Raw genomic sequence first — 53,536 nt, forward strand, 5'->3', positions numbered from 1 at the left:
GTATCGGGATGGGCCGGGTAGGGGAACAGGGCCGCCGCAGGCGCTCCCTCATCCCTTGGCGCTGGCGTCCGCCAACGTCTCCGTCACGTCCACGAACCCCTTCTTCTCCGCCACCAGCCGCCCCTTCCGCACCATCTGGAACGTCACCTTCCGGTTCACGACCCGCGGGTAGGCCGACGACCCCAGCATGTCCTTGAACCGCCACCTCAGCACCGGCGTGAGTCCGCCGGTGTCCACCCGGTCGCCCCGGTTGAGCGCGACCGTGATCTTGCCCGCGGTGATCTTCGGCTCGTCGATCGCCGCGACGATCTGCTTCAGCGCCGTGTACGCGATCCACGTCGTCTGGACGCCCGTGTCGTCCGGGTCGATCCGGTTGTCGCCGAAGGCGTGCTTCCGGATCACCTCGCGCATCTCGTCCCAGCGGGCGTCCCCCGCGTCCGGGTACCAGCCGGTGACGTACGCCCCTTCGAACGGGCTCTCCCGGCCGCCGGTGCGGTCGATCAGCGGCTGGTCGACGCTGCCGAGCACGGAGGAGATCCGTACGTCCCCGTACGACGGTTCGAGCCGGCGGAAGGAGTCGAAGAACGTCTCCGTGCGGTCCCCGAGCACCGCCGTCACACACCCGTCGGCCGTTCCCGCCCCCTGCAGCGCCTGACCGGCCGCCTCGTCGTACGACGTCGCCGCCTCCGCGGCCCGGACGTCCGTCGGAGCCGGCCGGTGCGCTTCCTTGAGGCCGGTGTTGAGCAGCCACGCCTGGTTCTCGCCGCCCAGCGTGTCGGGCCGCACCACGGAGACCCGCTCGCAACCGCGGGCGAGCTGTTTGGCGTTGCCCGCGAGGAGCGCCGGCTGTCCGCCGTTGACGGGGTACGAGTCGTAGCTGCTGAACTCCTCCTCGGAGGCGCCGTAGCCGCCGATGTACGGGATCCCGGCGACCTCCAGCGGCGCCATGAAGGCCTGTCCGTGCCGGCTGTACGAGCCGATGACCGCGACCGTCTTCTCGTTGACCGCCCGCCGGGCGCAGTTCCCCGCTCCGACCGAGGTGTCGCCCTCGTTGCATGTGACGACGAGCAGTTTGTGACCGTCGATCCCGCCGTTGTTGTTCACCCAGCGTGCGTACGCCCGCGCCATGGCGGTCATGCCGGCCATGTTCGCCGCGTCGGGGCCGGTGGAGCCGTTGGGGGCCCAGGTCATGACGGTGACGGGTTCCCTGGAGCCCCCCGTGGCGCCAGGGAGCACACCGCAGCCGGTGATCAGCAAGGCCCCGGCCGCCGCCATACATGTGAGGAGTTTGTAGGGACGGGGGGAGGTGAGGCGTCGCCATCCGGTCATAGGCATGAACATTTCCGTGCTCCGGGTAACGCAGATGTGTGCTTCGTTCAACGCTCGGTGACGTCCAGGTGAATTGCGGGGGCCGGTGCAGGCCCGGCGGAAGGAAACGTACGATCGACAACCGTGCAGCAAGGTTCGGAGAACACTTCCCGTCGCGGCCGTCGCTCCTCCACCATGGGCGGCATGCCGCTCAATGACGTTCCCTGGTGGCGCTGGCGCAGCAATGTGCGCTCGGCGCTGCACATGCTCTCCGACCCCGTCTTCCACCACGAGTGCTGGCTGGCCGGCCGGGAAGGGTACGGCGACGTCACCGACGCCGTGTACCGCCTGGTCGAGGACACCTGGCTGGACAACTGGTCCGCCGAGAAATACGTCGGGACGGTCTTCCGCGACTCCGGCGAGTCCGCTCTCGTCGATGTCGCCGTGCTACGGGTGCTGCGCATCATGCACCAGGTCGGCGCGGATGCCCCCGTCTCCGCCTATCTGGAGCACCACGGCTGGCCGGAGGCCGTACGGGCCGCCCGCGAGGCCCATGTGCTGCTCGCCACGAACGACGGCGAGGACCCGGACGTCCCGCCGCGTTCCCTCGACGTGCTCCGCATCATGACCAGAACCGCCTGAATCGCGGACGGTGTGGCACGCTACGGGCATGACCGCGCCGCAGCCTGCTGAGACCACCCCCGAGCAGTACGTCCTCATCCTCTCGTGCCCGGACAGACAGGGCATCGTGCACGCCGTGTCGAGTTATCTCTTCATGACCGGCTGCAATATCGAGGACAGTCAGCAGTTCGGCGACCACGACACGGGTCTCTTCTTCATGCGCGTCCACTTCTCGGCGGACGCCCCGGTGACCGTGGAGAAGCTGCGGGCCAGCTTCGCCGCCGTCGGGGACTCGTTCCGGATGGACTGGCAGATCCACCGGTCGTCGGAGCGCATGCGGGTCGTGCTGATGGTCAGCAAGTTCGGCCACTGCCTCAACGATCTTCTCTTCCGCGCCGGCATCGGGGCGCTGCCGGTCGAGATCGCGGCCGTCGTCTCCAACCACACGGACTTCGCCGAGCTCGTCGCCTCGTACGGCATCCCGTTCCGGCACATCCCGGTCACCAAGGAGAACAAGCCGGAGGCGGAGGCGCAGCTGCTGGAGCTGGTGCGCGCGGAGAACGTCGAACTGGTCGTCCTCGCCCGCTACATGCAGGTTCTCTCGGACGACCTGTGCAAGCAGCTCAGTGGCCGGATCATCAACATCCACCACTCCTTCCTGCCGAGCTTCAAGGGCGCGAAGCCGTACCACCAGGCATACGCCCGCGGAGTGAAGCTGATCGGCGCGACGGCGCACTATGTGACCGCCGACCTCGACGAGGGGCCGATCATCGAGCAGGAGGTCGAGCGGGTCGGGCACGGTGTGACGCCGGACGGGCTGGTCGCAATCGGGCGCGATGTGGAGTGCCAGGCGCTGGCGCGCGCGGTGAAGTGGCACGCGGAGCGCCGCATCCTGCTCAACGGCCGCCGCACGGTGATCTTCGCGTAGCCCGCCGGGCGGTACGGCTCAGCGGCGGCTGCGGTACGGCTCAGAGTCGGCTGAGGGACGCCGCGGCGAACAGGACATCGCGGATCGCCTCGCGGTCGCCCTCCTGCCCGGCAGCCGCCTCTGCGGGTGACACATGGCCCGCGACCAGCTGGCAGAACTCGGCGCCGTCCAGCGCCACCTGTGCGACCGCGTGGTCGGGCGAGCCGAGCGCGGCCGGGGAGTCCAGCGCGATGTACCAGTTGCCGCCGCCCGAGCCCTCGATCTCCAGATGGAGCGAACGGCCCGGCGAACCGGCCGTCACCAGATGGCGGGCGGGCCCCGCGAGCCCGGCCCGGCGCCGTCCGGCGAGGGCGGCAGGGAGGAGCCGGGCCGCCAGGTCGATCATCCGGTGGAGATGGGCGGCGGACGGGGCCTCGTACGGATAGTCCACCGCGTTCGCGATGTCGCCGCCGTGCAGCCAGCACTCGAAGGCCCGGTCCAGCAGGGAGTCCTGCAGGGGAAGGGCGAAGTCCCCGTACGAGACGGAGAGTTCGGCGACCCCGCGGCCGGCGAAGGACACCGTGCGGATGAGGGCGTGGCTCTGGGCGCGCCAGGGCTCGCGGACGGCCCGGGTGGGCGGGCGCCGGGCGGCCGACCAGTACGCCTCGGTACGCGCGCCGGGGGAGAGCGGGACGCTGCCGCCCGGCGCGGAGTCGGTCCCGCCCCGTGTGCCGGCGCCGTCGCCGAGCGGATCGTCCAGGCCGAGGGCCGTGCTGACCAGCCCGTCGACGGTCATGAGATGGCCGATCACCCCGGCGACCGTCGTCTTCCGGTTGACCGCCCGCTCACGCTCGAACCACTTCAGCCGCACCGGCGCGTGCCACTCCGAGCCGCCGATGTCACGGAGCAGCGCGTCGAGCCGGGCGGTCTCCGCGTCGTACGGAGCGGCCCAGTCCGGCACCGGGATCTTGGCCGGGCGGCGGCTCAGACAGGCTTCGAGCACCCGGGAGCGCAGCATCGGGTCGAGGTCCAGGCTGCCGTCGGTGTGCAGCAGGCCGACCGCGTCGCGCAGCCGCAGCGCCTCGTCCGCACAGGCGGCGCACTCGGTGAGGTGCGCCTCGACGGCTTCGGTCTCCTCGATGGAACAGGCGGCGAGGGCCCACGCACCGAGGAGGGACTTGAGGACGCGGTGGGGGAGCACCAGGGCAGGCGGGGTCGCCAGGGCCGGCGGCGCCGGGGGTTCCGCGGGTGTCGTACGTCCCGTGGGCCCCGCCGGTGCAGCCGGTTCATCCGGGGGCTCCGATTCCGCCTCTGGCTCTGCATCCGGCTCCGGTGCCGTTTCCTGCGTGGGGTCCGTCTCCTGCGTGGGGTCCGTGCGCGGAGCAGGCAGCACTACGGCGTCGAGGTCGAAGTCGTCCGCGGCGGCCCGCGGTCCCGGTATGCGCCGTGCGCCCCGCACCTCGTCGTCGTGCCCGTTGCCGTCGCGTCCGTCCGCGTCGTTGTTCGCGCTCACAGGGCCCGTCCGTATCCGGGTGGCGAGGACCCTTCGAGCGGGCGGGTGTTGGCGGTGGAGAGCAGCTGCAGCCCGAGCCGCAGGCGACGGCGGGCCTCGTCCTCGGTCACCCCGAGGTCGGCCGCGGTCTGCCGGTAGTCCCTGCGCTGGATGTACGCGAGCTCCAGTGCGGCCCGCAGCGGCGCGGGCATGGAGGCGACGATGTAGTCGGCGCGGGCCGCGGCCGTGGCGCGCCGCACCCGTTCCTCCAGCTCCTCCCGGGCCACGGTGTCCTCCGCACCGGCGGCCTCGCTGCCGTCGTCGTCGGTCCCGTCGTCGTATCCCTGCGCGAACGGGGACGGTGCTGTCCCGCGCAGCCGCCGCACGGACTGGCGGTGGGTGAGCCGGGCCACCCAGGACCGCATCGAGCCCTGCTTGGGGTCGTACGCGTCGGGGTTCTCCCACACGTAACCGAAGACTTCGCGGGTCACCAGGTCGGCGGCCGACTCGTCGTCGAGCATCCGGTGGGCCTGGCTGTGCACGAGTGAGGCGAAACGGTCGTAGAGCTCGCCGAGGGCAGCCGCCTCGCCGCGTGCCAGCCGTTGCTGCATCTTGCGGTCCCAGCGGGGTGGTGTGTCTTTCGCCATAGGACCCCCAGCCCTGTACCCCTCGTCCCGTCGAATGTAGTCGGCCGTACTGACCATGCACGTCTCTTTGCGGCAAGTACGCCCCGGCGAACGCCCTGGATGGTAGGGAATGCGGCGTCGAGGGTGTGGGAATCGGACCTGAAGTGATCATTTCTGCCTGAAACCAGCTGTGTCTTCCTCGGCGGATCGGTGTTTCATGGGTGCGCGGTGGGGCAGCCGCGAGGAGGAACGGATACTTCCGGATCGCTGGGATCCCTGGAACGAGAGGCCGAGTCGCGTGACTCTGCAAGTGGCCGAGACCGAGCAGGGCCCATGGACCGTGCTGCGCGTACGCGGCGAACTGGATCTGGTGACGTCACCGGTCGTCCGCCAGCGCGTCCACGACGCGGTCGCCGTTGGACGCCACGATGTGGTGCTCGACCTCTCCGAGGTGCTGTTCTGCGATTCCAGCGGCGTCGGCGTACTGGTCGCCGCCCGCCGCCTGATGCGCTCCTGCGGAGGCCGGCTGCGGCTGATCCTGCCCGCCCGCGGCGCCGAGGAGGGCTCCCACGTCAACCGGGTGCTGGCCGCCCTCGGCGTGCGCCGGCTGTTCGAGGTCTACCCCGACCGGGACGCGGCCGTCGACGACGAGGCCGAGCCGCTCTCGGCCTGAAACGTATCCGCCACCCGGCGTTAAGACCAGGTTGTAACACCGGTGGCGCGCGTAAGTGACACGTGACGCCGTTCGGCGTCGTACGCTCCCCGCATGGACAGCGCAGAGTATGAGCGCAAGATCGCCTTCCGTTTCGCCGCCTTCGACCAGGACGGCAACGGATACATCGATCGCGCCGATTTCAATGCCGCCGCGGCCCGTCTGCTCGCCGAATTCGGCACGACGGCCCGCTGCGACAAGGGCCAGGCGCTCTACACCGGGGCCGAGGCCTTCTGGCAGGGCATGGCGGGCATCGCCGATGTCGACGGGGACCAGCGCGTCACCCGTGAGGAGTTCGTGGGAGGGGCGGTGAAACGGCTGCGTGACAACCCCGAGCGCTTCGCGGAGATCGCCCGCCCGTTCCTGCGCGCGGCGATCGCCGTGGCCGACAACGACGACAACGGCGCGGCCGCGGTGCCGGCCGTGGAGCGTGCGCTGAAGGTGCTCGGTGCGAGTGCCGAATCGGCGAGCCTGGCGGCGCGGAGTCTGGACACGGACCATGATGGCCGGATCGCCGAGGAGGACGCGGTGGCCGCGTTCGCCGTCTACTTCACAGTGATCGAACCGGACGCGTAGGACCTTTCCCTCGGATCGGTCCGTAGCGCGCCACTGACCGGGCCGGGTGCCGGCCTCCTCGCCGGGGCCGCACCCGGCCCCACCCCACCCTCACCGGCGCGGCCGGGGTGGAGGTGCGTCCCGGGGGTCCGCGGGGTGTGTGTCGGTCCGTGTATCAGGAGAACTGCTCGCGCAGCTTGTATTTGAGCACCTTGCGCAGCGTCTCATTGCGTGGCAGCGCGTCCACCACCTCCAGCTGCTCCGGCACCTTGTGCACCGCGAGCCCCTCCGTGCGCAGATACCCGGCGAGCTCCGCCAGCGTCAGCGTGCCGGCCCAGGCCGGCTGCTCGACGACCGCGCAGACGCGTTCCCCGCGTTCCCTGTCCGGCAGGCCGATCACGGCAGCGTCGGCCACGCCGGGGTGGCGGTGGAGGAGGTCCTCGATCTCCTTGGCGGAGATGTTCTCGCCCTTGCGGATGATGATGTCCTTGAGCCGGCGGGTGAGGACCAGATGGCCGCTCTCCTGGAGATGGCCGACATCGCCGGTGATGAGGAAGCCGTCCCCGTCGAAGGCGCCCCGGGTCGCGTCCGCGTCCAGGTAGCCCCGGCAGACGGCCTCCCCGCGCAGCCGTACCTCGCCGTCCGTGCCGTACGGCAGCGGCTTGCCGTCCTCGTCGGTGATCCGTATCTCCATGCCCTCGGGCGGCCGGCCCTCCGTCTCGGCGAGATGCTCCACCGTGTCGTCCGGGGCGCCCATGGTGATCATGGGGACCTCGGTCATGCCGTAGCCGTGGGTGAGCTGGACGCCCATCTCCCGTGCGACCGCGTGGTAGATCTCCGGCGGCTTCGGCGCCCCGCCGCCCGCCAGCAGCCGCAGAGTGGGGACCACCCTGGCCGTGGGGTCCTTGCGCTGTTCGGTCAGGAACATCGAGTAGAAAGCGGTCGAGCCACCCGCGACCGTCACCCCGTGGCGCCGGTAGACGTCCAGCGCGCCGGGCATGGCGAACTGCTCGAAGAGGACCGCCGGGAAGCCGTACAGCAGCAGCATCACGGTGTAGTCCGGCCCGGCGATATGGGCGAACGGGAATGCCATCGAGCCGATGTCGTCGGCCGACAGATGCAACGCGTGGGCCAGACACGAGCCGCCCGCGATCAGGCTGCGGTCGGTGTGCAGGACGCCCTTCGGGTCGGAGGTCGTCCCCGACGTCCAGTAGATCCAGCGCACCGCCGTGCCGTCGGCGGGCGGTGCGGGCAGCACCGCCGGGTCGGCGTCCGGCAGCTGCTCGTACGCCTCGAACATCAGCGGCGGACGGTCCAGCTCCGCGGCCAGCCGGTGCGCCATCGCCGTGTGGTCGAAGCCGCGCCAGGTGCCGGGCGCCGCGAAGAAACCGGCCTTCGACTCGCGCAGCGCGAACCCCACCTCGCGGTCCCGACAGAACGGGATGACGGGTGTCTGGACGGCCCCGATCCGGGTGAGGGCGAAAGACAGCAGCGCCGTTTCGAGGCGGGTCGGCAGCTGCCAGGCGACCACACTGCCGGGGCGCACCCCCAGCTCGTACAGCCCGGCGGCGACCCGCTCGCAGCGGTCGCGCAGCTCGCCGAAGGTGAGGGTGCGGTCGTCCTGGATGAGGACGGGGCGGTCCGGGGTCAGCGCGGCGCGGCGCTCGATGAGCTCCCAGAAGGTGGCCGATGTGCCCAGGGCGTGTGCGGTCTCGTTCACTGCGTTCCCCGCTCCCTTGTAGCTGACGGGTAGTCAGATCGTGCGGAGAGCGTAGAGCGCCGCGCCTTGTCGGTCCAGGGGTGCGGGGCTAGCCTGGGAGCCGAACTGAATCTGACGGGTCATCAGATACGTATCGGATGTGTGCCGGACACGCATCCGGCACGAGCCGTGTGCGCCGAAGGGGACACCATGACGGAACTGCCTCGGATCGTCAGCGTCGACGACCATGTGATCGAGCCGCCGCACCTCTTCTCGACCTGGCTGCCCGCCAAGTACCGCGACCGCGGCCCGCAGCCGCTCACCGCGGGCATCGGCGAGCTGGCGTACACGGGCGGCAAATACGTCATCACCATGGATCCGGACGGCCCGCCGACCGACTGGTGGATCTACGAGGACCTGAAGTTCCCGTACAAGCGGAACATCGCCGCCGTCGGCTTCGACCGCGACGACATGACGCTGGAGGGCATCACCCGCGCCGAGATGCGCCGGGGCTGCTGGGACCCGGTCGAACGGCTCAAGGACATGGACCTCAACCACGTCGAGGCGTCGCTCTGCTTTCCCACCTTCCCGCGCTTCTGCGGCCAGACCTTCGCCGAGGCGCACGACAAAGAGGTCGCGCTCGCCTGCGTGCGCGCCTACAACGACTGGATGGTGGAGGAGTGGTGCGGCGACAGCGGCGGCCGGCTGATCCCGCTCTGCATCATCCCGCTCTGGGACATCGGTCTGGCGGTCGCGGAGATCAAGCGCAACGCCGCGCGCGGGGTGCGGGCGGTGACCTTCTCCGAGATCCCCACCCATCTCGGGCTGCCGTCGATCCACACCGGCTACTGGGACCCGTTCTTCGCGATCTGCCAGGAGACCGGCACGGTCGTCAACATGCACATCGGGTCCAGCTCGCAGATGCCGGCCGCCTCGCCCGACGCCCCGCCCGCAGTACAGGCCTCGCTCTCCTTCAACAACGCGATGGCCTCGATGATGGACTTCTTGTTCAGCGGGGTGCTGGTGAAGTACCCGCGGCTGAAGCTCGCCTACAGCGAGGGCCAGATGGGGTGGATCCCGTACGCCCTGGAGCGCGCCGACGACGTGTGGGAGGAGCACCGGGCGTGGGGCGGGGTGCGTGATCTGATCCCCGAACCGCCCTCGACGTACTACTACCGGCAGATGTTCTGCTGCTTCTTCCGCGACAAGCACGGTGTCGCGTCGCTCGATGTGGTCGGGCGGGACAACGCGACGTTCGAGACCGACTACCCGCACGTCGACTCGACCTTCCCGCACACGAAGGAGGTCGCCCTCGACCACGTCAAGGGGCTGGACGACGAGACCGTCTACAAACTGATGCGCGGTAACGCGATCCGGATGCTCGGCCTGGACCTCGACCGGGACCTCGGAAAGTGACGGAACTGTCGTACACGCCCGAGGAGGAGGAGTTCCGGGCGCGGCTGCGGGAGTGGCTCGGCGAAGTGCTGCCCGGACTGCCCGCGAAGCCCCGCCCCGACGACTGGCCGGGGCGGCGGGCCTACGACACCGCCTGGCAGCGGATGCTGTACGACGCCGGGTACGCGGGCCTGCACTGGCCCGTCGACGCGGGCGGGCGGGGCGCCACCCCCACACAGCACCTGATCTTCCTGGAGGAGACGGAGCGGGCCGGGGCGCCGTATGTCGGCGCGAACTTCGTCGGGCTGCTGCACGCCGGGCCGACGATCGCCACCGAGGGCACAGCCGGGCAGCGGGCCCGCTGGCTGCCGCCGGTCCTGCGCGGCGACGAGATCTGGTGCCAGGGGTTCAGCGAACCGGAAGCGGGCTCCGACCTGGCCTCGCTGCGGACCCGGGCGGTCCGCGACGGCGACCACTACGTGGTCAGCGGCCAGAAGATCTGGACCTCGCACGCGGAGGTCGCCGACTGGTGCGAGCTGCTCGTGCGCACGGATCCGGTCGCGCCGAAGCACCGCGGGATCAGCTGGCTCGCGATGCGGATGGACGCCCCCGGCGTCACCGTCCGCCCCCTGCGCACGCTCGCCGGGTCCACCGAATTCGCCGAGATGTTCCTCGACGAGGTGCGGGTGCCGGTCTCCCACCGGGTCGGCGCGGAGAACGACGGCTGGCGGGTCACCATGGTCACCCTCTCCTTCGAACGCGGTACGGCGTTCGTCGGCGAGGTCGTCGCCTGCCGTCGCACCCTGGCCGCCCTGGCCGCAGAGGCCCGGGCGAACGGCCGCTGGGACGACCCCGTGCTGCGCAGGACGCTCGGCAGACTGAACGCCGAATTCCGGGCGCTGTGGCGGCTCACCCAGTGGAACGTCAGCGAGGCGCAGCGGGCCGGGGGCGGCGGCGTGCCCGGCACCGGCGGCTCGGTCTTCAAGCTGCGCTATTCGCAGGCCCGCCAGGAGCTGTACGACACGGCGGCCGAGGTGCTCGGCGCGGACGGGGCCGATCTGGACCGGGAGTGGGTCCTGGACCGGCTGACCTCGCTCTCGTACACGATCGCCGCGGGCACCTCGCAGATCCAGCAGAACATCGTCGCCGAGCGGATCCTCGGCCTGCCGAAGGGGCGCTGAGCGGACTGTGGACTTCCAGCTTTCGGACGACCAGCGGGCCCTGCGGGCAGGGATACGGGAGCTGCTCGCAGGGCGCTTCGACCGGGACCGGATGCGGGCGGCGCTCGACGCGGGCACGGACGTCGACCGGGGGGTGTGGGGAGAGCTGGGCGCGGCCGGGTTCTTCGCGCTGCGACTGCCGGAGGCGGAGGGCGGGGTGGGGCTCGGGCTGTCCGAGTCCGTCCTGCTGTTCGAGGAGGCGGGGCGGGTGCTGCTGCCCGGACCGCTGGCGGCCACGCAGCTCGCCGCCGGTGCGGTGAAGGGGGCGGCGGAGGGCGGGGCGGTGGTGGCCGTGCTGGACGAGGGCCGGCCGGTGGCCCACCTGGGCGCGGCGGACGCGCTGGTCGCCCTGGTGGGAGGGGTGGTGCGGGTGCTGGAGGGGGCTGAGCTGCGCGCGCTCGTACGGGGCGCCGCCCGCCCCGTACGGTCACTCGACCCGCTCACGCCGCTGCACCGTGTGACGGCCCCGGCCCCGGCCGCGCTCGGGGACCCCCTGTCCGGGGCAGGAGCCGATGCGGTGCGGTTCCGGCGCGAAGGCGCCCTGCTGGCCGCCGCCCAGCAGCTCGGCAGCGCCGCCCGCACCACCGAGATGGCTGTCCAGCACGCCCGTGGACGCGAGCAGTTCGGCTCGCCGATCGGCTCCTTCCAGGCGGTCAAACATCTGTGCGCCCAGATGCTGGTGCGTGCCGAGCTGGCCCGTACCGCGGTGTACGCGGCGGCCGTGACCGCGGACCCGGTCGAGATCGCGGGCGCCAAGCTGCTCGCCGACGAGGCGGCCGTCCGCAATGCGCGGGACTGTCTCCAGGTGCACGGCGGCATGGGCTTCACCTGGGAGGCGGACGTGCATCTGCACCTCAAGCGGGCGTGGCTGCGGGCCGGGCAGTGGTTCACGGCGGCCGAGGCCGAGGAGACGCTTGCGGCCGATCTGTGCTGAGCGCGCGGCGGACCGAGGGCTGGGTGGGGACGAGACCGGATTGATGGGTGCCGAGTGCACGCATGTGACCCTGGAGTCCCCTGAGGTTCACGCTACGGAGTTACGCAGTGCAGTCGGTAAGTGCCGATACCGGCTTGTGTCCTTTGCGTGATTCGTCACGGGCCGCAGTTGCCGTCGGCTCGGGTACGCTCCGTTGGATGCGAGTGGTTGTGGAACCGGGCGATCCGGGTGTTGCCCGTGGGGCGACTCCGGTCCGGACGAGGTGCCTTGCTCGTGTTCCCGTCAGAAGCGCCGGGCCTGCCCGGGGGACGATTCCCGTGCCCTCTGTGTGCTTCTGTTCGACTCCCCGCAACGTGCGTCGCACAGTATGCACCACGCGTACTCCTTCGCGCTGGAATATGCCCGAAGCGCTTGTTGCGGTGACTGTACGTCAACCATGCTGTCTCGTAAGGGAATCACGTTCCGTGACCCTGAGGAGGCGCGAGGCGATGTGTCCGCCGGTTCGGATGGTGTGAGCGGTGCAGGTGCTTCAGGTTCAGTTGGAGGTCGGGCCGGATCCCGCAGAGGTCGGGCGGGCCCGTAGATGGGCGCGGTCGAGACTGGTCGGGTCCGGGATAAGAGACGACGAGCCGCTGGCCGAGACGCTCATCCTGCTGATCTCGGAGCTGGTCACCAACGCGGTGGTCCACACCGGCTGTCCGGCCGTGCTGCGCATGCTGTTCGGCGCGGCCGAAACGGCGGGGGCGGCCGGGACCGTACGGGTCGAGGTGGCCGACACCAGCTGCCGCCCGCCGCAGCAGCGGCACGCGGCGGGCGAGGACACCGGAGGCCGGGGCCTGGAGCTGGTCGACGGCCTCGCCGACCGCTGGGGCTGGCAGCCGGAAGGCGCCGGCAAGTCGATCTGGTGCGAGGTGGACCGGGGGGCACCGGTGGTGCAGGTCCAGATGCAGGCGGGGGCGCACGGGGCGGGCGTGTACGAGCCGTCGCCCACCGTCGTCACCCATTCCGCATAGGGGTCAGAGGACGGCGCACGGGGCGACCGGGGTGCCGGTGGCGCCGACGAACGGTTCCGGCATCGCGGAGAGCAGAAAGCCGTAGCGCTTCGCCTCCGCACAGGCGGTGGACAGCCCCTCCAGATTCCAGTTCTGGCCCTGCAGCATGCCCATCTCGACCAGGTCCAGCGCATGCACGCCCAGCCACAGATCCTCGATCTCCGCCGGGAAGATCTCGAAGGTCAGCGTGTCATTGGCGACCGCGGCGACATCGCGCGCATGGAACCACTCGGGCGTCCGGATCGACAGACCGGGTGACGGATAGGCGTACGCATGCTTGTCGCCCGCCAGATAGACCTGGATCTGCCCGGTCCGTACGAGCACGATGTCACCGGCCCGGACCCGGATCCCGCCGAATGCCTCGGCCGCGTCCAGGTCCTCCGGGGTGACGGCATGGTCGCCGGGCAGCCGGTCCACGCCGTGGGCGCGCGCCACGTCCAGCAGCACGCCGCGTGAGACGAGGTGTGGGGGTGCGGCGATGGAGCTGAACCGTGCGCCGCCGTGCGCGGTGATCGTGGCTGCGGGGCGGCCGTTGTAGATCTTCCCGGAGTGCGAGGCGTGCGTGAGCGCGTCCCAGTGGGTGGCCGCCTGCAGGCCGAGTGTCACGGCGTCGTCGCTGGTCGCGACCGTGCCGGGGCCGAAGATCTCCTGATTGATCTGGACCATGGCGTGCAGCGGATTGACCCGCCCCGGAATCAGCCCGCTCTGCACGCCGTCCTGCTGGAGGGGGAGCGCGAGAGGGATCCGCTGCCCGGTGCGGACGGTCGCCGCCGCCTCCCGTGCCACCGCGTCGGTGATCAGATTGAGCGTCCCGATCTCGTCGTCCGCGCCCCAGCGCCCCCAGTTGTTCACGCGCTCGGCGATCTCGTGGAACTCGGCCGGCAGTGGCATGGGGACCTCCTGGAATCGATGGGCCGCCGGTCTTGTGCTGACGGAGCCGACTACCCGTAAAATCTAACGGTCCGTCAGAAACCGTGGGAAGGGGCCGGGCATGGGGAACTTCTTGGCAGGCAAAGTGGTGGCCGTGACCGGTGCCGGCCGTGGCATCGGGCGCGCGGTCGCACTGGCCGCGGCGGCACAGGGGGCCCGGGTCGTCGTCAACGACTACGGCGTCTCCATCGAGGGCGGCGAACCGAGCAGCGAGATAGCCGAGTCCGTCGTCAAGGAGATCGAGGCGGCGGGCGGCGAAGCCGTCGCGGTCGCCGACGACATCTCCACCATGGCGGGCGGACAGCGGATCGTGGACACGGCGCTGGCGCGGTTCGGGCGGATCGACGGGGTCGTGTGCGTGGCCGGGATCCTGCGCGAACGGATGCTCTTCAACATGTCCGAGGAGGAGTGGGACCCCGTCGTCGCCACCCACCTGAAGGGCACCTTCACCGTCTTCCGGGCGGCCTCGGCGGTCATGCGGAAGCAGGCGGGCGGCGGCACGCTGATCGGCTTCACCAGCGGCAACCATCAGGGCAGCGTCGCCCAGGCCAACTACAGCGCCGCGAAGGGCGGGATCATCTCGCTGGTCCGGAGCGCTGCGCTCGGCCTGCACAAGTACGGCGTCACGGCGAACGCGGTCGCCCCGGTGGCCCGGACCCGGATGTCCGCGAACGTCCCGATGGAACTGAAGGAGATCGGCGAGCCGGAGGACGTGGCCGCACTCGTGGTCTACCTGCTGAGCGAACGGGCCCGCGAGGAGAAGATCACCGGCCAGGTCTACACGATCGCCGGCCCGAAGATCGCGGTCTGGGCCCAGCCGAGGGAGCTGCGGGCGGGGTACGCGGAAGGGGCCTGGACACCGGAGAGGATCGCCGACTTCCTGCCGGGGACGGTGGGGGTGGATCCGATGCCGATGCTGGCGCAGCTGGAGGCGATGGCGGCTGCGGCCGCGGCGAAGGCGAGGCCCAACGCCTGACCTCCCACCGGGATTCCGCCCCGGACCCCGCGCCTCGACCTCCCCCATGGCCTCAAGGACCCCGAACCCAAGGAGTGACATGGACTTCGCGTTCGACGCGGTGGACGACTCCTTCCGCCAGGAGGCCCGGTCCTGGCTGGAGGCCCACCTCACGCAGCCCTGCGCCACCGAGGGCGGCCGGGCCTGGGAACAGGAGCTGGGCCGCGCCGGCTGGATCGGCCTCGGCTGGGACACCGGGGCAGCCGGCTACGGAAACCGGCACGCCACCCTCACCCAGCAGGTCGCCTGGGCGGAGGAGTACGCCCGCACCACCGCTCCCGCCCGCGTCGGCCACATCGGTGAGAATCTCCTCGCCCCCACCCTCCTCGCGTACGGAACCGATACGCAGAAGCAGCGCTTCCTCCCCGCCATCGCCCGCGGCGAAGAACTCTGGTGCCAGGGCTACAGCGAACCCGGCGCCGGATCCGACCTCGCCGGGGTGCGGACCACCGCCGTGCCGGACGGCACCGGCCGGTACACCGTGACCGGCCAGAAGATCTGGACCTCGCTCGCCCGGGACGCCGACTGGTGCTTCGTCCTCGCCCGCACCACCCCCGGCTCGCAGCGCCACCACGGACTGTCGTTCCTGCTGGTGCCGATGGACCAGCCGGGCCGTGTCGAGGTGCGCCCGATCCGCCAGATGTCCGGGACGAGCGAGTTCAACGAGGTCTTCTTCGACGGCGCGCTCGCCGAGGAGGTGGTCGGCGGCGAGGGCAACGGCTGGACCGTCGCCATGGGGCTGCTCGCCCTGGAGCGCGGCGTCTCCACCCTCGTCCAGCAGTTCGGCTTCGCCGCCGAGCTGGACCGCGTGGTCCGCGCCGCCGTCGCCGGCGGCGCGGTCACCGACCCCGTCCTGCGCGAACGGCTCGTCCGGCAGTGGGCCGAGCTCAAGACCATGCGCTGGAACGCCCTGCGCACCCTGGGCGGTTCCGGCGACGCGGGCACCCCGAGCGTCGCCAAGCTGCTCTGGGGCGGCTGGCACCAACGCCTCGGCGAGCTCGCTGTGGAGATCAGGGGCGCCGCCGGAGCCGTGGGCCCGGACGACTGGTCGCCCACCACACCGTACGAACTCGACGAGGGACAGCGCCTGTTCCTGTTCACCCGGTCCGACACCATCTACGGCGGCTCGGACGAGATCCAGCGGAACATCATCGCCGAGCGGGTGCTCGGCCTACCGAGGGAGCCGAGATGAGAGGCGTCGTCTTCGACGGCAAGCGGACCGAGGTCGTCGACGACCTGGAGATACGCGACCCGGGCCCCGGTGAGGTGCTCGTCGCGCTGGCCGCCGCCGGCCTGTGCCACAGCGATCTGTCGGTCGTGGACGGGACCATTCCGTTCCCGCTGCCGGTGGTGCTCGGGCACGAGGGCGCGGGCGTGGTGGAGGCGGTCGGCGCGGGCGTCACGCATGTCGTGCCCGGCGACCATGTCTCGCTGTCCACGCTGGCCAGCTGCGGCGCGTGCGCCCAGTGCGACCGGGGGAGGCCGACGATGTGCCGCAAGGCGATCGGGATGCCCGGACAGCCGTTCTCGCGGGGCGGCAAGCCGCTGTACCAGTTCGCCTCCAACTCCGCCTTCGCCGAACGGACCCTCGTCAAGGCCGTGCAGGCGGTGAAGATCCCCGCCGACATCCCGCTGACGTCGGCCGCCCTGATCGGCTGCGGTGTGCTGACGGGAGTCGGAGCCGTGCTCAACCGGGCGAAGGTCGACCGCGGCGACACGGTCGTCGTGATCGGCACCGGCGGCATCGGGCTCAATGTGATCCAGGGCGCGCGGATCGCGGGTGCGCTGACGATCGTCGCGGTGGACGCCAACCCGGCGAAGGAGGCGGTGGCACGGCAGTTCGGCGCGACGCACTTCCTGCCGTCGGCGGAGGGCGTGCGCGAGATCCTGCCGACCGGCGCCGACCACGCCTTCGAGTGCGTGGGCCGCACGGAACTGATCCGGCAGGCGATCGACCTCCTGGACCGGCACGGCCAGGCGATCCTGCTGGGTGTCCCGGCGGCGACGGCGGAGGCGTCGTTCCTGGTCTCGTCGATGTACCTGGACAAGTCGATCCTGGGCTGCCGGTACGGCTCCTCGCGCCCGCAGCGCGACATCGCGCTCTACGCGGACCTGTACCGGGACGGCCGGCTGCTCCTCGACGAGCTGGTGACGGAGACGTACCCGGTGGAGGACTTCGCGAAGGCGGCGGACGACGCGCACCACGGGCGGGTGGCGCGCGGCGTGCTGGTGTTCTAGCTCCCCGGGCGTCGCATCCGCATCCGCGCCCTCATCGGCCCCCCGCCCCCGCGCGGAACGTCCGCCGGTACATCGTCGGTGACACACTCAGCGCCGCCTGGATGTGCTGGCGCAGCGACGTCGCCGTCCCGAACCCCGCGTCCCGTGCCACCTGGTCGACCGACAGGTCCGTGGACTCCAGCAGTCCCCGTGCCCGCTCCACCCGCTGCTGGGTCAGCCACTGCCCGGGGCTGATCCCGACCTCCTCACGGAACCGGCGCGTGAACGTCCGTACGCTCATCGACTCCTGCTGCGCCATGTCGCGCAGCAGGATCGGCCGGTCGAGCCGCCCGAGCGCCCAGGCCCGCGCGCGCGTCGTGGTTGCGAACTGTGCCTCGGGGACGGGGCGTTGGATGTACTGCGCCTGCCCGCCGTCGCGGTGCGGCGGCACGACCGCGCGGCGGGCGACGTCATTGGCGACGGCCGTGCCGTGGTCGCGGCGCACGATGTGCAGGCAGAGGTCGATCCCGGCGGCGACCCCGGCGGACGTGAGGACGTCCCCGTCGTCGATGAACAGGACGTCGGGGTCGACCCGGACCTGCGGGAACAGCTGCCGGAAGTGGTCGGCGTGCGACCAGTGCGTGGTGGCGGGACGTCCGTCGAGGCGCCCGGCGGCGGCAAGCACGTAACTGCCCGTGCAGATCGAGACGAGCCGGGTGCCGGGCCTGATGTACGCGAGCGCGGCGGCCAGCGCGTCCGTCAGCCTGCCTTCCTCGTAGACGGGGCCGAGTTCGTAGGAGGAGGGGATGACGACCGTGTCGGCGGTGGCCAGCGCCTCGGGGCCGCGCTCGACGGTGATGGTGAAGTCCGCGTCGGTGGTGACCGGTCCCGGTGGGCGGACGGAACAGGTCACGACTTCGTACAGCTTCCGGCCCCGGTCACCGGGCTCGGAACCGTGCGCCAGGCCGAAGATCCTTTGTGGGATGCCCAGTTCGAAAGGGAGCAGCCCGTCGAGGGCCAGGACGACGACTCGATGCCGCATGGCGGACTCCCTTTCACCCCTAGTGGTATAGACCTTAAACTGATACATGTCACTGCTGTGAAGGAAAAGTCAGCAGAGCACGAGTGCATTCCCGGCGTGATCCGCGAGAGCGCCCCATCCCCTTCGTCCTCCCCCGGCCCTACGGCTTCCTTGCCGCCCCTGGCTGCGCGACGGGACGGTGAGCGACCGGGAAGCGAGCTCTGGAACCGTAACTTCCGGCTCTTCTTCATCGCCCGTACCGCCGCACTCTTCGGCGACGGCATGATCCCGGTGGCGCTCACCGCGGGTCTGCTGGGGGCCGGCCGGCCGCACTCCTCCGTGGGCTTCGCGCTGGCCGCCTGGATGGGGCCGCTGGCGCTCTTCGTGCTCTTCGGCGGTGTACTGGCGGATCGGTTCACCCCGCGCCGGATGATGATCATCGCCGACGCGCTGCGGCTGGTCGGGGCCTCCGCGCTGGCCATCTCCTTCGCCACCGGCAACCCGCCGCTGTGGGCGGTGTACGCACTGAGTTCGGTGGCCGGCGTCGGCGCCGCGCTCTTCCAGCCGGGTGTCGCATCGACCGTGCCCCGGGTGTCGCTGGACGTGCAGCGCGGCAACGCGGTGCTCCGGGTCTCCGAGGCGCTGATGACCATGGCCGGTCCCGCCTTCGCGGGGCTGCTGGTCGGGCTGGCGAGCGCCGGCGCGGTGTACGCCGCGAACGCGTCGACGTTCGCGGTCTCCGGCGTCTGCCTCTTTCTGCTGCGGCTCGCCCCGATGCCGTCGGACGAGGCGTCACGCGGCACATTCGTCGCCGAACTGGTGGATGGCTGGCGGGAGTTCAGGGCGCGCAGCTGGCTGTGGGGGGTGATCGCGATCTGGACGGTGTACGGCTTCACCGTGATGGGCCCGATGCTCCCGCTGACTGCGGTCGAGGTCACCGAGACGCACGGCTCGGGGACGTACGGCGTGATGATGGCGGTGAACGGCGCGGGCAGCGTGGTCGGCGGCCTGCTGGCTCTGCGGCTGAGACCGCGCCGCCCGCTCGCGGCGGGCGCGATCGCCCTGACCGGGGTGTGCGTGAACCTGGTGGTGCTGGGTCTCGGGATGCGGGTATTCGCGCTGGGGGCCGGACAGTTCGTCGCGGGCGCGGTGTTCGCGTTCTGGCTGGTGATGTGGTCGACGACGGTCCAGACGCATGTCCCGCCGGAGGCGTTGAACCGGCTCCACGCCTACGACGTGGCGGGCTCCCTGCTGATGCTGGCGGCGGGCCGCGCGCTGGCAGGACCGGTCGCGGACGCGGTGGGCGCTTCGGAAGTGCTGCTGGCCGGAGCAGTGATCAACGCGTTGGTGGTGGGGGTGCTGCTGGCGGCCCGCCCGATCCGCCGCCTGGAGCGGATCGGGTGAGCCGGGCAGCAGCAGGGGGGCGGGAACGGCCCGGGCCGTGCACCGCGTGTCGGACGCCCGGACGGCTCCAGGACCGGGCCGGGCCCACGACCGTCAGCGCTTCTGCCGGTCCCGCTCCTCGGACTTCTGCATCTCGATGACCTGAAAGACATGCGCACTGGTCTGCCTGTGCACACTGCCGCCGACGAGCAGCGCGGAGCCGAGGACGGACAGCGGCCCGGCGGCCGCCAGGACGGTGAGCTGCCTGGGCAGCTCCGACACCACCGCGCACTGCATGGTGACGCGGTAGCAGTACGCGTCCGCCTGATCCACCAGCAGGAACGCCAGCCAGATCCACAGCCCGACGGCGATGAGAAGCAGCCCGGCGCCCCATGCCTGCATCAGTGCGGAACGGTGATGGAACTGCTGACGCGCGACCCATTGCATGAGATTCCCCGGTTCGATCGGCTCGTCCGTCTCATCCGGCCGGGTGAGCGTACGCCCCGGCCGACGGATGATCGTACGCCTTCCCTGTGGCCCGATCCCTGCGAACGATGACCCTCGGGCCACTCGTGAGAACAGGCCCCGGGATCTGATGCTGGGTGACGTGACCCAGACAACCGGTAGCACCGCCGCAGGTCCCGCGCAGGACGACGACCGCCCGGCCGCCCCCACGCCGTCCCGCGGACGCTCCCGTCTGCGCGTGCACCGTGCCTGGATCGTTGCCGTCGTCACGTTCGTGACGATCATCGGCGGCGCCGCGTTCAACTCCCTGCCCGGCCTCCTCATCGACCCGCTGCACACGGAGTTCGGCTGGTCGCGCGGGGAGATCGGGCTGGCTGTCTCGATCGACATGGCGCTGTACGGACTGACCGCGCCGTTCGCCGCCGCGCTGATGGACCGGTTCGGCATCCGCCGGGTCGTCGTCGTGGCCCTGTCCACGGTCGCGGTGGGGGCCCTGGCCAGTGTCTGGATGACGGCCTCCTGGCAGCTGATGATCTACTGGGGGCTGCTCGTCGGGCTCGGCACCGGCTCGATGGCGCTGGCCTTCTCGGCAACGGTCACCAACCGCTGGTTCGTCGCCAGGCGCGGCCTGGTCACCGGCATCCTCACCGCGGCCGGCGCCTCCGGCCAGCTGATCTTCCTGCCGCTGTGCGCCTGGATCGTCGAGGAGCACGGCTGGCGCCCGGCCTCGGTAACCGTCGCACTGGCCGCGCTCGCCGTCGTACCGTTCGTCTGGCTCCTGATGCGCGACCATCCGGCCGATGTGGGCCTGGCCCCGTACGGTGGCGCGTACGTCGAGAAGCCGGCGCCCGCCCGGGGAGCGGCGGCCCGTACCGTGCGCGTCCTGTTCGACGCCGCCCGCACCGGGCCGTTCTGGCTGCTCGCGGGCACGTTCGCGATCTGCGGCGCCTCGACCAACGGCCTGATCCGTACGCACTTCGTGCCGTCGGCCCACGACCACGGCATGCCCATCACGGCAGCCGCCTCGCTGCTCGCCGTCATCGGGGTCTTCGACATCATCGGCACGGTCTTCTCCGGCTGGCTCACCGACCGTTTCGACGCCCGCCGACTCCTCGCCGTCTACTACGCGTTGCGCGGCATCTCGCTGCTCTTCCTGCCGATACTGATGGCGCCGACGGTGCACCCGCCGATGGTCTTCTTCATCGTGTTCTACGGCCTGGACTGGGTGGCCACGGTCCCGCCGACGCTGGCCCTGTGCCGCGAGCAGTACGGCGACGACAGTGCGATCGTCTTCGGCTGGGTTCTCGCCTCCCACCAGGTGGGCGCGGCGCTGGTGGCGTTCCTGGGCGGTGTGGCGCGCGATGTGTCCGGCTCGTACGACATGGTCTGGTACGCGTCGGGGGCGCTGTGCGCGACGGCGGCGCTGATGGCGCTGGTGATCCGGCGGCAGACGCAGACCCCGGATCCGGTGGTGCTGACCGGCAGCGGCTGAGGCGGTCGCCGACCCGTGCGCGAAGATGCGGACGGGAGGGGATACGCATGCTGATTCCGGAGAAAGAGAGCGCGGCCGGCGCGACGCCGCTGCCGGAGCTGTGGGCCGGAACGGGGCGGCGGAGGACAGCGGGAAGGGCCACTGTTCCGGGCGCGGAACGTGGAGGTACGAGCCCGGTTCGTCCACCACCTGGGACCAGCGTGTGCGGCTGGACATCGACGGCTGTTCCTACGGCGCCGACGCCCCCGAGGAGGGCTGGCGGATCAGCGGCACACCGACCGTCCGAAGCTCAGCCGGGAGTACGGCGACGTCGACGCACCGCACTGGTACACGCTCACCCGCTGAAGCGCCCGAACGCCCCCCGGTGGAACAGCAACGGACCGACCCCGTCCGCCGCTCCCAGCGCCTCCACCCGCCCGACCACGATCAGATGGTCGCCGCCCGTGTGGACGGCCTGGATACGGCAGTCGACCCAGGCCGGTACGGAGTCCAGCAGCGGCGACCCGGTCGCGGGAGCGGCCTCGTACGCCACCCCGGCGAACTTGTCGGCCCCGCTCACGGCGAACCCCCGGCACAACGCGCCCTGCTCCGCGCCCAGGATGTTGACGCAGAATGCCCCGGCGCGGGCGATGCGCGGCCAGGTCGTCGAGGTACGGGCGACCATGAACGTGACCAGCGGCGGGTCGAGGGAGAGCGATGCGAACGACTGGCAGGCGAACCCCGCAGGGCTGTCCGGGGCGTCCGGGTCGTGGGCGGTGACGACGGTGACGCCGGTCGCGAAGTGGCCGAGCACGCGCCGGAATTCGACCGGATCGACGGGCAGCCGCTCGTCGTCGGCGACGGCCCGCAGATCGGGGCGCGGCAGCGGATCGACCGGCGCCGGGCCGGCGGTTGTGGCGGCGCCGACGGACCTGAGGTACCGGACGGCGGTGGCGGCCATGCCTGCGTGTCCCATCACATCTCCCATTTAAATTGACGGTACGTCAGATATGAAGTGCCGGGTGCGGAACGTCACAGCCCCCGGTACTTCGGCGTGCGGCGCTCCACGAAGCTCGCCACGCCCTCGCCCGCGTCCCGCGTCGTCATGTTGATCTCCTGGGCCATCGCCTCGGCGGCGAACGCCGTTGCGCGGTCGGCGTCCAGAGATGCGTTGACGAGCTGTTTGGTGAGGGCGAGGGCGCGGGTCGGGCCGTCCGCAAGGCGTTGGGACCATGCGCGGGCCGTTGCCGTCAACTCCTCGGCCGGGACGACCCGGTTGACCAGGCCCAGGCGTTCCGCCTCCGTCGCGGGGAGCGCGTCGCCGAAGAACATGAGCTCCTTTGCGCGCTGCGGCCCGATCAGGCGGGGCAGCAGGTACGCGCCGCCGCCGTCCGGGACGAGGCCGCGGCGCACGAACACCTCGATGAACTTCGCCGTGTCGGCGGCCAGCACCAGGTCGCAGGCGAACGCCAGATGCGCGCCGATGCCGGCCGCCGTGCCGTTGACGGCGGCGATCACCGGCTTCTCGCAGTCCAGGACCGCCGCGATGAGGCGTTGCGCGCCGAGCCGGATGGTGCGGGCCACGTCGCCGGGGACGCGGTCGCCCGTGGACGGGGCGCCGCGCAGGTCGGCGCCCGCACAGAAGCCGCGGCCGGTGGCGGTCAGGACGACGGCCCGGACCGTCGGGTCGGCGGAGGCTTCGGCGAGGAGGGCGATGAGGCGTTCCCGCTGGTCCCAGGTGACGGCGTTCATCGCTTCGGGGCGGTTGAGAGTGATCCATGAGACGCCGTGGTCAGTGGCGTGGAGTACCCATGAGTCGAGCGGGTCGGCGGACCCTGTGGTGTCTTCGGGGGAGGACGGCATGAGGCAGCTCCTTGCCAGGTGGCGTGGGCGGTCAGCGGCAGACGGCGAGCGCGTCCAGTGCCACCGCGCCCTGCCCGCGCCCCAGCACCATCAGCGGGTTGATGTCCAGCTCGGCGAGGTCGTCGCCCAGTTCCAGTGCCATCCGCTGGACGCGCAGCACCACCTCGACGAGGGCGTCGACATCCACCGGCGGTCCGCCGCGTACGCCCTCCAGCAGGGCCCGGCCGCGCAGTTCGCCGAGCATCGCCCGCGCCTGGTCCTCGCCGAACGGCGGCACCCGCACCGCCGCGTCGTGCAGCACCTCTACGAGGACGCCACCGAGCCCGACCGTCACCGTCGGCCCGAACAGGGCGTCGTGCGTGACGCCGACCATCATTTCGACGCCCCGCTCGACCATCTGGCAGACCAGGACGCCGTCCAGCTCGATGCCCTCGTAGCGGGCGATGTCGGTCAGTTCGCGGTACGCGTCGCGGACTTGGCTGGCGGAAGTGAGCCCGACCTTGACCAGGCCGAGCTCCGTCTTGTGGGCCAGCCGTGCGCCGGACGCCTTCATGACGACCGGGTAGCCGACCAGGCCCGCCGCCCGGACGGCCGCCGCCGCGCTGCTGACCAGCTGCTCGCGCGGGACGCGGATGCCGTACGCCCGCAGAAGCAGCTTCGCCGCGTGCTCGCTCAGCTGGTGGCCCGGGCGCATCAGGGCCTGCGCCTTGCGGAACGAGGGCGACGGCGTGCGCGGCGCCTCGTCGAAGGGCGAGCGGTACGAGGCGGCGAACCGGTGATGGTCCAGATAGGCCTTCACGGCGGTGATGCAGTTGCCGAACGTGCGGAAGGTGGCGACGCGCGACGAGCCGAGCAGCGTCGTGCGGTACGCGTCCTCCGTACCGACCGGCGACCCCCACACCACGCACACCAGCTTGTCCGTGGTCTCCGCCGCGTCCACCAGGTCCTGGGCGAGCCTGTCGCTCATCGGGGGGAACGGGCCGGTGATCGGGCAGATCAGCACCCCGACGCCCGGGTCGGCGAGGATCGCATCGATGATCTTCCGGCCGCGCCAGTCTCCGACCGGATGCCCGCCGTTGTCGACCGGGTTCGACACGTTCAGATAGCCGGGAATCCACTCGTGCAGCTCGCGCTGCTTCTCCTCGGACAGGGTGGGGAGCTGCAGCCCCGCTCCGGTCGCCAGGTCCGAGAAGTGCGCGCCTGTGCCGCCCGAGATCGAATACACGACGACCCCGTCGGCCTGCGGCTTGCGCGCGCGGGCCAGCAGGGCCGCGGTGTCCTGCAGCTCGTCGAGCCCGTCCACCCGGATCACGCCGAACTGCCGCATCGCCGCGTCCACCACCTGGTCGGCGCCCGTCAGCTTGCCGGTGTGGGACGCGGCCGTCCTGGCCCCTGTCTCCGTACGCCCCACCTTGACCGCCACGACCGGAACCCCGGCCCGTGCCGCCCGGTCTGCGGCGAGCAGAAAGGAACGCCCGTCCTTGAGCCCTTCCACGTAGCAGGCGATGGCCCCGACCTCGGGGCGCTGCGAGAAGTACGAGATGAAATCGGCGGTCTCCAGGTCGGCCTCGTTGCCCGTGGGCGCCCAGTGCGAGAGCCGTACGCCCAGCTCCTGGAGGGTGTAGACGGGGCGGCCCTGGTGGCCGGACTGGGTGATCAGGGCGATCGCCGGCCCGTCGAGGTCGTCCCGGAACGCCTCGAACGCGTTGAGGTTGGTGTTCGGCCCGAGCAGCCGCAGCCCCGACCGCTCCACCGCGGCCGCCAGCCGTGCCTGGGCGGCGGCGCCCTCCTCGCCGGTCTCGGCGAACCCGGAGGCGAAGGCGACCGCGAACTTCACCTTGGCCTGCCCGAGTTCCTCGATCACCGGGAGCGGGTCGGCGACCAGCAGCACCGCCAGATCGACCTGCTCCGGCAGGTCCGCGACGGAAGGAGCGCAGGGACGGCCGAAGACGGACTCCCGTGTGGGGTGGACCGGGTGCAGGCGCGCCCCGACCCGCTCGGCCCAGGCGATGAGCTGCCGGGTGATGCCGGTACGGGGCCGGCCCTCGGCGTCGGACGCCCCGATGACGGCGACGGACTCGGGCCGGAAGAACCGGTCCAGGTCGGGCACGGGTGCGTGCAGCGGGCGACCGCCGACGTCGAGATCGCCTTCCGCGGCGGCGGCCGTCATGCTGTGGACGGCGGCGTGCGGCTCCTCGCCGCAGGCCACCACCCGGGCGCGGAAGTGTGTGGTGAGGGTGCCGTGAGTCGATCCAAGCATCGTTCCGCCCACTCCTGCTAGAGGTCCGTCCGGGCTTCGGGGCGCCCGTATCCAATTAGCTGACGCCATGTCAGGTTACTGAACTGACGCTCCGTCAGGAATGGGTGGGAAGGCAAAGGCTCGATGGACCCGGGCCGGGATTCCCTGCCCCTTCGCGCGCCCCGCGCCCCGCGGCCCGGGGAATTCCTGACGCGTCGGAGTCCGGATCGCACAGCCGCCCCACGGAAACCTCTCCCCATTTGCCGCAGTCATGACATACGCTGCGCGTGCGGCCGCGCCCTTCACGTTGTCTTCACCTTCTTCACATGACGATGTGCGGGTGTCGCGCGGCCCGACTCGTCACCCGGCCGACCAAACCGGGTTTCTCCCTGGGGGTATGTATCAACGTGCGCATGCGCACCGTGGCGACCGCACTCGCGGTCCTCTTCAGTTCGACGGTCATGGCCGTCGGTACCGCAGGACCGGCGGCGGCCGACTCCGCCGGCGCCCTGCCGATCTCCTCGTACGGCGACATCGCCGTGGACGGCGTCCACAAGCGGGTGTACATCAGCGACCCGACCGGCAACAAGGTCGTCGTCACCGACTACACGGGCCGGGTCGTGGCGAACGTCCCGAATCTCTCCGGCGTGCGGGATCTGGCGATCTCGCCCGACTCCGGATTCGTCTACGCGGCCCTCCCGGGCGCCGACGCCGTCGTGGCCATCGAGACGGCCGGCTCGACCGCGGCCGCCCGGTACAGCACCGGCGAGCACACCGCCCCGCAGACCCTGGCGGTGGCGGGCGGACGGGTCTGGTTCGCGTACGGGCAGGAGCCCTCGCGCAGCCTGGGCTCGTTCGACCCCGCGCAGGACACCCCCGAGATCACGCTCGGCCGGCTCCCCGGCAGTGCGTGGACCGACGCCCCCGAGCTGGAGTCCGCCGGGAACACCCTGGTGCTCGGATTCCACGGCACCTGGTCGGGTCTCGCCGTGTACGACGTGTCCACCGGTGCCCCCGTCCTGCGCAAGGAGGGGACGCAGGACGATGCCCGCAGCGACATGGCGGACTTCGCGCTCAGTGCCGACGGCACGCAGATCGTCACCACCTCGGGCACCTCCTCCTACGAGGCGAGCGCGATCAACGCCGGTGACCTGACCCGCACCGGCGGCTACCCGATCGACGCGTACGGCCCCGACTCCGCCGCGATCGCACCGGACGGCACGGTCGCCCTGGCCGCCAACAGCCCGTACGACAAGGACGTCTTCGTCTTCAAGCCCGGTGCGACTCAGCCGTTCCGCACCTACACGTACGGCGCGTCCACGTCCGGCGGCGACATCATCGCCGCCCAGGGGCTGAGCTGGGCGCCGGACGGCAGCCGGCTGTTCGCCATCGCCCGGGGGCAGGGCAGAACCTATCTCCGCGTCCTCGACGACGCCGCCCGCTACCCGGTGACGGCGACCGTCTCCGCTCCCGCCCGGGCGACCCGCGGCAAGCAGCTCAGCGCCACCGGCAGGCTGACCTCCGACCAGCCGTTCCCGGCGGACGCGAAGGTCACGGTCGTCCGTACCGACCTCGACAGCCCGAAGGGCACGTCGCTCGGTACGAGAACGGTCGCCGCGAACGGCGCGTTCTCGTTCACGGACACCCCGCCCGCGGGCGGCGATGTCACCTACACCGCGCAGTACGCAGGCGACGCCACGCATGTGCCGGTGTCGGCCAAGGCCACGGTCGCCGTCTCCCGGGCCACGCCCTCGCTGACGCTGGACCACAACGGCGCGCTGTACTCCTACGGCACCGACGTCTCGTTCACCGCACACCTCGGCACGACGTACAAGAACCGTACGGTCGAGATCTGGGCCGACCCCTTCGGCGCGGACAAGCCGAAGAAGCTGGTGAAGAGGGGCACGGTCAACTCCAAGGGCAATCTGTCCGCCACCGTGGACATGGCCCGTGACACCACCGTCACCGCCGTCTTCGCGGGCGACGCCCGCTATGCGCCGAAGACCGCGAAGTCCGTCGCGTACGCCAAGGTCAAGGTCTCCACCTCGGTGGCCAAGCACTACAGGACGGCGAAGATCGGCTCCACGTCGTACGCGTACTTCCACAAGAAGACCGACCCGGTCTTCACCACGACCATGACGTACTACAAGGGCCGCGCCCAGCAGGTGAGCCTGGAGATCTACTACCAGGGCAAGTGGAACGACGCGGGCTCGGGCTACTTCGCGCTCGACACCAGCGGCAAGTCCACCGTGACCCTCGGCGGCACGCACCCGACCGGCTACCGGATGCGCCTGCGCTCCTCGTACGTCAACGGCTCCTCCGGCGACACCGTGAACTCCACCACCCACGGCGCCTGGAAGTACTTCATCTTCACCAAGTAGAACCCGGCAGCGGCGAGAAGGGCCTCCACGGCCGTGGAGGCCCTTCTCCCTGTACGGACTACCAGGTCGGCGGGCACGGCCTCGGGGATGACCGCGGCCGGGTTCTTCATCCGTGCTTCCATGGTGCCGCTCCGCCGGATCTTCGGGGTCTGTGGCGACACCCGCTCGTTCTCGTCCTTCGCAGCAATGGCGGAGCGCGTCGCGGGGATGTGACAGGCGGCCGGGAGAAGTTCCGGTCAGGGGCGGAGGCGGCCGGCGTCCCTCGCCAGTGTCCTGGCGATCTTCCGGGCGTCCAGGGCCATTTCGCGGAACATACCGCTGATCGGATTGGTGAACCCCGTGAAGTAGAGCCCGGGTGCCTGCTTCGGTGTGCGGCTGCCGTGCACCACCGGTCGTCCGCGTGCGTCCAGTACGTCGAGGTGCCCGATCAGCGGTTCCAGGGCCCGTTGGTAGCCGGTCGCCGCGATGACCGCGTCCGGCGTGATCCGGGTCCCGTCCGCCAGCACGACCGCGTCCTTGTCGAACGAGTCGACCGTTGCCACCGGCACCACCCGGCCGTCCCGCACCGCGTCGATCAGCCCCACGTCCTGGACCGGGATGGCGCCTTCCCTGACCCGTGAGTAGAGGCCCGTGTCCGGGCGCGGCAGGCCCTGTTCGGCGAGGTCGGGCACGGCGACCTTGGCCATCAGCCGGCCGGCCCGGTCGACCAGCCGCACCGGCAGTCTGCGGACCAGGATGCCGGTCGCCTGAGCGGGCCAGCCCGCCGTCGAGCGGCGCACGATGTGCGGAACGGTGCGTACCGCGATCCGTACCCGGGAAGCGCCGCCCTCCACCAGGTCCACGGCGATCTCCGCGCCGGTGTTGCCGATCCCGACGACGAGGACGTCCTTGCCCGCGTACGGACCGGGGCTGCGGTAGTCGCGGGCGTGCACCAGCTCACCGGTGAAGGTGTCGCGGCCCGCCCAGTCCGGGATGCGCGGGGTGTGGTTGTAGCCGGTGGCCACGACGACGGCCCGCCCGGTCAGCGCCCGGCCGCCGCTCGCGGTCAGCTGCCACCCGCTGCCGTCCGCCGCCCGGTCGATACGGGTCACCTCGACGCCCGTCACCACCTCCAGCTGATGGTGCTCGGCATACTTCTCCAGGTAGCGCACCACATGGTCGCGGGACACCCAGCGTCCGAACCGGCGCGGGATCGCGAGCCCCGGCAGCGCGGACCAGCGGCGGGTGGTGTGCAGGTGCAGCCGGTCGTAGTGGCCGCGCCAGGACGCGCCGACGTTTCCGGACTTCTCCAGCACGACCGCCCGTACCCCTTGCTCGTGCAGGGCTGCCGCGGCGGCGAGACCGCCCGGGCCGCCGCCGATGACGTAGACGGGCCGGTGCTCCGTGATGTCGGTGGGCGCGGGGGCGGGCGCGGGCATGGGGCTACTGCCGGAGGTGGAGGTGCTGTTGGGCATGCATCGGAGCGTAATCGCCCGATTACTTGATGGGTCTCGGTCAAGATCGGGTTCGATTGCGAATTGGTCACGAGTGGCTCGGAGTGATCGGCGGCCCGAGCTGTGCACGAGGAGTCCATTGATTCGTTGTGTGTCCCAAGTAGATTGATGCATAGGCGAGTTGGTGCAGTCCAGACGGGGGAGGCGGCTGACGATGGCTGCGACGGTGCGTGATGTGGTGGCGGACGTGGTCGCTCAACGGGCCCCGCAAGAACAGCCATCCTTGATCTTGCGTGGGTATCCCCGGCTTCAGCCGGGGAGGGAAACGCATCCTTGGAGCGGAGGCGCGGAGCGCCGGAGTTCTCTTCGTCTCGGGGGGACGGTCAGATAGGGCGCTTCTGGCCCTCGATGTGACGCGGGCGCCGACGTGCTGGGTGAGCTCGTCACGGGCTACGAACGGTGAGGGAAGGCTGCCACTCCCGTGCTCACCCGGATCGAGGGCTCTGCGCGCTACTGGCCGAACCTTGTCCACATCAAGGGGAAGTGACGTACACCGTCAGCACCACGGGGGTGTTGCGGGACTATCGGGATCAGTTGATCTGACGTACCGTCAGATATCTTGATTTCCTCAACCCTGCGGCGCAACAGGGAGGTGTCCCGATGCGGACGATCTGGCTCGGCGGAGCCGAGTGGCTCGCCGTCCTTCGAATAGGGCTCGGCCTGTGGTGGCTGGAGAGCTGGCGTCACAAGGACAAGAAGGGCTGGTTCGAGCGCGGCACGGGCATCGCCTGGGCGGCGGGCGTCGCGGGCAAGCACCGATGGGCGGCGGTACGGACCGGCTTCCAGCGGATCGTCGCACCCCGCCCCAAGGCCATGGCCTACCTCGTCGTCTACGCCGAACTCGCCCTGGGGCTCGGCCTGATCGCCGGCTTCCTGACACCCGTCGCGCTCCTCGGCGGACTGCTCCTCAACCTCCTCTACCTGGTGCTGATGATCCACGACTGGGCCGAGCAAGGGCAGAACGCGATGATGGCGCTGATCTCCCTCGTCGCCCTCTTCGCCATGTCCTGGCAGGTCTGGTCGCTCGACCACGCGATCGGACTCTTCGGATGACCACGGCCACCCCTCGCTTCGACCTGCCCGAACCGGACGACTTCACCCGGCCCTACTGGGATGCGGCCGCCGAGGGGCACCTGCTGCTGCGCCGCTGCCACGCCTGCGGCAAGGCCCACCACTACCCGCGCGCGTTCTGCCCGCGCTGCTGGAGCGAGGACGTCACCTGGGAGCGGGCGAGCGGCCGCGCCACGCTGTACACCTGGTCCGTCGTCCATCGGAACGACCTGCCGCCGTTCGGCGCCCGCGTCCCGTACACGGCGGCCGTCGTCGACCTCGCCGAGGGGCCGCGCATGATGACGGAGATCGTCGACTGCGAGGAGTCCGGCCTCGCCATCGGCATGGAACTCCAGGTCACCTTCCGACAGGAGGAGGGCGGCGAGGCAGTCCCGGTCTTCCGGCCGTGAGACGGCCCTGGCTCTGCCGCTCACCTGGCACGACGCCGCTCGCCTGGCACGACTCAGAGCGACTTGCTGCGCCGCAGTGCGCGCCGCAGCTTCCACCGCTCCCAGACGTTGGGGTGGCGGATGACCGCACCGCCCATGCCGGCCGTGCCGGTGACGCGGATCAGCGGGGTGCCCGGGAGCCTTTCGGCCGTGGTCCGGTCCTTGAAGCCGCCCAGGCCGGGATCGACCTCGTCGGTCTCCGCGGCCCAGCCCGCGGGGATGATGATCCTGACCCCGCCCATCTGCCCGTTGACCTCCAGCTCGATCTCGCGCAGCCGGCAGTCGGTCTGCGTGAAGTCGAGCCTGGCGCCGCCCATGCCGCCGTCCACATCGATGCGCCCGGGCACCTTCCAACGCCCGGCGCGCACCGCGCCGTGGATGCCGCCCTTGAGGGCCAGCGGCTTCCCCGCGTCCTGCGGTGCGGGCCCCAGATCGGCGGTGAGGGGCGCCAGCTCGGCGTAGGTCTTGGCGACCAGCGCCTGGCCCAGCCGGGTATCCAGCTCGTCGAGGTCGATGCGGCCCTCGGCCGCGGCCTCCCTCAGCTGGTCCACGACCGTTTCACGGTCGGCGTCGGAAGCGCGCAGCCGACTGACGGAGTTCGGGCGCTCAGCAGTCATGAACCTGATGATACGGAACGGCTCGGCGCCCGGCTCACAGTCCGGGCGCCCCCCAGACCGGGAACCACCGGGCAAGATCCTTCTCGACTCGCAGGTCGTCCCCGAGTGTCGCCCTGATCTGCAACTCCAGCTGGTTGTCCCGCTTTTCGGCACTGCCCCGCACCGGGGCGAACGGATAGAACGTGCCGCGCTTGTAGAGGTAGACCAGCGCCAGAGACCGCTCCTCGGCGTCCCGGAAGCCGATCAGCGAGCAGAGCAGCTGCGGGCCGAAGCCGCCGTCCTGGAGCAGGGTGTTGACCGCGTGCAGGTCGTTGACCAGGGCGGCCACGTCGTCGGGGGAGCGGCGGGAGAGCAGCCAGGTGTAGCCGTACGAGTCCTGGCTGAACTCCACCGGGAGGCCGCCCCGGTCCGTGTCCGCGTCGAGCAGTTCCTGTACGTCCTGCCGGATACGGGCGAAGGTGCCGCCCTCCACCCCCGCGAAGCAGACCGAGCCGAGTCCGGTGGGGGTGAAGTCCGCGCCTGCTTGGAGGGTGAGGGCAGCGGACGGTACGGCGAAGAGCTGGTCGAGGTCGGGGCGGACCGGTTTGCTGCGGCCGAGGATGGTGTCGAGAAGACCCACTGCGGACTCCCTGGTTCCTTACGGGCGGGCGAGTTCGGCGGAGATGCGGGCCAGCTGGTCGAGGCGCTGTTCGAGGGTCGGGTGGGAGGAGAGCAGCCGGCTGAGGCTCTCCTTCGAGGAGAACGCCGGGACGAAGTAGAAGGCGTTGTACGGCTCCGCCTTCCGCAGGTCCTCCGTCGGGATCCTGGCCATCTGGCCGCTGACCTTGGTGAGCGCCGAGGCGAGCGCGGAGGGGCGGCCGGTGAGGAGGGCGGCGGCGCGGTCGGCGGAGAGTTCGCGGTAGCGCGAGAGCAGCCGGGTGAGCAGGAAGCTCAGGCAGTACACGACGGCGCTGATCAGCGGGATCAGCATGATCGCGATGCCGACTGGGTCGCTGCTGCGGCTGTTGCGGGAGAAGCCGCCCCAGAGGGCGACGCGGGTGACGATGCCGGCCAGGACGCCGAGGAACGAGGCGATCGTCATGACGGCGACGTCCCGGTGGGCGACGTGCGACATCTCGTGTGCGAGGACGCCTTCCAGCTCCTCGGGTTCCAGTCTGCGCAGGAGCCCGGTGGTGGCGCAGACGAGGGCGGTCTTCTCGCCGCGGCCGGTGGCGAAGGCGTTCGGTACGTCGGACCGGGCGATGGCCACCCGGGGTTTCGGCATGTCCGCCAGGGCGCAGATCCGGTCGATGGTGCCGTGCAGCTCGGGTGCTTGCTCGGGGGTGACCTCGCGGGCGCCCATGCTGAAGGCGGCGATGCGGTCGCTGAACCAGAACTGGGCGATGAACAGGCCACCGGTGAAGATCAGGATGATCGGCCAGGCGCCCCGCAGCGCCGCGAGGAGCACGCCCACCAGGACCACGTACAGCAGTCCGATCAGGAACATGGTGGTGACCATGCGCGTGGTCAGACCGTGGTCGGGGGCGTAACGGGAACGGGCTCGTGTCATGGAATGCCTCCAGCAACTCACCTGTCTCCCATAGTGCTCCTTTCTGGTTGAAACCGGTTGTGCCGGGTCACGGCCAGAGCAGTTCCCGGGTCCAGTTGCCACCGTCCCGGCGGTAGCGCAGCCGGACGTGGCGCCGCCTCGCGTCACCCTGGAAGAACTCGACCTCGCGCGGCTCGACCACGTACCGCGTCCAGCTCGCCACCTCCGCCTCCGGTTCGGCCTGTGCCCGCTCCCAGGCGGCGTCCGAGGCGCGGTTCAGCTCCTCGTACGAGCCGAGTACCTCGCTCTGCCGTCCCACCAGCGCCGATGCCAGCGCACCGGTCGAGCGGACATGCAGATCGGCCCGGCTCTCGGCGGGGGTGCAGGCGGTGACCGGACCCCGTACCCGCACCTGCCGTCCCTGCGCGGGCCAGTAGAAGCCGAGCGCCGCGTACGGGTGCGCGGCGAGCTGGCGGCCCTTCGCGCTGGTGGCGTGCGTGGCGAAGTGCCAGCCGCGGTCGTCCGCGTCGTGCAGCATCAGCGTCCGCAGGTCCGGACGTCCCTCGGCGTCGACGGTGGCCAGCGTCATGGTGTGCGGTTCCGCCTGCCCGGCTGCCACCGCCTCGGCGAACCAGGTGCGGAAGAGGGGGAGCGGCGTACCGGGCGCGGTGGCCGGATCGAACGCGGGCAGGTCGAGATCCCACACGCGCTGGGCGTGAAGCAGCTCCCGGAAGGTCTGCTGGGCGGAGTGCGGATCAGGCGTCACATCGGTCATGCGGCCCCATCATGCCCGCCGGGGCGCGGGGCCGCCGGGTCGGTCCGCGGCGACGTGAGGCGGACGAGTTCTCCGGCGCCGAGGACCGCGTGGGGGACCGGGATCCCTGAGCGCGCGGCCGTGGCCGAACGTCCACAGGGCGTCGGCCGGCAGTGGGTTGCCGGGCGACGCCCTGTGTGGTGTGCGCTCAGAGCGGTGAGCGCACGGTGGACCCACTAGGCCGGGGAGTACTCGGACTTCGGGTCGGGGCCGTACGCGTTCGCGCTGCGCTCGCCCTCGGAGACCAGGAAGACGAGCAGCGTGATCGCGCCCGCCAGGGGGATGGCCGCGAACAGTACCCACCAGCCGGAGCGACCGGTGTCGTGCAGGCGGCGCACGAGGACACCGAGGCTGGGCAGAAGGATGGCGAGGTAGTAGATCACGGTGATGATCGGAAACGTGCCGAGCACCAGGTCCAGCACCACCGCGATAATGGCGGCGATGGCGTTGAACAGCGCGTACATCCAGTACTCCTGGCGGCGCGCACGGCCGTTGAACACCGCGTACTGCTTCAGAACATCGAGATACCAGTGCATGTTGTCCCCCCAAGGACGATGGAAGCTCGTCCTCGCTGGACCGAGCCTGGACGCCAGAACCTAGAGGCTTGAGGTGCCCGGGTCAAAAAGTTATAGAGAGAGCGCTTTCAGGCAGTGCCTGCCCGGGTTTGGGCTTCTCAGCCCCGCCCCAGCACGACCGTGCCGGAGGAACAGAACCAGCCACCCGTCCCCGAGGCCACGGCCAGCTCGGGAAGACTGCCGTCCGCCCTTCTGACCTGCCGTTTCCCCGCCTCGCCACGGAGTTGGCGGACGGATTCCACCAGGAGGAACAGCCCGCGCATCCCAGGGTGGCAGGCCGAAAGCCCACCCCCGTCGGTGTTCACCGGAAGTTCGCCGGACCGACCGGTTCGGCCCTTCTCGATGAACGCGCCGCCCTCGCCCTTCGCGCAGAACCCCAGATCCTCCAGCGTCACCAGCGTCATATAGGTGAAGGCGTCATAGATCTCGGCCAGATCGATGTCTGCGGGCCGCACCCCGGCACGCTCGAAGGCCAGCCGGCCCGAGACCGCGGCGGGGGAGACCGTGAAGTCGTCCCACTCGGACATCGTGGAGTGCGAGACGTACTCGCCCGTGCCGAGGATCCACACCGGGTCCTTCGCCGTGTCCGGTACGTACTCCTCGGCCGCCAGCAGTACCGCGCAGCCGCCGTCGCTGCGGATGCAGCAGTGCAGCTTGGTGAACGGGTCCGCGATCATCGGGCCCGACAGGACGTCGTCCACCGTGATCGGGTCCCGGAACATCGCGTCCGGGTTGGCCGCCGCGTTCGCGCGTGCCTGGACGGCGACCTCGGCGAGCTGCTCCAGCGTCGTCCCGTACTCGTGCATATGGCGGCGGGCGGCCATCGCGTACTTGGCGATCAGCGAGTGCCCGTAGGGCACTTCGAACTGGAGCGGGCCGCGCGAGCCGAACGACAGATTCGACGTGCGGCGCCCGGCCCGGATGTCTGCGCGCGCCGTGGACCCGTACACCAGCAGTACGGCGTCGGCGTGACCGGCCGCGATGGCGTCGGCGGCATGGGCGGCCATCACCTCCCAGGTCGCGCCGCCGACCGCGGTGGAATCCACCCAGGTGGGCTTGAGGCCCAGATACTCCGCGACCTCGACCGGGGCGAGCATGCCGAGCCCGGCGGAGGCGAAACCGTCGACGACCGAGCGGTCCAGGCCGGAATCGGCGAGCGCCCGGCGGGCGGCCTGGGCGTGCAGGGCATAGGGAGTGGGACCGTCGACGCGTCCGCAGTCCGCGAGGGATATGCCGACGACAGCGACCTTGCGCGGGGGAGAGGAAGGTGAGGAAGGCATAAATCTGACGGTACATCAGGTATGGCGGGAGGGGGCGGGTGAGCGCATGCGCGGCTCTGGGTTTCTCGCAACATCGCGCTTAGCATGACGGCCCGTCAGATCAGAGGCCTACGGCCCCTGAGGGGAAGGAGCCCGACGATGGACGCCGCCTTCACCGCGGAGCAGGACGAGATCCGCCGCACCCTGCGCGAACTGCTGGTCAAACGCTGCGGACCCGGCGAGGTCAGGAGTGCCGTGCGGACCGCGCACGGCTATGACGAGGTCCTGTGGCGGCAACTCGCCCAGGACCTGGGGCTGCCGGGGCTCGCGCTCGCGCAGGAGTACGGAGGGGTCGGCTGCGGGCCCGCCGAACTCGCCGTTGCCTGCGAGGAGACCGGCCGCGTCCTGCTGCCGTCCCCGCTGCTCGCCACCGCCGCGCTCGCCGCACCACTGATCGCCGCCCTCGGCACCGAGGCCCAGCGCACCGCCCTGCTGCCGCGCATCGCCGCGGGCGAACTGACCGCGGCCCTCGCCGTCCCCGGCGGCTCGCTCTCCACCGCCCTCGGCCTCACCGGCGACACCAGCGGCGGCGCCTGGGCGGGCGGCGGGCGGGCCGGTGGCGTACAGGCCCGGCCCGGCCCGGAGGGGTGGCGGCTGTACGGGGAGGCCGCGCGGGTCCTCGACGGGCACAGCGCCGGACTGCTGCTGGTCGCGGCCCACGCGGGTGGCTTCCCGCGCAGCCGTACGCTCCTCTTTTTTGTCCGCGCGGACACGGCGACCGGGTTCGTCCGCACCCGGCAGACCTCGCTGGACGAGACCCGGCCGCTGGCCCGTATCGAACTGCGCGACACCGCCGCCGAACTGCTCGGAGCGGACGACACGGTCGATGTGGCCGGCCCGGCGGGCGCCCTGGCCGCCGTCGGGCGCACGGCCGCCGCCGTGCTGGCGGCGGAGGCGGTGGGAGCCGCGGCGAGCGCACTCGACCGGACCGTCGAATACGTCAAGGCGCGCGAGCAGTTCGGCCGCGCCATCGGCTCCTTCCAGGCGGTGAAGCACCGGCTCGCCGATCTGTACGTGCGGGTGCAGGCGGCACGGTCTGCGGCGTACTACGCGGCCTGGGACCCGGCGGCCGGCGGGCTCGCCCTCGCCCAGGCGCTGGAGGCCCTGCGCATCACCACCGCCGAGGCCGTCCAGCTGCACGGCGGGATCGGCTTCACCTGGGAACACGAGGCGCATCTCTACTTCAAGCGGGCCGCCGCCGACGAACTGCTCTTCGGGCCGGTCCACCGGCTGCGCGACCACGCGGCCGAGCAGGCCGGGCTCTTCACGCAGAACATCCAGGGGCAGGCGCATGGGAACGGGCCCGGGCACGGCCCGCGCAGGGAGGTGGCGGTCTGATGGCCCCCGGAGTCCGGCTGATCCAGAAGGTGTCCTCGACCCGCACCTTCGCGAGGATCGCCCCGCATATCATACCTGCCATGGACCGCACGGTCCACCGGCTCACCCACGGCAAGGTACTGCTCAGCGCGCAGATGCTGCCGGGGGTGATCCTCACGGTGGGGGGCGCGAAGAGCGGACTGCCGCGGACCACTCCACTGGCCTGCATGCCCGCCCCGGAGCACGGCGACGGTACGTGGATCCTCATCGGCAGCAACTTCGGCCGTACGGGTCATCCCGCCTGGACCGCGAACCTGCTGGCCCATCCGGACGACGCCGTCATCAACTGGAAGGGACACGACATCGCGGTACGCGCCCGGCTGCTGGAAGGGGTGGAACGGGAGGAGGTGTGGCAGGCGGCGCTGAAGTTCTGGCCGCCGTACGCCACGTACCAGGCCCGGGTGGAGCGGGAGATCCGGCTCTTCCGGCTGGAGCGGCGCGCTACGTCGTAATGCGCGGTGATACGCCGACGGCGGACCACATCACGTGGTCCGCCGTCGGTGAGACAGGACATGGGCAGCCAGGGATGGCCGTGCGCTGCCCGGAGCGGGAGGGGAGCCGGGAGCCGGCGCTACTTCGTCGGCTTCTTGCCGGTGATGCCCAGGTGCACCAACAGCGCCAGGTTCGGCTTGAGTTCGGCCTGCTTGACGCCCCAGGTCTGGAAGCCCTTCTGGTGCGAGGCGACCGCGGCAAGCATCGCGACCAGCGAGCCCGCCATCGCCGCGGGGCTGATGTCCTTGTCGACCTTGCCCTTGGTCTGGAGATCCTTCACCGAATCGGTAAGGGAGTTGGTGACCGAGTTCAGGATCTTCATGCGGATCTTGTAGAACCGCTTGTCGCCCTCGGCCGCGCCGAGGTCGACCACGCGCAGGATCGCGTCGTGGCGCCGCCAGAAGTCGAGGAATCCCTCGACGAGTTCTTCGGCGGTCTGCCAGCCCGACTTGCCGACCCAGGAGCGGCCTGCGACCAGTTCCGTCAACCCGGCGCCCTCCTTGGCCATTTCATCCGCGATCTCGAGCACGGCGCCCTCGACGTCGGGGAAGTACTGGTAGAAGGTTGCGGGTGAAGTCCCGGCCTTCCGGGCGACGTCGATGACTTTGACGTCCCGGTACGGCGAGGAGCTGAGCATCTCGCTGAGGCAGTCGAGCAGCTTCTGCCGCGTCGCCTGTCCGCGTCGACCGGCCACGCGGCCGTCGACGGTGCGCACTTGTCCTGTCATGCCGTCAGCTTACCGAGGGGTGATCGGAGCGCGATTCGGCCGACTGCAAATGGGGAGGTCCGCAGGTGCGGTGGGGTGGTGTGGGGGAAGTGGCCGGATTTCGGCGGATGCGATCCACAGCCTGAATAGTGTTATCAACAGCCTGTGGACAACTTCCGTGGATAACTTTCCGTGACGCGGTGGGCAAGGAACTCCGATACCGAGAGCGTGTTCGATGATGCGTCGCGGCGCGCTGCGGGCGGCCCGCGGCTACTTTGGGTGTCATGAGCGTCACTACTGTGGAAGGATCCGGGCCCATGGCCGCATTCGCGCATTCCGCGCCGTGCTGGGTGGATGTGCAGCTCCCCGACCTCGAAGCGGGCAAGCGCTTCTACGGTGAGCTCTTCGGATGGACCTTCCGGGCCGGCGAGGAGGTGGACAGGGGTGGCCTCTGTGCCGATGCCCTCAGCGGCGACAAGCTCGTTGCCGCACTCGCCGCCAAGCAGGACGGCCGGATGCCGACCGCCTGGGGCGTCTACTTCGCCACGGACGACATCACCGCGACCGTCGCCCGGATCCGGCAGGCGGGCGGTCAGGTGATCACCGAACCCGTCAGGGCGGGCAGCGCCGGGGTACTCGCGCAGGCCGCCGACCCCGGAGGTGCGGTCTTCGGGCTCTGGCAGGCGGGGGACCGCAGCGGGTTCCAGAAGCAGAACGAGCCGGGATCCTTCTGCTGGACCGAGGTGTACACGCGGCAGAAGGACCGCGTGGACGCCTTCTACGAGGAGGTCTTCGGGTTCCGCGGAACGGATCTCGGTGCGCCGGGCACGGGTGAGGCCGGAACCGGCGAGTCCGGGCCGGCCGAGCCGGACGCCGATGAGTCCGGCCCCGCCGAGCCGGAGACCGCGCAGGACGGCCCCGGCGGATCCGGCATTCCCGGGCCCGGCAGCAGCGCGCCGGGCGCAGACGTGCCCGGGGCCGACTTCCGGATGTGGTCGCCGGCAGGCACCGAACCCGGCCCCGACACCGCGATCGGCGGGCGCAGCGTCATCACCGACGCGTTCCCGGCCGAGATGCCCAGTTACTTCCTCAGCTACTTCGCCGTCGAGGACTGCGACGCCACGGCAGAGACCGTGATCCGGCTCGGCGGCCGGGTCTCCGAGCCGCCCTCCGACATCCCGTACGGGCGGATGGCGGTCCTGCACGACAATCAGGGCGCCGTGTTCGCCGTACTTCAGCCCCCGGTGTCCTGATACAAGGCAGAGTGACATGTGACACCCCGATCCGCCCCCGGGTTCGCAACCATCGCCTCAGCCAGGAACAATCGGGGTGCGCACCGCCGGGTGGTGCCCAGTGGTGAGACGCTGCACAGGGCGGTTTTTCGCGGGCTTCTGTTCCTGAGGTCCGTACGGGGAGGTGGCAGGCAAGTGGTGGAGCAGCTGACGCAGCACGACCCGAGACGGATCGGCCCGTTCGAGGTGCTGGGACGGCTCGGGGCCGGCGGCATGGGGCTGGTCTATCTCGCCCGCTCGGCGTCGGGCCGACGGGTGGCGATCAAGACCGTACGAACGGAACTGGCCGAGGATCAGCTGTTCCGGGTCCGCTTCACGCGTGAGGTGGAGGCAGCCCGCGCGGTCAGCGGCTTCTACACGGCCGCGGTGGTGGACGCCGACCCGCGCGCCGCCGTGCCGTGGCTGGCCACTGCGTATGTGCCCGCTCCCTCGCTCGAAGAGATAGTGAATGAGTGCGGTCCGATGCCGACCCAGGCGGTGCGCTGGCTGGCCGCCGGTATCGCCGAGGCGCTGCAGTCCATCCACGGCGCGGGCCTGGTCCACCGCGACCTCAAGCCGTCGAATGTGCTGGTGGTCGAGGACGGCCCGCGGGTGATCGACTTCGGGATTGCGTCCGGCGTCTCCAACACCCGGCTGACGATGACCAACGTGGCGGTCGGCACCCCCGCGTACATGTCCCCCGAGCAGGCGCGGGACTCGCGCAGTGTGACGGGCGCCAGCGATGTGTTCTCGCTCGGCTCGACCCTGGTCTTCGCCGCCACCGGACATGCGCCGTTCCATGGTGCCAACCCGGTCGAGACCGTCTTCATGCTGCTGCGGGAGGGCCCCGATGTGGAGGGCCTGCCCGACGACCTGCGGCCGCTGATCGAGTCCTGTATGCAGATGGATGCGGCGCTGCGGCCCAGCCCCGCCGATCTGCAGGCCCAGTTGGCCCCGCACCTCTTCGCCTCCGGCAGCGACGACAGCGGCACGGCGTCGGCCTGGCTGCCGACATCGGCCACGGCCATGATCGAACTGCGGCGCGGGGGAGGACGTACGGCGGCGCCTGTGGCTTCCGCCCCTGCTCCGGCGCCTGCTTCGGCGCCCCCGCCGCCCCAGCGCCCGCCGGGTGCGGACCGGGGGCCTGCGTGGCGCAGCGGCGCGGACCTGAGATCGCCGTCCCCGGCCCCCTCCCTCTCCCCTTCGCCCGTTCAGGCGCCGGACGGGGGCGGTCCGGTGCGGCTGAACGGTGCGAAGGTGCCGATCGGGCCCGGGCCGCGCGCCGGTGACGTACGCGCCATGGCCGGCGTCGAGGCCGGTCCCGCGACCGGCTGGGTGCGCCCGCCCGCCGGGCTGAACGGCACGGCCCCGGCCGCTGCCCCGCCCGTACCCGCTCCGACGCACGCCCCTGAGGCGGCCCCCGTCGGGCCGGACCGCTGGCGGCCCTGGCGGTTCCGGATGTCGAACGACGTGTGGGGCACGCCGGTTGTCGCCGGGGACCTGCTGTACGTGACGTCCTTCGAGGTGCACGCCCTGGATGTGGGCAACGGCCGGCGCCAGTTCAAGACCCGTGACGTGGCCTGGTCGATGGCGCTCGACGGCGGTCGCATCCACGGCTCCGACGGCCCTTCGCTGTACGCCCTGGACGCGATGACCGGCGCCGAGCGCTGGCGGCTGCAGACGGACGCCTGGGTGTACTCCCTCAAGGCCGACCGGGGCACGGTTGTCACCGGCACGCGTGGCGGCGGCGTCCAGGCGTGGGAGGCGTCCACCGGCGAGAAGCTGTGGGAAACGAGCGGCGCGCAGACCGACTTCGAGACGGCAGAGGCCGGGCCCACGATCCACGAAGGCACCGTGTACCTGTGGCAGGACGCCCGGCTGCGCGCCGTCGACGCCCGTACGGGCATCGAGCGCTGGTCGTACCCGGTCGGCGACGCGGCCTCCTGCGGCGGGGTGCCTGTCCGGGTGACCCCGGCGCCGGACGGCCATGTGTACATCGCCGCAGGCACCCGGGTCCTCGCCGCCGACATCGCGGCGGGCCGGGTGCGCTGGCACTTCGAGTCGCCCGCGGTGTTCCTCTCCCCGCCGGCCTTCGCACCGGGCCCCGCGGTCACGGGCGGCGGGGTGTACCTGGCCGACTATCTCGGCACGGTGTACGCGCTCGACGCGTCGACCGGCAAGGACCGCTGGCGCATCGCGACGGAGGCCCGCCAGTCGATCGAGCCGGTGCTGGTGGCAGCGGGCAACGTCCATGTCGGCAGCGGCAACGCGCTCTACACGCTGGATGCGGTGACGGGCACCCCGAAGTGGCGCTTCGCCGCGGGCGGCGAGGTCGTCGGCGCCCCAGTGGTGGCGGACGGCCGGGTCCACTTCGGCTCCGCCGACCACGTGCTGTACACGCTGGACGCGGCGGGCGGCCAGCTGAGATGGAAGCTGGCGACGGGCGGCGAGATCACGGGCTCACCGGTGGCGCAGGGCGGCGTGGTGTACGCGTGCAGCAAGGACCGCTGCGTGTACGCGCTGGACGCGCTGAAGGGAACGGGCACGGGGAACAGGGCACGGGCGTAGGGACCCGCCGGACGGGCCTGCTTTCAGGACCGTCCGGCGTTCGAGGACGGAGCCCTGTACCGCAGGTGCGTCACGGCTGCGGAGGGCGTTGCGTGTCGGGGCCCTGCTCCTGCACGGGGTGCGGCGCCGTGTCCTGGTTCCTCCGGTGTGTGTCCGGCCCTGTGTACGGGTCCACCTCCGGCTCCGGCCACGGACTCGTCTGCACCGACGGTCCCGGCTCCTGCGTGGGCGGCCATGTATCCGGATCCTCCGACCCCGGCGCCGCGTACGGCCGGTTCCGCTCTCCACGCCGCAAGCGGCCACCCATGCGCCGCCGCCCCGACATCACCGCCGCCCCCAGCAGCATCAGCGCCCCGCCCCCCACCGCGTACGCCACCCCCTCCTGCAGCCCCGAGCCGTCCGCCGCCACCGCGAGGCTCCCGGTCACCTGCCCCTGCCGCACCATCCACAGCACGGTGAAGCCGAGTACGACGACCCCTGCGGACGCCACCAGCAGCCGCGACCGCAGCGCCACGCCCACGAGCGTCACGGCAGCCGCAAAGAGCAGTGGCAGCCAGATCGAGGTCCACACCCCCGGCCGCGCACCGCTCGTCCAACTGATCCCACTGATGCCGTTGACGAGGTCCGCGATCCGGTAATGCCGGCCGAGGCGGCCGTCGTACCAGTCACGGAAGGGGCTCAGCACGGCGGCCGCCGCTCCTGCGAGAGCGACGATCGAGCCGAGGATGTTGCGGATCATCGTCGGCCTCCTGCGGGTGTGCGGATCGGCGTCGCGGATCTGCACCGCTCTCGGCGTCGACGCTACGCCTGGCCGTTGACCCCCGCCACCAGGGACGGACCGGCCTGGCACCCGTTCCTGGACGGGCCATGCGTTACGGTGTCGCGCGGTCGATGGACAGCTACATGACAACAAACCAAGGGGGGCTGCATCGATGATGCGGCAGCATGTGAAACTTTCGGCGGTGCTCGTCGTGGTGGTGCTCGCACTCACCGGCTTTTCGACATCGAGCCACAGCGGCAAGAGCCGAGGCAGCAGGAGTCACGGTTCGAGCAGCAGCGGCGGTGGCTGCTCCAACTCCAAGAAGAGCAACGGCAGCTACCACCACAACGACTACGACGACGATGACTACGACGACTCGTCGAGCAGCTCGTCCGGCGACTCCACCTACGAGACCGCGACCCCCGGCGCCACGGCGACGGACGCGCCCACGGTGACCGTGATCCGCTGCGCCCAGCCCCGCAAGGGCAAGCGGCGGGCCGTGACGTCCTCCACCGTCCGGGTCAGCTCGAGCGAGCTCGGCACGCACATGTACGAGGTCGATGTCACCTTCCTCGACGCGTTCGGCAACACCGTCGACACCGGCGGGGCGAACGTGGAGCTGACGGGCATCGACAGCGCGACCGTCTCCGTGCGGATGGACAGCCCGAGCAAGGTGTCCCGGGTGAAGAATTGCCGGGCCGAGGCCGAACTCAGCTACTGACCGCTGCTGACGGGGGCTCCGGCTCACCGCAGCCGGAAGTCCCCGCTGCCCCGCCCCCGTCCCTCGAACAGCTCCCCCTGCCGCTCCAACGGCAGGTTCCCGAGCGCGATCAGCTGCGGGGCCTGGGCCAGTGCCTGCGTCCTCGCCGCCTCCTTCGCGGACCACACCGCCCGTACCGTCCCCTGCACCGCCTCCGTCGGGTACGACGCGATCACGCCGGCCGCCCGCACCGCCGCCTCCACGGCTCCGCCGGGCGCCGTCACCTCGCTGACCAGCCCGGTCTCGTACGCACGACGGGCCGTCACTCGTTCGGCCGTACCCATCAGGGACATCCGGGCCACCTCCCCGAACGGCATCCGCTGCGCCATGTGGATCGCCTCGTACGCGCTGACCATGCCGTACGTCGTATGCGGGTCGAAGAAGGTCGCCTCCTCCGACGCGATGACGAACTCCGCCTCCCCCAGCAGATAGAACGCCCCGCCGCACGCCACCCCCTCCACGGCGGCGATCACCGGCTTCCACAGGTCGTTCGCCTTCGGCCCGATCGCGATCAGCGGATCGTCGATCGTGTACGGGGACGACGGCTGAGGCACCTCCACGTCCCGGTCGATCCCCGTACAGAAGGCGCGCCCGCCCGCACCGGTGACGACGACGGACCGCACCCCGTCGTCGAAGCGGAACGCCCGCCAGACGGCCGCCAGTTCGTCCGCCGTAGCCAGATCGATCGCGTTCAGCTTCTCCGGCCGGTCGAGGGTGACGACCGCGACCCCGGTCTCCTTGTCGGTCTCCGTCCGCAGCGTCATCGTCGTCCCCTCACCGCAGGCCCCTTGCCCCTCACCGCTCCAACTGCCAGCGGACCACGGTCAGCTCCGGACTCACCGGCGCAAAGACCGCCTTCACCGGCGCCCCGATCCGCAACCTCCCCGGATCGACCGAGTTCAGGGGCGCATCGGGTCCGCTGACCACATTGCCGACCAGCCGGATGCGCGGGGCGTCGGCCAGCTCGACGACGACGGCGTTGTAGGGGGCCTGCGCGGCGTACGCGGGCAGCAGCGGCGGATGCGGCACCACGTACGACCAGATGCGCCCGCGCCCGCTCATCGCCCGCCACTCGCTCTCGAAGGACCGGCAGTGCGGGCAGCAGGGCCGGGGCGGGAAGCGGAGCCTGTCGCAGTCGGGGGCGGCGCACGCCTGGACGCGGAGTTCACCCCGGGCGGCGTACTCCCAGAAGGGCGCGCCGTCCTCGTCGACCACGGGCAGCAGCAGTGAATCCATGTCAGCTCCTCAGCAGTACGGCGGAGGTGGGCACGCCCTCACCGGCGGTGACCAGGCAGGTGGCGGCGGACGGCACCTGGGCGGTGGAGGTGCCGCGCAGTTGCTTCACGCCCTCGTTGATGAGGTTGAAGCCGTGCACGTACCCCTCGCTGAGTCCGCCACCGCCCGTGTTGATGGGCAGCCGTCCGCCGCTCTCCAGCGCCCCGCCCTCGGTGAACGCGGCGCCTTCGCCGCGCCCGCAGAAGCCGTAGCCCTCCAGGGAGAGCGGAATGAGCGGGGTGAACGCGTCGTAGATCTGGGCGACATCGATGTCGTCGGGGCCGAAGTCGGCCTGCTTCCACAGTTGCCGGGCGGCGGTCCAGGCGGGGCCGGTGAGCGGGTCGTCGTTCCAGTAGTTGACCATCCCGTGGTGCTGGGCGGGCAGGCCCTGGGCGACGGAGTGGATGTAGACGGGCTTGTGCCGGCAGTCGCGGGCCCGCTCGGCGGAGACGATGACGCAGGCCAGCGCCCCGTCCGACTCCAGGCAGTTGTCGAAGAGGCAGAGGGGCTCGCTGATCCAGCGCGAGGTCATATACATGTCGCGGGTCAGCGGGCGTTCGTACATCACCGCGTCGGGGTTCTGGTTGGCACGGTTGCGACAGGCGAGCGCGACATTGAAGAGGTGGTCGCGGGTGGCTCCGTACTCGTGCATGTACCGCCGTGCGAGCATCCCGATCTCGTCGGCGGGCCGCAGCAGGCCGTACGGGCGGGTCCATTGGGCGGGGGTCGGCAGCTGGACGGCGGTGTTCCGCCAGGGCCTCGGGCCCGAGCCGCGCTTCCGTGACCGCCACGCGACCCCGACGCTCGCCTGTCCGGTGGCGACGGCGGCGGCGAGGTGCGCGATCGTCGCGCACGAACCCCCGCCTCCGTAGCCGACCTTGGAGAAGAACGTGACATCGCCGGCCCCGATCGCCTTGGCAACCTCGACCTCGTCGGTCTCCTCCATCGTGTACGAGGCGAACGCGTCGACCTCCGCCGCGGCGATGCCCGCGTCGTCGAGGGCCGCGACGATCGCCCGGCAGGCCAGGGTCTTCTCGGACTCGGGCAGTTGTTTCGCGAAGGCCGTCTGCCCGATACCGGCTATCGCCGTCACGTCCTTGAGCGTCGCCACCCGCCACCTCCGCGATCGTCATGACTGCTGACAGCCGCAGAGGCTACAGCTAATCTGACGGATAGTCAGCTATTGCGGTTCGGCGGGAGGGCATGCGATGCGCGGCGACGAGGAATGGGGCAGCATCCCGGGGCTGGTCCGGGCGGCAGCGCGGCGGTACGGGGACCGGGAGGCGGTCGTCGAGGGCCGCACCCGCATCTCGTACGCCGAACTGGGCGACCGCGTCGAGCGAGCCGCCGCCGCGTGCATGGCGTCGGGCGTGGAGCCGGGGGACCGGGTCGCGGTCTGGGCGCCGAACACCCTGGACTGGATCGTCTCGGCACTCGGGGCGGTCACTGCGGGTGCGGTCCTGGTTCCTCTCAACACGCGTTTCAAGGGCACGGAGGCGGCGTACATCCTGCAGCGCAGCCGGGCGAAGCTGCTCTTCATCACCGGCACGTTCCTCGGCACGTCGTACGTGGCGTCGCTGCGCCGGGCGGAGGTGGAACTCCCGCACCTGGAACAGGTGGTGGTGCTGGCGGACGCGGCCCCCGAGTCCTACGTCACCTGGAAGGACTTCCTGGCGGCCGGGGAGCGGATATCGCCTGCCGCGGTACGGGAACGGGCCGACGCGATCGCCTCCACCGACCCCTCCGACATCATCTACACCTCCGGAACCACGGGCCGCCCCAAAGGTGCCGTAATCACCCACTCCCAGACCCTGCGCTGCTACGCGATCTGGAGCGAACTGGCCGGCCTGCGCGAGGGCGACCGCTATCTGATCGTGAACCCGTTCTTCCACACGTTCGGCTACAAGGCGGGCGTCATCGCGTGCCTGATGCGGGGCGCGACGATGATCCCGCAGCCGGTGTTCAACGTGGACACGGTCCTCGCGAACATCGCCGCCGAAGGCATCTCGGTCCTTCCGGGCCCGCCCACCCTGCACCAGTCCCTGCTGGACCACCCGGCGCGGGCGACGCACGACCTCTCGGCCCTGCGCCTGGTGGTGACGGGTGCGGCGGTCGTCCCCCTCCAGCTGGTGGAACGCCTGCGCACGGAGCTGGGCATCGCGACGGTGCTCACGGCATACGGCCTCTCCGAGGCGAGCGGCATTGTCACAATGTGCCGCCGCGGCGACCGGCCCGATGTGATCTCCTCCACCTCGGGCCGCGCGATCCCCGACACGGAGGTCCGCGTCCTGGCGGCCCCCGGCACCCCCGGTGAGATCCTGGTCCGCGGTTTCCACGTGATGCAGGGCTACTTCGAGGACCCCGACACCACGGCCGCCGCGATCACCCCGGACGGCTGGCTCCACACGGGCGACATAGGCATCCTCGACGAGGCGGGCAACCTGCGTATCACGGACCGGATCAAGGACATGTTCATCGTCGGCGGCTTCAACGCGTACCCCGCGGAGATCGAACAACTCCTGGGCCTGCACCCGGATGTGGCGGACGTGGCGGTGATCGGCATCCCGGACCCCCGACTGGGCGAGGTGGGCAAGGCGTACGCGGTACGCAGACCCGGGGCGACGGTGACGGCCGACGACCTGATCGCCTGGTCGAGGCGGGAGATGGCGAACTACAAGGTCCCGAGGACGGTGGAGTTCGTGGACGAGCTGCCCCGGAACGCGAGCGGCAAGGTGGTGAAGGGGGAGCTGCGGGGGCGGGGGTAGGCGGCGCCCGGCCGGTCAGGGTGTCTCGGCCACTCCCCGGGGATGCCCGGCGGTGAGCAGTCCGATGTCCTCCACGTCGGACGTCAGGATCGTCACGCGGCCGGGGTGCGCCAGGGCGGTCGCGCAGAGCATGGCGTCGATTGCGTACGCGTGGCCGTGCAGGAGGGATATGGAAGGCGGCCCGAGCCCGAACATGCAGCGGCCGCGACGGCTCCCCCTCCGCGCCGCCGCGGCCGTCCCCCGTGCCCCCGCCGAAAAGAAGAGCTAGTTCGTGGGCTCCGACGTCGCGTGCATGTCGTCGGTCGTGGCCGTGCCGCCCGTGGCGTGCATGTCCAGCGGCTTGATCGTTCCACCGGTCGCGTGCATGTCCTGAGTGGTGATCTGGTCGGCGTCACCACCGGTGGCGTGCATGTCCGCGGGCTTGATCTCCGGGTCCTTCTTCGTCGCGTCAGCCATGATGATCTGCTCCCCTTGGCATTTCTTCGTGATGGGTGGACAAGGCCCGCCCGGCTGTTCCCCCGTGGACTGCCGGACGGGCCTTTCAGGGCCGCTCACATTAGTGCCACGGCCGTCTGTCGCCCCGTCTGCCCCCCGACGCGACGGATCGACTAGGAGAAGACTGCCGGGTCGCGATAAACGAACGATGAACGACTCGGGACAGCCCTTAGGCAGCCGTCACGGAGGCAATGGCAGACAGCAGGGCGCGCACATCGGCCGCCTCGTGCGAACCCAGTTCCTCGTAGATGGCCAGGGCCTCGTGCCAGCAGACCTGAGCGCGCCCGAACTGCCCGATCTCCCCAAGAGCGCGCCCGAGCACGGTGAGCACGTTGCCCCTCCGCCATTCGCCACCGATGCCTCGCAGCGCGGTCAGAGCCTGCTCGGCCTTGGTCGCGGCATCGGCCGAGCATCCGGCAGCGAGGTCGACCTCGGCGAGCCTGAAGAGAGTCATCCCTTCCCACAGGCGCTGGCGGCTGTCCCGGAAGACGTCCAGTGCTTCCAGAAGTCTCTCCGTCGCGTCAGTGAACTGGCCGCTCTGCGTGAGGGCCATGCCGAGCGCATAGCGACCGTTGGCACTTCGGAGGGCATGACCCAGACTGTCGTATATGTCTATGCCCTGCTGGGCCAGAGACACCGCACTGCCGGTGCGGCCCGTGGCCAGGTGAATGCGCGACAAGTTGCACAGCGCGCTCGCCTCGCCCGGCCGGTCCTGAATCCGACGGAAGCTGTCGATGGCTTGGGTCAGATATGTCTCGCCGTCGTCGTGCCGGCTCTGGTAGAGCGCCATGATGCCGCGAGCGTTCGGAGCCCAGCAGCCGGGCAACGGATCGAGGTCGGCTTCGACGAGCCGCATGATCTCCTCCGCCTCCTGCTCGGCCTGGTCGAAGCGCCCCGACGTGTGGTGCACATCGGCCAGTGTGACCAGAGCACGCACCTCAGTGCGTCGGTCGTCGCAGGTGCGGGCAGCGTCCCGTACGGCAAAAGCGGTGGTCTCGTACTGCTTCGAGTTGGCACCGGACTCGCCCAGATCCAGCGCCGCCCAGAGAAGGTCCACGGCCCGGCGCAAGGTGCCGGGGCCGGTCGATTGGCGTACGCAGGCGAGAAGCGTGCCGGCCTCCGCGTAGAGCCAGTCCAGAGCCGCGTGCCGGTCCTCGAATGCAAGGCCCGGATAGCTCGTCGGTTCCAAGTGGTGCACCAACCGATCCCCCGGCCGCTCCAGCGCGTACACCCCCGCCGCCGTGGCCAGGTAGAAGTCCAGCAGTCGCGACAGCGCCAACTCCCGCTCCTCCGGCGGTTGTTCGTCGCGTTCCGCGCATGCACGCGCGTAGAGCCGTACCAGGTCGTGGTAGCGGTACCTGCCCGGCGCCGCCGATTCCAGCAGTGACGTGTCGACCAGGGACTCCAGTACGTCCTCCGCCGCATGCACCTCCAGGTTCAGCAGCGCCGCCGCTGCCGCCAGGGAGATGTCCGGGCCGTCCGCCAGGCCCAGCAGCCGGAACGTGCGGGCCTGGGCAGGCTCCAGTTGGCCGTAGCCGAGTTCGAACGTCGCCTTGACCGCCAGGTCGCCGGCCTGGAGTTCGTCCAGGCGGCGGCGCTCGTCGGCGAGTTTCGCCGCCAGGACCGAGACCGTCCAGGTGCGGCGGGCGGCCAGGCGGGAGGCGGCGATGCGGATGGCGAGGGGGAGGAAGCCGCACGCGGCCACCACGTCCAGGGCTGCCTCGCGCTCCGAGTCGACCCGTTCCTCGCCGACGATCCGGGTGAAGAGCTGGAGCGCCTCTTCGGGGGACATCACATCGAGCGTCCACCAGGTGCGCGCCCGCGAGGTCGACCATGCGGGCGCGGCTCGTGACCAGCGCCGCGCAGCCCGCCGTGCCGGGGAGCAACGGGCGGATCTGGGCGGCGTCGTGGGCGTTGTCCAGGAGGACCAGGATGCGACGGCCGTCGAGCGTGGACCGGTACAGCGCCGCCCGCTCGTCCAGGGAGTCGGGGATCGCCGAGTCCGCGGTGCCGAGCGCCCGCAGGAACGCACCGAGCACCGTCTCCGGCTCCGCCGCCCGTGCGCCCGCGCCCTGGAGGTCGACGTACAGCTGGCCGTCCGGGAAGTGCGGGCGTGCCTGGTGGGCGACGTGCACGGCCAGGGTCGTCTTGCCGACGCCGCCGATGCCCGCCAGCGCCGAGACCGCCATGACCGAACCCTCGGCCGTCGCCAGCCGGTCGCCCAGCTCACGGACGAAGGAGGCGCGACCGGTGAAGTCCGGGACCGTGGCCGGGAGCTGGGCCGGGCGGACGGCGGCGGGCGCGGGCGCCGCCTCGTCGGCCGGGTGGGCCAGTTCCTCGTCGGCCTGCAGGATCCGCTGCTGGAGCTGTGAGAGCTCCGGGCGCGGGTCCACCCCGAGCTCGTCGGCGAGCAGCCGGCGCGTGTCGGCGTACACGGCGAGCGCTTCTGCCTGACGGCCGCTCCGGTAGAGGGCGATCATGAGGAGTTCGCGCAGGCGTTCCCGCAGGGGGTGCGCCGCGGTGAGTGCGGTGAGTTCGGAGACCGCCTCCGCGTGGCAGCCGACCTCCAGGTCGAGATCGAGCCGGGTCTCGGTGAGCTGGAGCCGCCACTCCTCCAGCCGGGTGCGCTGGTTCTCGGCGTACGGCCCCGGGACGGAGGCCAGCGGTTCGCCGTCCCACAGCGCCAGTGCCTCGTTGATCAGGGCGCGGGCCCGGGACCGGTCGCCGCAGGCCCGCGCCTTCTCCGCGTCCGCGGCCAGCTCCTGCGCCGCCGTGAGGTCGAGCGCGTCGGGCCGGGTCCGTATCGCGTATCCGCCGGCATTGCTGATCAGCGTGTCCGGATCGAGGATCTTGCGCAGCCGGGACGCGTAGGTCCGTACGGCGGCGAGCGCCTGGGACGGCGGTTCCTCGCCCCAGATGGCGTCGATGAGTTCGGCGGCGGTGGCCGTGCGGCCGTCGCGCAGGAGCAGGGCGACCAGCAGCGCCCGCTGCTGTGGTGAGCCGGAGGGCAGCGGTTCGCCGCCCCGCCAGGCGCGTACCGGGCCGAGTACGGCGAAACGCAGGTCGGTGTCGGCCGTCTGTTGCTGCGGAGCCCGCTGCTCCGGAACACGCATGCGTGGCCCGTTGTCACGGTCCATTGATGCCCCCTGTCCTGCTCGCCCCGCCAGTCCTGCCGGTCGCGCCGGTACCGCTGGTGCTGCCGCCCGGAAGGCCCACTGGCGCACCCATGTGGGCCGGTGGGTCCGGATTGCGCCCTACCGTTGCTATCGCGCTCAACAGTCTGCCTTGTTATGGGCGGACACGTCAGCAGTGGGTGACTCTCTGCACAAGCCCTCGACAACGATTTGGAACCGGGCCCCGGACAAGAGAGCTGACGGTTCGTCAGGTAAGCGTTACCGTGGTACCCATGGAGACCTTCCCGAAGATCATCTCGGTGGACGACCACACGGTGGAGCCCGCCCATGTCTGGCGGGACCGGCTCCCGTCCAAGTACCTCGACCGCGGCCCGCGTGTCGTCCGTGCTCCGCTGAAGGAAATGACCTTCATGGGCGGCAAGTTCGCACCGGTCATGGGCGCAGAGGGTGACGACGGTCCGATCGGCGACTGGTGGGTGTACGAGGATCTGCACCGGCCGCTCACCCGGCTCGACACCTCCGTCGGCTACGACAGGGACGAGATCAAGCTCGAAATCATCACGTACGAGCAGATGCGTCCGGGCTCGTTCTCGGTGCCGGACCGGCTTGCCGACATGGACATCAACCATGTCCAGTCCGCACTCTGCTTCCCGACCTTCCCGCGGTTCTGCGGCCAGACGTTCACCGAGGCGAAGGACCGCGAACTCGGACTGCTCGGCGTGCGCGCGTACAACGACTGGATGGTCGAGGAGTGGTGCGGCCCAGAGGCGCGGGGCCGGCTCATCCCGCTCACCCTCGTCCCGCTGTGGGACGCGCAGCTCGCCGCCGACGAGGTCCGGCGGAACGCCGCGCGCGGGGTGCGCGCCGTCGCGTTCTCCGAGATACCCCCACATCTCGGCCTGCCGTCGATACATACGGACGAGTGGGATCCGTTCCTGCGGGCCTGCGACGAGACGGGCGCCGTGATCGCGATGCACATCGGCTCGTCCTCGAAGATGCCGTCCACCTCGGCCGATGCCCCGCCCGCGGTCGGCTCCACGATCACCTTCGCCAATTGCTGCTTCTCGATGGTCGACTGGCTGATGAGCGGCAAGTTCGAACGCTTCCCGAACCTCCGGATCATGTACGCGGAGGGCCAGATCGGCTGGATCCCGTACATCCTGGAACGCGCCGACGTGGTCTGGGAGGAGAACCGGGCCTGGGGCGGGGTCGCCGACAAGGTGCACCGGCCGCCGTCGGAGCTCTTCACCGAGCATGTGTACGGGTGCTTCTTCGACGACGCCTTCGGCCTGAAGAACCTGGACGCGATCGGCGTCGGGAATGTCCTGTACGAGACGGACTACCCGCACTCGGACTCGACCTGGCCGAAGTCCCGCGAGGTCGGCGAGGCGCAGATGGGGCACCTGGACCCGGACGTCGTGGACCGGATCGTGCGCCGCAACGCGATCGACCTTCTGGGGCTCACGGCCGACGGGCTGTGGGCGGGGCCGGGGGCGTGAGCGCGTACCGCCCGCCGGCGGGCGGTACGGCACGGGGCCCACCGTTTCCGGCGGGCCCCGCGGGCCGTGGTCAGGCCCTCGCGACCGGCTCCTGGAGCTCCGTCACCCACTTGTCCTTGTCCTCGGGGCACTCCAGATTGATCTCCCGGGTGTAGCCGAGCGACCGGTACCCGTTGGTGTCGAGCCAGCGGGCCAGCGTCTGCTCGGTGGTCAGGACCCCGTCCATCGAGCCGCGGTGAACGATGGTCGCCGCCTCGAACGCGGGCAGCTCCACCACCGTGACACCGGTGTCGCCGACGGGGCCGGTCGGGGCGGAGACCGTCACTCCCGCGTGCACGGTGATCGCGCCCTCCTCGCCTGCCGGGGCGTCCTCGTACCGTGCGATGCCGGGACCGGTGGGCCTGATCCCGGCCGCTTCCAGCAGCGGGAACAGCCGGTCGTACAGGGGCCCGATCACCGGAGTGATGTCCTGCGGCTGGTAGCTCGCCGCCGTGCCGGTCAGCTCCGCCACCAGTACGGCCGGAACACTCTTGATCACAACCTCGTCCGTGGGCATGTGCCCCTCACTCTCGATCGACCGGAGCCTCGCCTCGACCTGCGCCAGCCGCGTCGCCGCTGCCGCCATGGCCGCCTCCAGCTCCACCTGCCGCAGCCGCAGCATTCCGCGCAACTCCTCGGGGCCGACCTGTTCGTCGAGGACGGCCTGCACCTGCTGGAGCGTGAAGCCGAGATCCTTCAGCGCGATGATGCGGTTGAGGCGGGCGAGCTGAGCGGCACCGTAGAAGCGGTAGCCGGTGGCGGGGTCGGTACGGTCGGGAGGCAGGAGTCCGATCGCGTCGTAGTGACGCAGCATCCGGGCCGACACCCGTCCGTACCTGGCGAAATCTCCGATGGTGAACATGATGTCTCCCAGTGCACGGCCTCACACGGTGTCAAGGTCAAGCCCCTCGTCCCTGGCGCCGGCACCGGGAGGGGGCAGCAGAAAAGGGGCTCTTCGCTCGCATCTGTGGGTTTCAAGCGGTCTCCGCGAGGGCTCGCCCGGGGAGCGGTCGGGCGTAACCGGCCAGACAGAGCAGGATCATG

At 70.9% G+C, this 53,536-nt stretch carries 48 protein-coding genes and 2 pseudogenes; 24 read left to right on the forward strand and 26 right to left on the reverse strand.

Annotated features, from left to right (window positions below; all coding sequences use genetic code 11):
• Nucleotides 1–48 precede the first annotated feature (48 nt).
• Complete coding sequence (locus ABZV38_RS16415; RefSeq protein WP_356327643.1) at nt 49–1,329, reverse strand: ABC transporter substrate-binding protein; 1,281 nt, start codon at nt 1,327–1,329, stop codon at nt 49–51.
• A gap of 174 nt (nt 1,330–1,503) precedes the next feature.
• Between ABZV38_RS16415 and ABZV38_RS16420 the strand changes: the two genes are divergently transcribed.
• Together ABZV38_RS16420 and purU are read left to right on the forward strand one after the other, a co-directional pair.
• On the forward strand, nt 1,504–1,950 hold the full coding sequence (locus ABZV38_RS16420) for a hypothetical protein (protein WP_356327645.1): 447 nt from the start codon (nt 1,504–1,506) through the stop codon (nt 1,948–1,950).
• A 28-nt stretch (nt 1,951–1,978) separates the two neighbouring features.
• Complete coding sequence (gene purU, locus ABZV38_RS16425) at nt 1,979–2,857, forward strand: formyltetrahydrofolate deformylase (protein WP_356327548.1); 879 nt, start codon at nt 1,979–1,981, stop codon at nt 2,855–2,857.
• Between the two features lie 40 nt (nt 2,858–2,897).
• Here purU and ABZV38_RS16430 read toward each other — a convergent pair whose 3' ends face one another.
• Nucleotides 2,898–4,349, reverse strand: a complete 1,452-nt coding sequence (locus ABZV38_RS16430; protein WP_356327550.1) for a maleylpyruvate isomerase N-terminal domain-containing protein — start codon at nt 4,347–4,349, stop codon at nt 2,898–2,900.
• Nucleotides 4,346–4,975, reverse strand: a complete 630-nt coding sequence (locus tag ABZV38_RS16435) for a sigma-70 family RNA polymerase sigma factor (RefSeq protein ID WP_356327552.1) — start codon at nt 4,973–4,975, stop codon at nt 4,346–4,348. Before ABZV38_RS16435 ends, ABZV38_RS16430 begins: the two co-directional genes overlap by 4 nt.
• 277 nt (nt 4,976–5,252) lie before the next feature.
• Here ABZV38_RS16435 and ABZV38_RS16440 point away from each other — a divergent pair, with 277 nt between their 5' ends.
• Nucleotides 5,253–5,627, forward strand: a complete 375-nt coding sequence (locus ABZV38_RS16440) for an STAS domain-containing protein (protein WP_356327554.1) — start codon at nt 5,253–5,255, stop codon at nt 5,625–5,627.
• A gap of 93 nt (nt 5,628–5,720) precedes the next feature.
• Entirely contained in the window at nt 5,721–6,242 is a 522-nt protein-coding gene (locus ABZV38_RS16445; RefSeq protein ID WP_356327556.1) for an EF-hand domain-containing protein, read from the forward strand.
• Between the two features lie 154 nt (nt 6,243–6,396).
• On the opposite strand, the gene ABZV38_RS16450 is transcribed toward ABZV38_RS16445, so the two are convergent.
• The gene (locus tag ABZV38_RS16450) at nt 6,397–7,941 is read right to left on the reverse strand and encodes an AMP-binding protein (RefSeq protein ID WP_356327558.1); all 1,545 of its coding nucleotides are present in this window, start codon (nt 7,939–7,941) and stop codon (nt 6,397–6,399) included.
• A 189-nt stretch (nt 7,942–8,130) separates the two neighbouring features.
• Here ABZV38_RS16450 and ABZV38_RS16455 point away from each other — a divergent pair, with 189 nt between their 5' ends.
• The 4 genes from ABZV38_RS16455 (at nt 8,131) to ABZV38_RS16470 (ending at nt 12,482) form a co-directional block, all read left to right on the forward strand.
• Nucleotides 8,131–9,336: an amidohydrolase family protein gene (locus tag ABZV38_RS16455; RefSeq protein ID WP_356327560.1), complete on the forward strand. Its 1,206-nt coding sequence runs from the start codon at nt 8,131–8,133 to the stop codon at nt 9,334–9,336.
• Complete coding sequence (locus ABZV38_RS16460) at nt 9,333–10,496, forward strand: acyl-CoA dehydrogenase (RefSeq protein ID WP_356327562.1); 1,164 nt, start codon at nt 9,333–9,335, stop codon at nt 10,494–10,496. Before ABZV38_RS16455 ends, ABZV38_RS16460 begins: the two co-directional genes overlap by 4 nt.
• Before the next feature lie 7 nt (nt 10,497–10,503).
• Nucleotides 10,504–11,469 (forward strand): acyl-CoA dehydrogenase family protein, encoded by a 966-nt coding sequence (locus ABZV38_RS16465; RefSeq protein WP_356327563.1) that lies wholly within the window; start codon nt 10,504–10,506, stop codon nt 11,467–11,469.
• Nucleotides 11,470–11,987: 518 nt separating this feature from the next.
• Nucleotides 11,988–12,482, forward strand: coding sequence for an ATP-binding protein (locus tag ABZV38_RS16470; RefSeq protein ID WP_356327565.1), 495 nt, complete (start codon nt 11,988–11,990; stop codon nt 12,480–12,482).
• A gap of 3 nt (nt 12,483–12,485) precedes the next feature.
• Here the strand turns inward: ABZV38_RS16470 and ABZV38_RS16475 are convergent, their stop codons facing one another.
• Entirely contained in the window at nt 12,486–13,412 is a 927-nt protein-coding gene (locus ABZV38_RS16475) for a cyclase family protein (protein ID WP_356327567.1), read from the reverse strand.
• Nucleotides 13,413–13,512: 100 nt separating this feature from the next.
• On the opposite strand from ABZV38_RS16475, the gene ABZV38_RS16480 reads away from it, so the two are divergent.
• From ABZV38_RS16480 to ABZV38_RS16490, 3 genes are all read left to right on the forward strand, one after another.
• Nucleotides 13,513–14,427 (forward strand): SDR family oxidoreductase, encoded by a 915-nt coding sequence (locus ABZV38_RS16480; RefSeq protein ID WP_356327569.1) that lies wholly within the window; start codon nt 13,513–13,515, stop codon nt 14,425–14,427.
• Between the two features lie 79 nt (nt 14,428–14,506).
• A complete protein-coding gene (locus tag ABZV38_RS16485; RefSeq protein WP_356327571.1) occupies nt 14,507–15,658 on the forward strand; it encodes an acyl-CoA dehydrogenase family protein in 1,152 nt (383 codons plus the stop codon).
• Nucleotides 15,655–16,704, forward strand: coding sequence for a Zn-dependent alcohol dehydrogenase (locus tag ABZV38_RS16490; RefSeq protein WP_356327573.1), 1,050 nt, complete (start codon nt 15,655–15,657; stop codon nt 16,702–16,704). The genes ABZV38_RS16485 and ABZV38_RS16490 overlap by 4 nt, the downstream gene beginning before the upstream one ends.
• Before the next feature lie 31 nt (nt 16,705–16,735).
• Here ABZV38_RS16490 and ABZV38_RS16495 read toward each other — a convergent pair whose 3' ends face one another.
• Nucleotides 16,736–17,725: a helix-turn-helix domain-containing protein gene (locus ABZV38_RS16495; RefSeq protein WP_356327575.1), complete on the reverse strand. Its 990-nt coding sequence runs from the start codon at nt 17,723–17,725 to the stop codon at nt 16,736–16,738.
• Nucleotides 17,726–17,875: 150 nt separating this feature from the next.
• On the opposite strand from ABZV38_RS16495, the gene ABZV38_RS16500 reads away from it, so the two are divergent.
• Nucleotides 17,876–19,108, forward strand: a complete 1,233-nt coding sequence (locus tag ABZV38_RS16500; protein WP_356327577.1) for an MFS transporter — start codon at nt 17,876–17,878, stop codon at nt 19,106–19,108.
• A gap of 93 nt (nt 19,109–19,201) precedes the next feature.
• On the opposite strand, the gene ABZV38_RS16505 is transcribed toward ABZV38_RS16500, so the two are convergent.
• Nucleotides 19,202–19,534: a hypothetical protein gene (locus ABZV38_RS16505; protein ID WP_356327579.1), complete on the reverse strand. Its 333-nt coding sequence runs from the start codon at nt 19,532–19,534 to the stop codon at nt 19,202–19,204.
• 148 nt (nt 19,535–19,682) lie between these two features.
• On the opposite strand from ABZV38_RS16505, the gene ABZV38_RS16510 reads away from it, so the two are divergent.
• A complete protein-coding gene (locus ABZV38_RS16510) occupies nt 19,683–21,044 on the forward strand; it encodes an MFS transporter (RefSeq protein WP_356327581.1) in 1,362 nt (453 codons plus the stop codon).
• A 334-nt stretch (nt 21,045–21,378) separates the two neighbouring features.
• Here ABZV38_RS16510 and ABZV38_RS16515 read toward each other — a convergent pair whose 3' ends face one another.
• The 3 genes from ABZV38_RS16515 to ABZV38_RS16525 form a co-directional block, all read right to left on the reverse strand.
• On the reverse strand, nt 21,379–21,984 hold the full coding sequence (locus tag ABZV38_RS16515; RefSeq protein ID WP_356327647.1) for a flavin reductase family protein: 606 nt from the start codon (nt 21,982–21,984) through the stop codon (nt 21,379–21,381).
• Nucleotides 21,985–22,055: 71 nt separating this feature from the next.
• Nucleotides 22,056–22,886, reverse strand: a complete 831-nt coding sequence (locus tag ABZV38_RS16520) for an enoyl-CoA hydratase-related protein (protein ID WP_356327582.1) — start codon at nt 22,884–22,886, stop codon at nt 22,056–22,058.
• A gap of 31 nt (nt 22,887–22,917) precedes the next feature.
• Entirely contained in the window at nt 22,918–25,146 is a 2,229-nt protein-coding gene (locus tag ABZV38_RS16525; RefSeq protein ID WP_356327584.1) for an acetate--CoA ligase family protein, read from the reverse strand.
• A gap of 392 nt (nt 25,147–25,538) precedes the next feature.
• Between ABZV38_RS16525 and ABZV38_RS16530 the strand changes: the two genes are divergently transcribed.
• Complete coding sequence (locus ABZV38_RS16530) at nt 25,539–27,506, forward strand: Ig-like domain repeat protein (protein ID WP_356327585.1); 1,968 nt, start codon at nt 25,539–25,541, stop codon at nt 27,504–27,506.
• A gap of 87 nt (nt 27,507–27,593) precedes the next feature.
• A complete protein-coding gene (locus ABZV38_RS16535; protein WP_356327587.1) occupies nt 27,594–27,719 on the forward strand; it encodes a hypothetical protein in 126 nt (41 codons plus the stop codon).
• Nucleotides 27,720–27,742: 23 nt separating this feature from the next.
• Here the strand turns inward: ABZV38_RS16535 and ABZV38_RS16540 are convergent, their stop codons facing one another.
• Nucleotides 27,743–28,960, reverse strand: a complete 1,218-nt coding sequence (locus tag ABZV38_RS16540; protein ID WP_356327589.1) for an NAD(P)/FAD-dependent oxidoreductase — start codon at nt 28,958–28,960, stop codon at nt 27,743–27,745.
• 639 nt (nt 28,961–29,599) lie between these two features.
• Between ABZV38_RS16540 and ABZV38_RS16545 the strand changes: the two genes are divergently transcribed.
• Together ABZV38_RS16545 and ABZV38_RS16550 are read left to right on the forward strand one after the other, a co-directional pair.
• The gene (locus tag ABZV38_RS16545) at nt 29,600–30,052 is read left to right on the forward strand and encodes a DoxX family protein (protein WP_356327590.1); all 453 of its coding nucleotides are present in this window, start codon (nt 29,600–29,602) and stop codon (nt 30,050–30,052) included.
• On the forward strand, nt 30,049–30,459 hold the full coding sequence (locus ABZV38_RS16550) for a Zn-ribbon domain-containing OB-fold protein (RefSeq protein ID WP_356327592.1): 411 nt from the start codon (nt 30,049–30,051) through the stop codon (nt 30,457–30,459). Before ABZV38_RS16545 ends, ABZV38_RS16550 begins: the two co-directional genes overlap by 4 nt.
• A gap of 53 nt (nt 30,460–30,512) precedes the next feature.
• Here the strand turns inward: ABZV38_RS16550 and ABZV38_RS16555 are convergent, their stop codons facing one another.
• The 6 genes from ABZV38_RS16555 to ABZV38_RS16580 form a co-directional block, all read right to left on the reverse strand.
• Nucleotides 30,513–31,115: a DUF1707 domain-containing protein gene (locus ABZV38_RS16555; RefSeq protein ID WP_356327594.1), complete on the reverse strand. Its 603-nt coding sequence runs from the start codon at nt 31,113–31,115 to the stop codon at nt 30,513–30,515.
• A 34-nt stretch (nt 31,116–31,149) separates the two neighbouring features.
• Complete coding sequence (locus ABZV38_RS16560) at nt 31,150–31,734, reverse strand: hypothetical protein (protein WP_356327596.1); 585 nt, start codon at nt 31,732–31,734, stop codon at nt 31,150–31,152.
• An 18-nt stretch (nt 31,735–31,752) separates the two neighbouring features.
• A complete protein-coding gene (gene htpX, locus ABZV38_RS16565; RefSeq protein ID WP_356327597.1) occupies nt 31,753–32,664 on the reverse strand; it encodes a zinc metalloprotease HtpX in 912 nt (303 codons plus the stop codon).
• A gap of 67 nt (nt 32,665–32,731) precedes the next feature.
• Entirely contained in the window at nt 32,732–33,418 is a 687-nt protein-coding gene (locus ABZV38_RS16570; protein WP_356327599.1) for a pyridoxal 5'-phosphate synthase, read from the reverse strand.
• A 215-nt stretch (nt 33,419–33,633) separates the two neighbouring features.
• Nucleotides 33,634–33,993 carry a DUF805 domain-containing protein gene (locus ABZV38_RS16575; protein ID WP_356327601.1) on the reverse strand — a complete coding sequence of 120 codons (360 nt, stop codon included), beginning with the start codon at nt 33,991–33,993 and terminating at the stop codon, nt 33,634–33,636.
• 137 nt (nt 33,994–34,130) lie between these two features.
• On the reverse strand, nt 34,131–35,312 hold the full coding sequence (locus ABZV38_RS16580; protein ID WP_356327603.1) for an acetyl-CoA acetyltransferase: 1,182 nt from the start codon (nt 35,310–35,312) through the stop codon (nt 34,131–34,133).
• A 138-nt stretch (nt 35,313–35,450) separates the two neighbouring features.
• Between ABZV38_RS16580 and ABZV38_RS16585 the strand changes: the two genes are divergently transcribed.
• Both ABZV38_RS16585 and ABZV38_RS16590 read left to right on the forward strand, forming a co-directional pair.
• A complete protein-coding gene (locus ABZV38_RS16585; RefSeq protein ID WP_356327605.1) occupies nt 35,451–36,689 on the forward strand; it encodes an acyl-CoA dehydrogenase family protein in 1,239 nt (412 codons plus the stop codon).
• A complete protein-coding gene (locus tag ABZV38_RS16590) occupies nt 36,689–37,180 on the forward strand; it encodes a nitroreductase family deazaflavin-dependent oxidoreductase (protein WP_356327606.1) in 492 nt (163 codons plus the stop codon). Before ABZV38_RS16585 ends, ABZV38_RS16590 begins: the two co-directional genes overlap by 1 nt.
• 119 nt (nt 37,181–37,299) lie before the next feature.
• On the opposite strand, the gene ABZV38_RS16595 is transcribed toward ABZV38_RS16590, so the two are convergent.
• Complete coding sequence (locus ABZV38_RS16595; RefSeq protein WP_356327608.1) at nt 37,300–37,947, reverse strand: TetR family transcriptional regulator; 648 nt, start codon at nt 37,945–37,947, stop codon at nt 37,300–37,302.
• Nucleotides 37,948–38,243: 296 nt separating this feature from the next.
• Between ABZV38_RS16595 and ABZV38_RS16600 the strand changes: the two genes are divergently transcribed.
• Nucleotides 38,244–39,179 (forward strand): VOC family protein, encoded by a 936-nt coding sequence (locus ABZV38_RS16600; protein WP_356327610.1) that lies wholly within the window; start codon nt 38,244–38,246, stop codon nt 39,177–39,179.
• Nucleotides 39,180–39,353: 174 nt separating this feature from the next.
• Nucleotides 39,354–41,765 carry a serine/threonine-protein kinase gene (locus tag ABZV38_RS16605; protein ID WP_356327612.1) on the forward strand — a complete coding sequence of 804 codons (2,412 nt, stop codon included), beginning with the start codon at nt 39,354–39,356 and terminating at the stop codon, nt 41,763–41,765.
• A gap of 70 nt (nt 41,766–41,835) precedes the next feature.
• Here ABZV38_RS16605 and ABZV38_RS16610 read toward each other — a convergent pair whose 3' ends face one another.
• Entirely contained in the window at nt 41,836–42,504 is a 669-nt protein-coding gene (locus ABZV38_RS16610) for a hypothetical protein (RefSeq protein ID WP_356327613.1), read from the reverse strand.
• Between the two features lie 193 nt (nt 42,505–42,697).
• On the opposite strand from ABZV38_RS16610, the gene ABZV38_RS16615 reads away from it, so the two are divergent.
• Nucleotides 42,698–43,246 (forward strand): hypothetical protein, encoded by a 549-nt coding sequence (locus ABZV38_RS16615; RefSeq protein WP_356327615.1) that lies wholly within the window; start codon nt 42,698–42,700, stop codon nt 43,244–43,246.
• A gap of 23 nt (nt 43,247–43,269) precedes the next feature.
• On the opposite strand, the gene ABZV38_RS16620 is transcribed toward ABZV38_RS16615, so the two are convergent.
• From ABZV38_RS16620 to ABZV38_RS16630, 3 genes are read right to left on the reverse strand one after another with little or no spacing between them, the layout of a single operon-like run.
• Nucleotides 43,270–44,049, reverse strand: a complete 780-nt coding sequence (locus tag ABZV38_RS16620; RefSeq protein WP_356327617.1) for an enoyl-CoA hydratase/isomerase family protein — start codon at nt 44,047–44,049, stop codon at nt 43,270–43,272.
• A 31-nt stretch (nt 44,050–44,080) separates the two neighbouring features.
• Nucleotides 44,081–44,521, reverse strand: a complete 441-nt coding sequence (locus ABZV38_RS16625; RefSeq protein WP_356327619.1) for an OB-fold domain-containing protein — start codon at nt 44,519–44,521, stop codon at nt 44,081–44,083.
• Between the two features lies 1 nt (nt 44,522).
• Nucleotides 44,523–45,671 (reverse strand): lipid-transfer protein, encoded by a 1,149-nt coding sequence (locus tag ABZV38_RS16630; protein WP_356327621.1) that lies wholly within the window; start codon nt 45,669–45,671, stop codon nt 44,523–44,525.
• Nucleotides 45,672–45,768: 97 nt separating this feature from the next.
• On the opposite strand from ABZV38_RS16630, the gene ABZV38_RS16635 reads away from it, so the two are divergent.
• On the forward strand, nt 45,769–47,325 hold the full coding sequence (locus tag ABZV38_RS16635; protein ID WP_356327623.1) for a FadD3 family acyl-CoA ligase: 1,557 nt from the start codon (nt 45,769–45,771) through the stop codon (nt 47,323–47,325).
• A gap of 15 nt (nt 47,326–47,340) precedes the next feature.
• On the opposite strand, the pseudogene ABZV38_RS16640 reads toward ABZV38_RS16635, so the two are convergent.
• The 3 genes and pseudogenes from ABZV38_RS16640 to ABZV38_RS16650 all read right to left on the reverse strand — a co-directional run.
• Nucleotides 47,341–47,487: pseudogene (locus ABZV38_RS16640) on the reverse strand (DNA-binding protein); the annotation flags it as partial.
• A gap of 102 nt (nt 47,488–47,589) precedes the next feature.
• A complete protein-coding gene (locus ABZV38_RS16645; protein WP_356327625.1) occupies nt 47,590–47,781 on the reverse strand; it encodes a hypothetical protein in 192 nt (63 codons plus the stop codon).
• Nucleotides 47,782–47,989: 208 nt separating this feature from the next.
• Nucleotides 47,990–50,957, reverse strand: a pseudogene (locus ABZV38_RS16650) (BTAD domain-containing putative transcriptional regulator).
• A 269-nt stretch (nt 50,958–51,226) separates the two neighbouring features.
• Between ABZV38_RS16650 and ABZV38_RS16655 the strand changes: the two are divergent.
• Nucleotides 51,227–52,453: an amidohydrolase family protein gene (locus tag ABZV38_RS16655; RefSeq protein WP_356327626.1), complete on the forward strand. Its 1,227-nt coding sequence runs from the start codon at nt 51,227–51,229 to the stop codon at nt 52,451–52,453.
• 70 nt (nt 52,454–52,523) lie between these two features.
• On the opposite strand, the gene ABZV38_RS16660 is transcribed toward ABZV38_RS16655, so the two are convergent.
• A complete protein-coding gene (locus ABZV38_RS16660) occupies nt 52,524–53,354 on the reverse strand; it encodes a MerR family transcriptional regulator (RefSeq protein WP_356327628.1) in 831 nt (276 codons plus the stop codon).
• Nucleotides 53,355–53,536: the final 182 nt, after the last annotated feature.

The organism is Streptomyces sp. NPDC005181 (assembly GCF_040608395.1).
In the GTDB taxonomy this organism is placed as follows: Bacteria; Actinomycetota; Actinomycetes; order Streptomycetales; family Streptomycetaceae; genus Streptomyces.

What these genes read in the sequence shown, in the direction of transcription:
- ABZV38_RS16645 (WP_356327625.1), bottom strand. Translation starts at nt 47,781, where the DNA reads ATGGCTGACGCGACGAAGAAGGACCCGGAGATCAAGCCCGCGGACATG.
- ABZV38_RS16535 (WP_356327587.1), top strand. Translation starts at nt 27,594, where the DNA reads ATGACCGCGGCCGGGTTCTTCATCCGTGCTTCCATGGTGCCGCTCCGC.
- ABZV38_RS16420 (WP_356327645.1), top strand. Translation starts at nt 1,504, where the DNA reads ATGGGCGGCATGCCGCTCAATGACGTTCCCTGGTGGCGCTGGCGCAGC.
- ABZV38_RS16595 (WP_356327608.1), bottom strand. Translation starts at nt 37,947, where the DNA reads ATGACAGGACAAGTGCGCACCGTCGACGGCCGCGTGGCCGGTCGACGC.
- ABZV38_RS16485 (WP_356327571.1), top strand. Translation starts at nt 14,507, where the DNA reads ATGGACTTCGCGTTCGACGCGGTGGACGACTCCTTCCGCCAGGAGGCC.
- ABZV38_RS16625 (WP_356327619.1), bottom strand. Translation starts at nt 44,521, where the DNA reads ATGGATTCACTGCTGCTGCCCGTGGTCGACGAGGACGGCGCGCCCTTC.
- ABZV38_RS16415 (WP_356327643.1), bottom strand. Translation starts at nt 1,329, where the DNA reads ATGACCGGATGGCGACGCCTCACCTCCCCCCGTCCCTACAAACTCCTC.
- ABZV38_RS16545 (WP_356327590.1), top strand. Translation starts at nt 29,600, where the DNA reads ATGCGGACGATCTGGCTCGGCGGAGCCGAGTGGCTCGCCGTCCTTCGA.
- ABZV38_RS16585 (WP_356327605.1), top strand. Translation starts at nt 35,451, where the DNA reads ATGGACGCCGCCTTCACCGCGGAGCAGGACGAGATCCGCCGCACCCTG.
- ABZV38_RS16510 (WP_356327581.1), top strand. Translation starts at nt 19,683, where the DNA reads ATGCTGGGTGACGTGACCCAGACAACCGGTAGCACCGCCGCAGGTCCC.
- ABZV38_RS16525 (WP_356327584.1), bottom strand. Translation starts at nt 25,146, where the DNA reads ATGCTTGGATCGACTCACGGCACCCTCACCACACACTTCCGCGCCCGG.
- ABZV38_RS16480 (WP_356327569.1), top strand. Translation starts at nt 13,513, where the DNA reads ATGGGGAACTTCTTGGCAGGCAAAGTGGTGGCCGTGACCGGTGCCGGC.
- htpX (WP_356327597.1), bottom strand. Translation starts at nt 32,664, where the DNA reads ATGACACGAGCCCGTTCCCGTTACGCCCCCGACCACGGTCTGACCACG.
- ABZV38_RS16580 (WP_356327603.1), bottom strand. Translation starts at nt 35,312, where the DNA reads ATGCCTTCCTCACCTTCCTCTCCCCCGCGCAAGGTCGCTGTCGTCGGC.
- ABZV38_RS16555 (WP_356327594.1), bottom strand. Translation starts at nt 31,115, where the DNA reads ATGACTGCTGAGCGCCCGAACTCCGTCAGTCGGCTGCGCGCTTCCGAC.
- ABZV38_RS16575 (WP_356327601.1), bottom strand. Translation starts at nt 33,993, where the DNA reads ATGCACTGGTATCTCGATGTTCTGAAGCAGTACGCGGTGTTCAACGGC.
- ABZV38_RS16530 (WP_356327585.1), top strand. Translation starts at nt 25,539, where the DNA reads ATGCGCACCGTGGCGACCGCACTCGCGGTCCTCTTCAGTTCGACGGTC.
- ABZV38_RS16475 (WP_356327567.1), bottom strand. Translation starts at nt 13,412, where the DNA reads ATGCCACTGCCGGCCGAGTTCCACGAGATCGCCGAGCGCGTGAACAAC.
- ABZV38_RS16635 (WP_356327623.1), top strand. Translation starts at nt 45,769, where the DNA reads ATGCGCGGCGACGAGGAATGGGGCAGCATCCCGGGGCTGGTCCGGGCG.
- ABZV38_RS16445 (WP_356327556.1), top strand. Translation starts at nt 5,721, where the DNA reads ATGGACAGCGCAGAGTATGAGCGCAAGATCGCCTTCCGTTTCGCCGCC.
- ABZV38_RS16550 (WP_356327592.1), top strand. Translation starts at nt 30,049, where the DNA reads ATGACCACGGCCACCCCTCGCTTCGACCTGCCCGAACCGGACGACTTC.
- ABZV38_RS16490 (WP_356327573.1), top strand. Translation starts at nt 15,655, where the DNA reads ATGAGAGGCGTCGTCTTCGACGGCAAGCGGACCGAGGTCGTCGACGAC.
- ABZV38_RS16435 (WP_356327552.1), bottom strand. Translation starts at nt 4,975, where the DNA reads ATGGCGAAAGACACACCACCCCGCTGGGACCGCAAGATGCAGCAACGG.
- ABZV38_RS16590 (WP_356327606.1), top strand. Translation starts at nt 36,689, where the DNA reads ATGGCCCCCGGAGTCCGGCTGATCCAGAAGGTGTCCTCGACCCGCACC.
- ABZV38_RS16660 (WP_356327628.1), bottom strand. Translation starts at nt 53,354, where the DNA reads ATGTTCACCATCGGAGATTTCGCCAGGTACGGACGGGTGTCGGCCCGG.
- purU (WP_356327548.1), top strand. Translation starts at nt 1,979, where the DNA reads ATGACCGCGCCGCAGCCTGCTGAGACCACCCCCGAGCAGTACGTCCTC.
- ABZV38_RS16620 (WP_356327617.1), bottom strand. Translation starts at nt 44,049, where the DNA reads ATGACGCTGCGGACGGAGACCGACAAGGAGACCGGGGTCGCGGTCGTC.
- ABZV38_RS16600 (WP_356327610.1), top strand. Translation starts at nt 38,244, where the DNA reads ATGGCCGCATTCGCGCATTCCGCGCCGTGCTGGGTGGATGTGCAGCTC.
- ABZV38_RS16655 (WP_356327626.1), top strand. Translation starts at nt 51,227, where the DNA reads ATGGAGACCTTCCCGAAGATCATCTCGGTGGACGACCACACGGTGGAG.
- ABZV38_RS16520 (WP_356327582.1), bottom strand. Translation starts at nt 22,886, where the DNA reads ATGCCGTCCTCCCCCGAAGACACCACAGGGTCCGCCGACCCGCTCGAC.
- ABZV38_RS16610 (WP_356327613.1), bottom strand. Translation starts at nt 42,504, where the DNA reads ATGATCCGCAACATCCTCGGCTCGATCGTCGCTCTCGCAGGAGCGGCG.
- ABZV38_RS16615 (WP_356327615.1), top strand. Translation starts at nt 42,698, where the DNA reads ATGATGCGGCAGCATGTGAAACTTTCGGCGGTGCTCGTCGTGGTGGTG.
- ABZV38_RS16570 (WP_356327599.1), bottom strand. Translation starts at nt 33,418, where the DNA reads ATGACCGATGTGACGCCTGATCCGCACTCCGCCCAGCAGACCTTCCGG.
- ABZV38_RS16540 (WP_356327589.1), bottom strand. Translation starts at nt 28,960, where the DNA reads ATGCCCAACAGCACCTCCACCTCCGGCAGTAGCCCCATGCCCGCGCCC.
- ABZV38_RS16495 (WP_356327575.1), bottom strand. Translation starts at nt 17,725, where the DNA reads ATGCGGCATCGAGTCGTCGTCCTGGCCCTCGACGGGCTGCTCCCTTTC.
- ABZV38_RS16455 (WP_356327560.1), top strand. Translation starts at nt 8,131, where the DNA reads ATGACGGAACTGCCTCGGATCGTCAGCGTCGACGACCATGTGATCGAG.
- ABZV38_RS16515 (WP_356327647.1), bottom strand. Translation starts at nt 21,984, where the DNA reads ATGGCCGCCACCGCCGTCCGGTACCTCAGGTCCGTCGGCGCCGCCACA.
- ABZV38_RS16505 (WP_356327579.1), bottom strand. Translation starts at nt 19,534, where the DNA reads ATGCAATGGGTCGCGCGTCAGCAGTTCCATCACCGTTCCGCACTGATG.